Here is a 55,854-nt window from a genome sequence, read left to right on the forward strand (position 1 = left end):
CCTGCCGCTCGCGGCCTTGAAGGGGCTGGCAGAGGCCGGGCTGAGCGAGCAGGAGATCGATCGCTTCGTTCTTCCGCAGCGCACGCGACGCCATCGCAGCGAGAAGAAGCAGAAGCTGACCGTCGAGGAATCGGACCGCGCGGTGCGGCTGCTGCGTCTGCAAACTCTCGCAGAAGAGACATTCGGCGACAGGCAAAAGGCCCATATCTGGCTTCGCCGGCCGCTTGCGGAGCTCCACGGCGAAACGCCGCTCGTCGTTGCGCAGACGGACGCCGGCGCGCGCGTCATCGAGACGGTTCTCGGCAAGATCGCCTGGGGTGCGGCGGCGTAATGCTGCTGTGGCGACTGTCGGGCGAACGTTACGCGCAGGCTTTCGACGGGGGATACGGCCTCCTCTTCGACGGACGATGGAACAGCGTCGGCCATGCCGTGACCTACTCCGCCACCTCTCCATCGCTCTGCGTATTGGAGAAGCTCGTCCATGTCGAAGATCCAGCCTTGCTGCCAAAGCTGGCGATGGTGCGCTACGAGGCGCCCGACGACATGCCCGCGGAGACCGTCGATCTCGGCGAGATGCCGCCCGACTGGCGGCGCCGGGAGAGCTGGACGCAAGAGCGCGGCGATATCTGGCATCGCACGCTGGCGGCTCCGCTTCTGAAAGTGCCCTCCGCGATCGTGCCGATCGAGGGATCGCCGGACGTGAACGTTCTCATCAATCACCGGCATCCGGCGGCCTCAGAAATCAAGGTGATCGGCTTTGAGCCGTTCGTGCTCGATGTGCGCCTGTTCTGAGACCGCGCTGGCGCCTTTAGGAAACAGCCCTGACCTCAGACGAGCTGGGCCTCGCCCCGGCCGAAGGACCAGTTTTCCTTCTCCACTTCCACAAGGTTGATGAAGACGTCTTCCGGCCGCACGCCCGGAGAGCGGGCGAGGCGTTCGGTGATGGCGCGGTAAAGCGCCTTCTTCTGCTCCTGCGTGCGCGTGCGGCTCACCGTCATCTGGATGAGCAGGAAATCATCGGATCGCTCGATGCCGAGATAAGAGCGCCCGAACCACAGCGTGTCCTCATCGTGCTCGGAAAGCGCCATGAAGCGATCGTCCTCGGGGACGTCGAAGGTCTCATGCATCGCTTCGTAGATTTCGGCCATCAGCGCTTGCTTGTAATCCGCCGTCTTGCCCTTGCGCAGGGCGATCCTGGTCACCGGCATCGATCGTTCTCCTCGACTGGTTGCGATTGTCGAAGGTTATCGGCGACGCTATGATTGGAGAAACGAATTTATAATATTACTGAAATCGGGAAATCGAATGACCCATGGCCCCAGCCTCGATCTCGACTGCGTGCGGGCGTTCGCCGTCGTCGCCGATGCGAAGAGTTTCACGGCCGCGGGCAGGGCGCTCGGCGCGACGCAATCGACGATCAGCATGCGCATTCGCAAACTCGAGGAGCGCCTCGGCAAAAGGCTTCTGGAACGCAATCCGCGCTCCGTCGCGCTGACCCGCGCGGGCGCGGATTTTCTCCAGGATGCGCGGCGCGTGCTGGAGGTGCATGACGAGGCGGCGGAGCGCGCGCTCGGACAATCGACGAAGACCTCCTTCGTGCTTGCGATCAGCGACCATGCGGCGGGTGGCCTGCTGCCGCCGATCCTGGCGGCGTTTCGGCGGGATATGCCGGATATTCGGCTCGCCGTGCATGTCGGCTCGTCGAACGTTCTGTTTCGCGCCTTCGAGGAGGGGCGTTTCGATGCCGTCATCGGCCGGACCGGCGATCTCGGGGGAGAGGGACGGCATTTGATCGACGACCGGCTCGTCTGGCTGGCGGCGCCCGATTTCGTCTGGGCGGTGCCGGAGCCTTTGCCGCTTCTGGCGCTCGCCGCACCCTGCGAGATCCGCGACATCGCCGTCTCGGCGCTTGCAGCGGCCGGCGTGCCGTGGCGGACCGCGTTTCTCGGAACAGGTGTTGCCGCGATCCAGGCGGCAGCGGAGGCCGGGCTCGGCGTGGCGTGCCTGGAGGCCCGCAACGTGCCGGGCCATTGCCGCGTTCTCGGCGCCGATGAGGGCCTGCCCGCGCTTCCGCCAACGCGGATCGTGCTGCGCATGCGCGACGAGAGCACACAGGCGGAGGCGATCGCAGATGCGCTCGTCGCGGCTTTCGCGAACGTTTTGGAGCGGCGGCCGCTTAGCTGATTCCACAGGCGGCGAGGAGATCGGTGAGCGGCGCCGCCGGGCTCATCCGGCGGCGCCCTTTATGTCAGCGACAGCGCTCGGGCAGGCTTTCCGGCCAGACACGGCGATTGTCCGGGCCGTAGAGCACGCGCACGCCGCACATTTCGGTGACGCGGGCGAGGGGGTGTGCCTCTCTGTCGATCATCATGGCGCTGGAGCTCGTCATGACGATCGCCCGGTCGTCGGAGAAGCGCGAGGCGTCCCGGAAGACGGGCGGGATGAGATAGCGACCTTCGCTGTCGATGTAGCCGTAAAGGCCTTCCTGCGCGGCGGCATAGGCGAGGCCTTCATCGTCGGGGCGTGAAAGATCGCGGTACCTGCCGATAGCAAGGCTTTTGCCGGAGCGGTCCATCCAGCCGGGCTTTTCGCCCCGGTCCGGACGGTGCAGGGCAACGCCGTTGCGGAAGGATCCGCTGCGGCCTGCGACGCTGAGCGTCTCCTTGCCTTGCGCATCGGCATAGATCGTCTTGTCCTCGTCCTCGTTCCAGCCGACGAGCCAGTCGGCGCCCGCGGGCCACGCCCATTGCGCAGCGGGGAGATCGGCTTTCGTCTCGCCGTCGCGATCGATCAGATGGGCGCCCTCGGCGGTGGCGAAGAGGGCGCGATCGCCGTGGAAGGACGAACCGACACCGCGGCGCAGCGGCAGGGCCCAATCGCCGTTCGCAGTCAGATAGCCCGTGGCGGGCCGGCGGACGGTGCGCAGCCAATGGCCGACGCGTCCGAACTCCGTCTCGCGGCCGTCGATTTCGACGTCGCCGTTCTCCGACAGAAGGCGATGCAGTCCGGTCTCGTGCGACAGCACCTCGACACGCCCATCCGCCCAGGTGGTGACCTTGAGGGAGGGCGTGAACGCCACGACCGTTTCGCCGGCGGCGTTGACGATTGCCTTCGGCTTCGTGCTGAACGCTTCGCCGGTCGGTTCCTCGCGCACCGCCCAGAGCTTGCCGTTGATGCGTTCGATCTCGGCGTAATCCGGCTTGAGGATCCAGGCGCCGCTCTCGTCGATGACGCCGAGCCGGCCGTCGGCGGTCTTGGCGATCGCCTGACCCGCGACGAAGTCCTGCACCGTGCGGAAGCGGGCCTCGCCCACCGGCTCGCCGGCCGCGATGTCATAAAGGCGCAGGAGCTCGTCGGCCGCGGCCGTCTCCTGATAGGTCACGAGGCCGGGGGAGACGATCTTCAGGCCGAAGCCGGAGGGGATGTCGTGGAGCTTGCCGTTGCGGTCGAGCGCCCGGATGTCGCCGTTTTGGGAGGTCAGCGCGAAGCCATTGTGGAAGTGGCTGATATGGTCCTGCGAGGGCTCCAGCAGCACTTTGCCCGTCTCGTCGATCATGCCGATGCCCTCGGCGGTGGCGATGGCGAAGCGGGGTTTGTTGGTCTTGAGGGGTTCGTCCTCCAGGAGGCTCACCCGGCCCCAGGTCTTGTCGACCACCATGCTGCCGTCGGAGAGGAGGAGGCCGGTACCCTCGTCGTTGCACTGGCACCAGGTCTGGTCGAGGATCGCGATCGGCACCGGACCCTCGGCCTTGTCGACGCGGGGCACGATCTCGACGCCGAAGCCGTCGAGCTTCTCGACGGCTTCGGGCGTGAGCAGGGGTTCAAGGTCGGGCCCGAGAATGTTGAGCCTGCCGTCGATGTCGTTCGGCCAGTACCAGCCGCCCCTCATCTCGACGGAATCGATCTGGCCGACCCAGTCATGATCCTTGCGGGAGAGGTAATGCCCGTCGCGCGAAATGAGCCCGGCGACGGCACCTTTCTCGTCCTTGACGAGCAGGAGTTCGTCCTGGATCGTCCGCTCGGCGAGGAAGCCTTTTTCGAGAATGACCGGCGCGTCCGCCTGAGGCGCGAAGACACGTGTTTCATCCTCGGCGCGATATGTGACGAAGGGGCCGAACTGGCCGATTGAAGTGCGGCCCGGCCGGTCGATCTCGGCGAGCGTCTTTCCTGCGCGGTTGATGATGAAGACCTCACGATCATCACCGGACGCCCACCATAAATCGTCGCTGATTTGCCGGACCTCCCGGTATTCTGAGCCGACGACGGTGCCGTCGGGCTTCAGAAGCGCCTGATAGGTCGCCCCGCCGGCCGCCGTCCACAATCCGCCAGCCTTCCGCGGGGGATCGATGTAATCGAAGAGCGGCGGCACCAGAATGTTCAAGTCGCTATCGACGATCCCGAGTGCACCATCGGCGCGGACGACGAAGAGGTTCGCATCCGGTGCGCCGAAGCTTTCGACGATCTCCAGATCCTTGATCAAGCTGATCTGTTTGCCGTCCGGGCCTTGATAGACGGGGGCGTAGGTGGTTCTGACAGGCGCTGGCTCGCCGGGCCCGACGGAGAGCGAGGCGAGCTGCCCGCCGAGATCGATGTCGAGCCGCTCGCCGTCGCGCCCGATCAGCATCCATTCAGAGAGTTTGCGCACCGGGGCCACGCCGATCTCGGCGAAGGGCTGGGCCTCGCCGAAATCGGGCGCGATGGCCCAATCTCCCGATCTTTCGATGAAGCCCCAGCGGTTTCCGTCCATGGCGGCGGCGAGGCCCTGCGCGAAGGGCTGCACGGCGTCGAATTTCGGCGAGATGGCAAGTTTGCCGTCGCGATCGAGGAAGCCCCATTTGTGATCGCTGAGGCCATAGCCCCGGCGCTGGGCGGCCGCGATGTCATCGATGTTTTTGTCGGCTATCGGAAGCTGCACCGCGGCCATGCCGTCGCCGAGCGCCGACATGCAGTCGTTGCTGCGGCTCGGCATCTCGCCTGTCGCAGGGTAAAGCGCGGAGAAGAGGAACGAGCCTCCCATGACGCTGCAGGTTTGCATCTGTGCCTGCGCTGTCGGCGCGGCGAGGGCGCTCGCGAGGAGGGCGGCGCCGAGCGTCGCCAAGGATGCCGTCTTGCTCATGATGGGCCGCCTCACTGCTTGCTGCCGTTGTCGTCTGCATTTTGTTCGGATGAACCGTTTTCGGGTGCCCCGTTGTCGGTTGCATCGCCGCCCGCGTCGGTTTCGCAGGTCACCTCGTCCGGCCAGGTGCGATTGCCGTCGCCATCCTCGACGATGATGTTGCCGCATTGGGCGGCGAAGCGGATCGTCGGCTCGCCCTCCTTGTCGATGAAGAAGAGATCGCCATCGCGACCGACCACGAGGGCCTTTCCTTCGCTGAAGGATTTTGCCGAGAGATAGATGGCGGGCGTGGCACGCGTGCCGTCGCGGCGGAGGTAGCCGAGCCGGTTGCCCGAAATGCCGAGGCGCCGGAAATAGGCGAGCCCCTCGCTCATGGGTCCAAGCGTTTCGAAGAACGGGCCGATGACCTTGTTGCCGTCGGCATCCATGAAGCCGGCCTTCCTGGCTTCTTCGTCGCGATAGGCGACCAGGCCTTCGCTGCCGGTTTTCTCGCGGATGGCGTAGCGGCCGTCGATGCGCGCGAATTCTTTGCCGTCGCGATCGATGAGGGCGGTCTCGCCCGCCTTGTCGAAGGTGCGTGCGTAGCGGTCCATGCCCGGGATCGGCAGTGTCGCGTCGGCGTCGAGCGCGAGGACCTCGCCGTCGACGCCGATGATCGCATTGTTGCTGCCGTCATAGGTCCGCGCGACCTGCTGCGGCAGGACGAAGTCCAGCCTTTGCGAATAGCGCGGGGGAATCCGCCATGCGCCGCTCGCATCGACGGCGCCCTCGCCGGAGCGGAAGGTCAGGATCACCAAACTGCCTTCGGGCGTGACGTCTTCCGGATTGCCTTGCGCCTGCATGAGCGTCTCGCCGGCCTTGTCGAGGAGAAGCGCGCCGCCGTCCGCCGGGCGAACCAGGAAGCCTCCCTCCGGCATTTCGGTCGGTTTCTCGCCGAGGCCCTCAACGATCAGCCGCTTTTTGCGGGGTGAGGCGAGGGCATACGTTCTCTTTCCGTCCTCGCTGCGCTCCAGAAGATAGAGGCCGGAGGCGAGGCGCTTGGGCTCGCGGGAGGTCGTCGCGTCGGGATCGATCACCCATTCGCCCTTGCGATCGATGAGGCCCCAGTGACGGTCCTTGTAGGAGGCCGCGGAGTTTTTTGCCGGCGCGAAGCCGTCTTCGAATTTGCCGATCTCGACGAATTTCGGCTCGCCCACCGCCTCGTCCGTGGCGATATCCCAGAGGCCGATCAGCGCGTTGCCGGTGTCGGGATCACGCTTGCGATAGGTCAAGATGCCGTCCGCCATGTTCTCGCGGCCGCGGAAGACTGTGCGCGGCACCGGATGCTCGCTGCCGTCGGCGGCGACGATCAGGCCGTCGTCCTCGGATGGCTTTTGGGCGAGCGCATAGCCGTCGTGGAAGGAGGCAAGCTGCCGGTAGGCCGGCTCAACCACCCAATCGCCATTGGCCGCGATGGCGCCGTAAAGATCGTTGTCGGCGCGCACGACGAGCGGACCTTCGTCGGCATAATAGGCGTCGATGCCGGACCAGTCCGCGCGTGTGACAATTTCGCCCTTGCGGGTGAGGATCGCGGGCGGCGTGTTGCGATCGGTCGGGCGCAAGGTTGCAAGCGGCAGGCTTTCCGCCTTGCCGTCGGCAGCGGACACCGGGGAGATCGAATAGGCGTCAAGCTTTGCCAGCGTCTCGTCGTCGAGACGCGGCGCGCCGTCCGGGTCGAGCGCCTGGATTGCGCCGTTGTCCTTGTCGTAAACCCACAGCGTATCGCCTTTCTGGCGCGCATAGCCGATGTCGGGAAATTTTCTTTCCACGACCTCGCCCCCGGCACGCGCGATGATCACTTTGCCTTCGGTCTGGAAATAGGTGGAGGTCTTGTCGGACTTGATCTCCCGCGTGCCCTTGCCGAGTTCGGCAAGCGTCTCGCCCGCCGCGTCGAGCAGCAGCTCGGTGCGGTCCTCGGTTCTGGCGCGCCAGGTGCCGGGCGCGATCAGTCTGAGGCTGCGGAAGAAGGTGTCGTTCAGTGGCTTGCCGGCGGCATCCACCATCTGCCAGCCGTCTTCGCGGTCGACGGCGAAGGATTTGCCATCGGTGATCGGCAGTTTTTGCGTCTCGAGCACCTCCGGCGCGACGATCCACGCGCCGTCCATGCCGAGAAGGCCCCAGGAGCCGCGATAGCGGCTTTCGCGGATCTGAACGAAGACGCCGTCCTCGATGAACGGGGCCGGTTCCACCCGCATGGTGCCATCGGGCAGGGAGAGGGAGTCGGTCGTCGCTGCGTTCCACACGACGGGGGCAAGCGGCGCCTCGATGGGCGTGAGCTGATATTTCGCCTGATCCGCCGGCTCGATGTAGCGCGCGCCGAGCGGAAAACGCTTCACCACCGCGCCGGTCCTGTCGATCAGGCTGACGGCCTCTCCCTCTTCGACGATGGCGACCCCGGCGGCGTTGAAGGAATAGGCGGCGTCATATTGCGGTTCGATGGCAAAGGCGCCGGACTTGTCGAGATAGCCCCATTTGCCGTCGAGCTTCACCGCGGCGAGGCCATTGGCGAAGGGCTCCGCTTCCGCAAAGCGCGGAGCGATCGCCATTGTGCCGTCGTGGTCGAGATAGCCGTAGACGGGCGCGCCATCGAGAGGGCCGGTGGGAACGAGCGCCAGGCCTTCGTGGAAGCTGTGGAAACAGCCCGCCACATCTTTCTGCCAGTCGCAGCCCTGCGGCCAGTTGTCGAGCGCGAAAGCGGGGGATGCGGCGATGGCGGCCGCAACGAGAACGGAGGCGCGGAGCCTGGCGCAGGTCATGGGCTCTCCCGGTCATGCCGATGCCTCCGCCGATACGGAACGACATCGCTCAAGTGGAAAGATCAACGCACCGGCGCGCCGGCACTATGGAAGGGCCGGCTGTGTAGCATCGCGGTTCAGGGAGCTGTCAATTCGTCACAGTTGAAATTTCGAAGCCATTCTTCCGGCTTCGAGATTCGTGTCTTTCTCATGACGAGACATGACAGTTTTGGCGTCGCCTCCGTCAGCTCACCGGGGGCTCAAAGAAGCCCCCGTGAGCGGGGATGGCGGTCGGCGGCTCAGCTGATCCAGCGGGTCAGGAGATAGCCGATCAGTGCCGAAAAGCCGGTGAGGAAGGTGCCCCAGCAAATGTCGACGATGCTGACGGAGGCCGGCCAGTCGCGCAGGGTGGCAAGGTTGGTCATGTCGTAGGTGCCGTAGGCGACGAAGCCGAGGATCGCACCGGCGACGAGCGCCGTCGTCCAGCCGCCGCCGTTGATGGCGGGCCAGACGGCGAAATAGATGATGCCGAAGACATAGACGAGGTAGAAGAGGCCGGCGACGGCGAGATCGGGCTTTGCCGCCATCAGGTCGCCCAGCCGATCCTTGTAGAAGGTGCCGCCCATCTGGCTCAGCCACACGAAATCGAGGCCGAAGAAGACGATTGCCGTCGCAATGTAGGCGGTGAGAGATGTGGGCATGGAAGATCCTTTCGGGCGGCCTGGCAGGTGGGGCGAGATGATTTGATGTGCGCTCTTGAGAATACATACGCGCAGCGGTCGGTGCCAGTTCAGGCGATTCCGGAAAAATCACCGGCTTTTGTGCGCGCCACCAAAGTCGGACGCAGGATTTTTACCTGAAACCGTTATCGTTGCCGCACAGAAGGGGCGGACATGCAGCGATTCGTAGATGACGGGCCGGGAGAGACGACCGGGGAAGCCGAGGGCGGCAAGGTCGCGGTGATCGGCAGTGGGATTTCGGGCCTTTCGGCCGCCTGGCTTTTGCGCCGGAGCGGGCGGCGGGTCGTGCTTTATGAGGCCGAGGGACGGCCGGGCGGGCATTCCAACACCGTGGTGCTGCCGCCGGAAAAAGGCGGGATCGCGGTCGATACCGGCTTCATCGTCTACAACGCCGCCAATTATCCCAATCTCGTTGCGATGTTCGAATATCTCGGCGTGGCGACGGAGGCGTCCGACATGTCGTTTGCCGCCTCGCTCGACGGGGGGCGGCTTGAATATTCCGGCACCGGCCTCAACGGGCTCTTCGGCCAGCGCAGCAATCTCGTGAAGCCGCGCTTCTGGTCGATGCTGCGCGATCTCTTACGCTTCTACCGCGAGGCGCCGGCGCTGATCGGGCAGGAGAGGGCGCGTTCTCTGACGCTCGGGGATTACCTTTCCGAAGAGCGTTACGGCGAGCCTTTCGTGAAAGATCATCTTCTGCCGATGGCGGCGGCGATCTGGTCGACGACGGCTGAGGAAATGCGCGCCTATCCGGTGCTCGCTTTCGTCCGCTTTTTCGTGAGCCACGGGCTTTTGCAGCTGAAAGACCGGCCGGCCTGGCGCACGGTGAGCGGCGGCAGCCGCGAATATGTGACACGCATGCTCGACGGGTTCGGCCCCGATCTTCGGCTCGGCACGCCGGTCGCCGAGGTGACACGGCAGGCGGACGGTGTCACCGTCGTCGACGACAAGGGCAACAGGGACCGCTTTGCGGCCGTCGTCATCGCAAGCCATGGCGACCAGGCGCTCAAAATGCTGGGCGATGCCGATGCGGAGGAGCGTGCCACGCTGTCGGCCTTTTCCTACACGCAGAACCGCGCCGTTCTGCACCAGGATGCGAGCCTGATGCCGCGCCGCCAGCGCGTGTGGTCGAGCTGGAACTATGTCGGCGAGACGGTTGCGGAGACAGTCGCGGAGACGGGGGAGGGGGCAGACCCGAAACTCTGCGTCACCTATTGGATGAACCGGCTGCAGAATCTCGATCCGGCCTGTCCGCTGTTCGTGACGCTCAACCCGGTGCGCGAGCCGGCGGCGGAGAGCGTGATCGAAGAGATTTCGTATCAGCATCCGCTGTTCAATTCGGCCGCCTTGCAGGCGCAGCGCGAGCTTTGGCGTCTGCAGGGGCGCCGCAACACCTTTTTCTGCGGCTCCTATTTCGGTTACGGCTTCCACGAGGACGGGCTGCAGGCGGGGCTTGCCGCAGCAGAAGCGCTTTCCGGTGCGCGCCGGCCGTGGAACGTTGCCGCACAATCTGGTCGAATCACACTTTCGCCCCATCTTGAGATGGCGCAATGACGTTTCGATCCGCCATCTATGCCGGTGATGTGGTGCACAGCCGGATGCGGCCCCGCCGCCACCGCCTGCATTACCGCGTGTTCTCGCTGCTCGTCGATCTCGACGAGCTCGAGAGCCTGAGCCGGCGCTTGCGCTTTTTCGGCTATAACCGCTTTGCGCTATTAAGTTTTTACGACGCCGACCATGGTCGCGGAGAGGCTGGCGGCTTGCGCGCCTGGGTCTCGGAACGGCTCACAGAGGCGGGCATCGAGGCCGAAGGCGGGCGGGTCGCGCTTCTCACCTATCCGCGGTTTCTGGGTTATGTCTTCAACCCGCTCAGCGTCTATTTCTGTTACGACAGGAACGAGCGGCTCGTTGCGATCCTGCACGAAGTGTCGAACACGTTTTCCGAGAAGCACACTTATGTGATCCCGGTGACCGGGGAGGCGCAGGAGACGATCGAGCAGGCCTGCGACAAGCTCATGTATGTGTCGCCGTTCATTCCGATGGAATGCCGCTATCACTTCCGCATCGCGCCGCCTGAGGAGAGCGTTCTCGTGCGCATCGCCGAGGAGGACAGTGAGGGACCGCTCCTCATCGCCTCGTTCGCCGGGGAAAGGCGCGCCATGAGCGACCGGGGGCTCTTCAAGGCCGTCATGTCCCATCCGCTGATGACGTGGAAAGTCACGGGTGGCATCTATTACGAGGCGCTGCGCCTGTGGTGGAAAGGCATGCCGCTCTTCCGCCACGAGAAGGCGGCGCAGCGCTACGCTTCCACGATCGTCCTGCCGCATGCCCAAAAGGGAGACAATCCGCAATGAGCCACGCCGAACGCCGGTCCTCATCATGGCCGGCGCTCCCCGCCGCTCTTTGGTCGCGCCTTGCCCGCCAGATCGTCGACCGGATTGCGGTCGGCGAGCTGACACTGCATTTCCCGGACGGCAGCCAGGTGCACGCGGCCGGTGCCGCCGCGGGCCCGCATGCCGTCATGCATATCCATCGCGGCCGGTTTTTTCTGCGCCTTCTCAATTCAGGCGCGATCGGGCTCGCCGAGGGCTATATCGCCGAGGATTGGTCGTCGCCCGATCTTGAAGCGGTGCTCGAACTCGCGCTTCTCAACGAGCCGGCCATCGGCGATGCCGTGGCGCTCAACCGGCTGCAGGGGGCCTGGGAGCGCCTGCGCCATCTCGGCCGGGCGAATACCAAGCGCGGCAGTCGGCGCAACATCGCCGCGCATTACGATCTCGGCAATCATTTCTATCGGCAGTGGCTCGACGAGACGATGACCTATTCGGCGGCCTTGTTTGCGCGCTCCGACATGGATCTCGCCGAGGCGCAGCGGGCGAAATACCGCCGCATCATCGATATTCTGAAGCTGAAACCCGGCGAGCGGGTGCTCGAGATCGGCTGCGGCTGGGGCGGCTTCGCCGAGATTGCTGCAAAGGAAGCGGGCTGTCACGTGACTGGCCTCACCCTGTCGCGCGAACAGGCGGCGTTCGCGCGCGAGCGGCTCTCCGGTGCCGGGCTCGGCGAGAAGACGGAGATCCGTTTGGAGGATTACCGTGATACGGCCGGCTCCTACGACAAGATCGTTTCGATCGAGATGTTCGAGGCGGTCGGCGAGGCGAACTGGGCGACCTTCTTCAATGTCGTCCATCGCCGGCTGAAGGAGAACGGACGCGCCCTCGTCCAGGTGATCACCATGGACGAGACGCGCTTCCAGCATTACCGCAAGAACGTCGACTTCATTCAGCGCTATGTCTTTCCGGGCGGGATGCTGCCGCCGCGCTCCGCTTTCGAGAGCCATGCGCGCGAGGCGGGGTTTGAGATCGGCGACGCCTTCTTCTTCGGGCGCGATTATGCCGAGACGCTGCGGCGCTGGGAGAAGGCGTTTCTCGCGCACTGGCCGGCGGTTTCCGAGCTCGGCTTCGACGAGCGCTTCCGCCGCCTGTGGCGCTATTATCTCACCTATTGCGCCGTCGGCTTCAAACGCGGGCGTGTCGATGTCGGCCAGTTCCTCTTGGCGCGCGGCTGAGCCTCATTTGGGGATCATGAAACGCGTCAAAAGGAAGAGAAGCGGATAGGGGAGCGCGCGCAGGAATTTCATCGAGAGCGCCATCTGCCAGGGGAAGACGATCTCGAAGCGCTTCTTCTCAAGCCCCGAGACGATGGCATCGACGGCACGGTCGACGGGGATCAGGAAGGGCATCGGGAAGCTGTTCTTCTCAGTGAGCGGCGTGTCGACGAAGCCCGGATTGATGACGGTGATCGCCACGTTTCTGCGCTTCAGCTCCGGTTCCAGCGATTCCGCCAGGGCGATCAGCCCCGCTTTGGTGGCGCTGTAGGCGCTCGCCGTCGGCAGGCCGACATAACCGGCGACGGAGGCGACGAGGGCGACATGGCCGCGGCCTCTTTCCATGAAGCGCGGCAGCAGCGGCGCAAGCCCATGGACTGCGCCCATCAGATTGACTTCGACCGTCTGGCGGAACTCGTCGGCTGAGAAATTCTCCGCCTTGCGCTGTTTGTAGGTGCCGGCGTTCAGGACGGCGAGATCGAGGGGCCCGAGCGCGTCTTCGATCGCGGCGACCGCCTCGGCGGTCTTCTCCTTGTCGGTGACGTCGAGGGGGAAGGCGAGGATGTCTCCTTCAAGCGCAGTGGCTTCGGCGGCGAGGGCCTCAAGCTTGTCGGCGCTGCGCGCGCTGACGGCCACCTTCCAGCCGTCGCGCGCCAGCCGGAGCGCCAGGGCCCGGCCGATGCCGGTGCTCGCTCCCGTGATCCAGGCATTGCGCTTTGCGTGCTGGCCCCGCGTCGATCCGATTTCCATGCGGTCTCCCTGTCATGCGGCCTTGCTGCGCCGCGTCAGCCTTTGAAAGTGTCGCGGCGCGGGGCAAGGGCAATGGGAGGAGCATGCGACGCTCCCGCACGGATTGCAGATCAGAGCAGCGCTTCGACCTTCTCTTCGAGTTCGTCCTCGGTCATCGGGCCGGGCTTCCAGTCGCGGACGATGCCCTCGCGGTCGAGGATGACGGAGGTCGGAACGGCGATGACGCGGTAGCGGCGCGAGGTGATTTCGAGCTCGTCGGAGAGGAGCGGGAAGCTTACGCCGATGCGCCTTTGCGCGTCGTGGATGACCTTCTGGCTCTGCCCGACATTGACGGCGAGGATTTCAAAGCCGTCCTTCTTCAGGCGCTGATAGACCTTGTCGTGCTCCGGCATTTCGCGCAGGCAGGGGCCGCATTCGGCGCGCCAGAAATTTACCAGCACGACCTTGCCGCGGTAATCGGCGAGATCGACCGGCTGGCTGTCGTCGTTGAGCGCGGCGATCGAGGGGGCTTGCTGGCCGACTTCCGCCGTCTCGTCCTTCTTGTTGCAGCCGCAAAGGACGATGGTCGTCGACAAAGCGAGGGCGGAGAGGAGCCTGATCATCACGCGGCCTCGGATGCACGGCGGACGCGGCGGCCGTGCTCGAACCATATGGTGCGATCGGTGCGGCGGCCGAGTTCCGGATTGTGGGTGATGAGGACGATGACGCGGCCTTCGCGGTGGAGCTCGGAGAAGAGCTCCATGACGAGGTGCTCATTCTTGGCGTCGAGATTGCCGGTCGGCTCGTCGGCGAGGATCAGGGACGGCTCGTTGATGAGGGCGCGCGCGATGCAGACGCGCTGCTGTTCGCCGCCGGATAGCTGCGAGGGCAGGTGGTGGGCGCGGTCGGCGAGGCCGACACGTTCCAAGGCCCGTGTGGCGCCCTCCGCATCCACGACCGAATGGTAGTGCTGCGCCAGCATGACGTTTTCCTGAGCGTTGAGATACGGGATCAGGTGAAACTGCTGGAAGACGAGGCCGATGCGCTCGCGGCGCATCACGGCGCGTTCCTTCTCCGTAAAGGTCGACACGTCGATGCCGTCGAGGAGGTAGGAGCCCTCCGTCGGCGTGTCGAGGCAGGAGATGAGATTGAGGAAGGTCGTCTTGCCGGAGCCTGACGGGCCCATGACGGAGACGAACTCGCCGGCGCGGATGGTGAGGTCGATGTGATCGAGCGCGGTGACCGTGCCGAAGCGTTTGGTCAGGCCCCGCGTCTCGATTACCGGACGGGTCTGGCTTTCGGAGTCCGTCTCGAACTCCTCCAGCTCGTCGCTCGAAGCCTGGAGCATGGTCTACTCTCCCTTCAGCACTTGCGCAGGAACGATGCGAATCGCTCTGCGGATCGGGACGATGGCGGCGGCAAGCGCCGCAATGAGCGAAATGGCGAGCGTCGCCGGCACCACGATGGCACGGAACGAGATCGCCGTCGAAAAGACGGCCTGACCGAGAAGCTGGGCGAGGCCGAAGCCGATGACGAGGCCGACTGCGACGCCGATCAGGGACAGGGTGACGGTTTCGATCAGGAACTGGCGCATGATGGCGGAATCGTCGGCGCCCAACGCCTTCTGCAACCCGATCTCGCGCCGCCTTTCGACGATCATCGCCGTCAGGGTGGAATTCACGCAGACGGCGGTGATGACGAGAATGATGCCGGCGACGAAGGCCATCAGCACCTTGATCTTGTCGAGAAGCTCGCCGTCGGATTGCGACACCTGGCGGATGGGGCGGATGTCGAGGCCGGGGAAATCGGCTTCGACCGTGCTCGCCAGGCGGTCGGCGTCCTCGCCCTCCGCCTGGATGCTCAGCATGGCGAGGTTGACGACGTTCGGCATGCCGAGAAGCTTCTGGGCGAGCGAACGGTTGACGAGGATCTGATCGTCTTCCGCCTCGCCGGTCTCCACGATGCCGCGCACCGTGAGCTCGGTGGTGAAGGAGCCGTCGTCGTTGGAGACTTCGATCTTATCGCCCGGGTGAAGGCCGAGGCTTTCCGCAAGACGTTCGCCCAGCATGCAGCGGCGCTCGTCGAAATCGACCCCGATCCAATTGCCTTCGACCTGCCAATAGGGCGAGATTTTTTGCGCGCCGGCAAAATCGAGGCCGGCGATGACGGCTTCGCGCTCGCCGATCCGTGCGACGCCGTAAAGGAAGGGCGAGGCGCCGACGAGCCTGTCGGCCGGGAGTTCGGCGATGAGCTTGCGATAGGTCGCTTCGCTGAAGGTCTTGTCGCCCTCCGCGGAAGCCGGCGCGACGATGAAGTTCGCGCCATAGGCTCTGAGCTCGCGGCTCATCTTGGCGGAGATGTCGAAATAGAGGCTCGCGAGCGCCGCGATGACGGCCGCGCCGACGGCAATCGCCGTGACGGCGGCGAGAACGCGGCTGCGGCGCACCAGAAGCGCCCGCCAGAGAAGGCGCGCGCCCATGCCGCCACGGCGGGCGACGGTTGTTGGACGGTCAGCGGCGGCCATAAAGCGTCTCCACGGGAGCCAGAGCGGCAATGGTCCGCGAGGGCAGGACGGAGCCTGCGAGCGCGATCAGGATCGAGGCGATGACGACGACGAGAACGACGACGCCGGGGAAGGTGATGGTGGCCCCGAAGACGGTGAGACCGATGATCTGCGACAGGCCGGCACCGAGGGCGGCGCCGATCAGCCCGCCGATGATGCCGATGATGACGGCCTCGCCGAGAAAGAGCGACAGGATCGCCGCCTCCGAGGCGCCGAGCGCCTTCATCAGCCCGATCTCGCGGCTGCGCTCCATGACGGAGGTGTTGAGGAGCGAGGAGATGGCCATCGCCGAGGAGGCGAAGGCGGCGAGCGCCACGACGGCCATCAGGAGTTGGATTTTGCCGATCACCACGCCTTCGCTGTCGGCGACCTGCCAGATGGGTCGGGCCGAGGCGTTGGGCAGGGCCTCTTCGATCTGGTGGACGATGGCGCTCACATAGGCGCTGCAATACCAGGTGTCGTATTGCTGCGCGTCGAGCGAGGAGGGATCGCTCCGCGCCTTGCGGGAGAGCGAGTTCTCCGGAATGGTCAGCGCGCTGACGCTGACGGAGCCGACCTTGCCGGACAGACCCGCAAGATCCTGGGCGAGAGCGAGCGGGGCGACGATGCCGCCGGCTTCTTCCTCGCTCGCCTCGACGATGCCGCTCACCGTGACGTTGCGGCTTTTGCCCTCAGCCGAGGTGAGCGTGAGCGTCGCGCCGGGCTTCAGGCCCTGCCGTTCGGCGAGCGTTTCGCCGACGAGAACCTGATCAAGCGAATCCTCTTCCGGCCAGGTGCCCGTCACCTGCCAGAACGGATGCGTGACGGTGACGCCGGTGAAGAAATTGTCGAAGCCTTCGACGGGCATCAGCTTGTGAAAATAGGTGCCGATGAGGGGCACATGGTCGTCTTCGGCGCTGCCGAGCGTGACCGGCAAAGTGAGGAAGGGGGTGAGGCCGGTGATGTTGTTGCGCCAGAAGATGTCCTTGATCTTCGGCAGGTCGGCCTCGTTCAGATAATCACGCCCGCTCAAGGGGTTGTAATTGACCCCGCCGATCGTGAGCGGGATGGAATCGCTCTTCGGCACGACCTTGATGTTGGAGCCGTAGGCCTTCATCTCGCGGGCCATCTTGTCGCCGACGTCGATCGACAGGCTCGCCAGCGCCGTCATCAGCGTGGTGGCGAGAACGATGGTGAAGATCGCCAGAAGCTTGCGGCGCCAGTCGCGGCGGAAGGATTGCTGGAGGAGGCGTGTGAACATGATCAGTCCTCCGGCTGCCAGCTGACGCGGGCAGGTGCGAGCGGTTCGTGGCTGTATTTCTCGGGCGCGTCGCGGAAAGCGTCGTAGGAGTCCTCGCCGGTGAAATAATAGGTCCGGCCTTCGAACTCGAAGCTGAAGGGCGCGTCGGTGTTGACGAGGGGCTCGCCGGTGACGGGATCGGTCACATCGGTGGAGACGACCTCGGAGAAGAAGCGGGCGCCTTTTTCGAGCTCCAGCTGCGCGATGACGATGTCGCCGTTCGCCTCCTCATGCTTCAGCGGGATCGGGTTGCAGCCGCCGGCCTTGCCGATCGAGGGCACGAAGATGCGCACGTTGCAGGCGATGCAGATGATCTCGTTGCCGCGCTGGATATAGCCCTTGTCGCCACAGATCATGCAGGCGTCGTAGACCACGCCGATGGCGACATGCTCTGCGTCGAAGCGGTTGATGAGGAAAAACCGCACCCGGTGGCCGTCGCTGGAGACGTAAGCGAAACGGTGCAGCGTGCCGTCCTTCACCTGATCGATCGGAATGCGGACGGTGCCTTGATCGTCGACCGACACGGGCGTTGCCTCCGAAAGCCGGGGCGGTTGCGAGGCGTAGAGGTCGTAATAGAGCATCGAGGCGACGATGAAGGTCATCGCCGCGGCCAGTCCGCGGAACCAGCGCCGCTCGCCGAGGGCAAAGGCCTTGAGCTTGCGGCGCTCGGTGCGTGCCTGCCCGGCGAGGTCGTCGCTCAAGACGGCGGGGCGCGGCGCACGCAGAAGGAAGGCGGCGCCGAGAATGAGGGCCAGAACGAGTTCGGCGTAAACGGCGGCTTCGGCGTAATAATCGGCCTTGGCGACGAGCGAGACGCGCGCCGAGGTGACCTGCAGCCAGCCGACCTGCAAGAGGCCCAGCATGACGTCGCCGCCCCAGACCGCCGCCTCGATGAGGACGGCGAGAACGAGGAGGCCGAGGCCGATGAGCGGCGTGCGGCTTGCGGCATGGCTGACGGCCGCGGCGAAGGCGCCGAGGGCTGCGGCCGCGATGACGACCGCAAGCACGTTGAGGATGAGCTCGGTGTTGAGGACGCTCGTCGCGGTCAGCGCATGGGTGGTGGTGTCATCGGCGAAGACGAGCGCCGCCTGCGCCGTCAGGATCGCGACGAGAAGCGCGAAGATCGGCAGCGCGACGAAGCGGGCTGCCGAAAAACGCAGGGCAAAGGGAGCGGAAAGAATGGCCAGGAGGGCGGCGGCCAGACACGCGCCCTCCATGACCATCTTCGCTTCCGTCAACGCCGCCGCGCCGTCCGCCCAGAAAAAGGCGAAGGCGCCGATCGCAATTCCTGCGATCAGCGCCGGCACGGCGATGAAGGTGAGGTGACGACGCAGCCTTTCTTCTGCGGCGAGCGTCGTTCTTGCCGCTTTCAGAAGAAGGCCCGCATATAGCGCCGCTATGAACGTGGCGGGCCCGAAGGCGCGAAACATATCGGCGAGATAGAAACTCACGTCATCCCTCACTCACGCCCCAGGCTCCGCTTCGAAAAGCGGAGCCTGACACGCTTCATGTCGTTGTTTGCTTAGTCCTTGAGCGGGACGAAGCTGAATTCGTATTCGACGTCGAGCGGCTCGAACCAGCGGCCGACGCCCGTATCTTCGTCGGTGTGGCGGCCGAAGCCCTGCCGCGAAGGCGGATCGATGTGATAGCTGAGACGGTAATTGCCGGGGCCCGACATCTTGATGTTGGAGCCGTAATGCGGCCCGTCGATGGCCACCATCGGCATCAGGTTGCCGCTCGTCACCTTGCCGGTGTCGAGGTTTTCCAACGTATAGCCGATGGTGAGGTAGGGAATCCACTCGCCGGCGCCGAAACCGTTCGGATTGCCCTGCGTGGCGTGAATATCAGCCTCGATGTGAATGTCCGCCTGATCGGCCGGAAGGTCGATGCCGCGCGGCTCCATGTCGATCGGCGACAGGTAGACGGCCGCGATCTCCATATTGGCCATCTCTTTGGCCTCGCCGGCCGGATATTCCTTGAACTCGGCATGCGCGGCGCTCGCCATGCCGGCGGAGAAAACCACCGCAGTCAACAATTTGGTACATCTTGCAATCATCGCCAATTCTCCTGTCTGGCGGGTGAGAAGCTTGGTCGTTGTCAGACGGACTTTCGTCCGATCTCGACGCCGCGGGGGAGGTCAGCCGGCATGGGCGGGCCTTCCTGAGCGGCGGACGAGAGGGATGGCCAGAAGCGCAAGCGCGATCAGCACGAGCTGGGGTGCGAGCGTCTGGACGTAGGGGAAGATGCCGAGAAGCGGCACTTGCGGAACCCAGGAAACGAGCGTCGGCTCCAGGACCTTGCCTTCGATCAGCTCCATGACGCCTTTGCCGGCGAAAACGAAGGCGAGGTAGTAGAGGAGCGCGCTGGTGAAGATGAAGAAGGGCCGGATCGGCAGCTTGAGGGCGCCGTAGCGCATGACGAAATAGATGATCGCGAGGAGGCCGAGGCCGATGATGAAGCCCGCAAGGATCGACGAGCCGCCGCTCGCATCGGCGCCGACGGCGAGCGCCTTGTAGAAGAGGACGGTCTCCGCGCCTTCGCGGTAGACGGCGAGGAAGCCCGCGAGCCAGAGCGCCGTCAGGGAGCCGGTCGAGAGGGAATCGCCGATCTTGCCCTTGAGATAGGCGGTCCACTTTTGCGCTTCGGCCTTGGAGATGAGCCAGTAGCTCATGGTGAAGAGGACGACGGTGGCGATCAGCATCGTCACGCCTTCGAGGATCTCCTGCTGCGAAGCGGCAATCTCGAAGACCCATTGCACGAGAATGGCGGTCGCGACGCTGAGGACGAGGGCGACGACGACGGAATTGTAGACGACGCGCTTCTTCTCGAGGTGGCCGATCTTATCAAGATAGGTGAGCATCGCGGTGACCACGAGCATCGCCTCGAAGCCTTCGCGCAGGATGATGGTGAGCGAGTAGACGAAGAGCGTCCACGGGGAATCGGCGGTGCCGCCACCGAGCTGTTCCGCGGCAGTTGCGAAATCCGTGTTTGCCGTGGCGAGGTCTTCTTCGAGCGCGGCCGGTTCGAGGCCGCCGCGCATGGCGCCGACGAGCTTGGTGAAATGACCTTCGAGCTTCGTCTTGAACGCGGTGTCGCGGGCGCCGATCGCGGCTTCCATGCCGCTGCCTTCGAAGACGTCGAAATAGGTGTCCTGCACCGCGCCGATCGCCTTTCGGGTGTCGCCGGCGCGATAGGTTTCGATCGCGGCTGCGAGCCTCTCGTCGATGGTGGCGATGACGCCCTGCCAGTCCTTGGAATTTGCGGATGAGGCTGCCGTCGCGCGGTTTTCCATGCCGGGCAGGAGAGGCAGGCCCGGAAGGTCGTCTTCGATGTCGGCGACCAGAATGTCGCCGGAGGCGCGCACCATACGCGCCGGCTTGCCGTCTTCGACGAGGCCGAGGATGCGGGTGAATTCGGCGTTGAATTCGGCGTCCTGGCGCTGCGAGACGTGACGGCGGATGACGGTTTCGAGGAGGGAATTCTTGTAGCCTTCGAACTGCGCCTGGGTGATCAGCGCCTTCGCCTTGTCGGCATTGCCGTTTTCATAGGCGTCGGCCGCGTCCGACATCAGCTTGCCGACATGATCGACTGCCTGCTGCCAGTACGGCTCGACGGTCTTCGGCGCGGCGTCTGCCGGGGGATTTCCCGAGGCGTCGGCCGTGGTTGCGGCGTGGCCGGTCTCCGCCTTGATATGCACGCCTTCTTCGAGCTGCGGCACGACCTCTTCGAGTGCCGCGATCTGGGCTTCGATGCGTGCGCGAACCGTTGCGGCGGGAACGCCGTCGATGATCGCCTGGCGAATATCGCCAAATTCCGCCTCGAGCTCGTAGCTGCGCTTGGCGGAGATGTTGATGCGGATCGGGCCTTCGAGATTTTCGAAGATTTCAAAATAAGAACCCTGGACGAGATCTTTCGCGGCCTCCGCATCGCCAGCGTCATAACTGTCGGCGGCCTTGGCGAGACGCTCTTCAATCTTGCTCACCAAGCCGCGATAGTCGGGCTCGGCCGCATAAGACGGCGCGGCAAAGAAGACGCTGAGCAGAAGCACAACCAGGAGCGCCGGCCAGGCAAAAGACGAATGCGGGGGGCGTGCCTTCATCTTTTGCCTGCCGGCGTTGGGAAACGCAGCGCGATCGGGTGCGGCAGCCGCAAGCGGCAGGGTTTGCGTTTCCGATAGCATTTAAGACCTCGTCCAAAGAACAGTTTGGGGTTAGCTCTTCTTGACTTTTAGAGTCAACATTGCTCTGCAGCGACCAAATGTCCGTCGCGCAAGACGTCGCGATGGTGGGAGAAATCGGAGGGCCGCAGGCCTATGAATGACAAGAACAAAGTGATCCGGCCGACGGACGACGAGGCACGGAGCCTCGCCAAGCGGCTCATCCGTATGGCCCGTTTCGGCGCGTTGGCGACGCTCGAGGCGGAAACCGGTCACCCGCTTGCCACCCGCACGGCGCTTGCCACCGATATGGATGGTACACCGATCATCCTGATCTCGGAACTCTCTGCGCATCGCCACGCGCTCATGTCAGATCCGCGCTGTTCGCTGATGGTGGGCGAACCCGGGCGGGGCGACCCTTTGGCGCATCCAAGGTTGACCATGATGGGCAAGGCGCGCCGGGTCGCCGCGGAGGATCCGGCGCATCAGCGGCTTCGTCGCCGCTATCTCGCGCGCCAGCCCAAGGCGCAGCTTTATGTGGATTTCGCCGATTTCGCCTTCTTCCGCATCGAGCCGGAGCGGGCGAGCCTCAATGGCGGTTTCGGCAAGGCGTTTCTGCTCGAACGCGAGGATTTCGTGCTGCCTTCGGAGCTCGTCGCGGAGCTGGAGCCGGTCGAGTATGAGGCCGTCAAGCATATGAACGAGGATCACCGCGAGGCGATCGGGCTCTACGCCACGGTTCTGTGCAAGGGGAAAGCGCCTGCCGATGAATGGTGGATGGCTTCGCTCGATCCCGAAGGGGCCGATCTCGTCTCCGGCGATCTCGTGGAACGTCTCGTCTTTCTGGAGAGACTGGCCTCCCCACAGGATTTGCAGCCGATGCTGGTGCGGCTGGCGAAAGATGCGCGGGCGCGGCAGCCGGCCGGCTGACGAGGTGACGCCAGGGGCTGTACCGTCTCAGTGGCAGGCGGCGCAGCGCCCCTTGATCTCCAACGTGGTGCGGGTCGGGATGAAATCGTGCTCGTGGCTCCAGGCGGCGAGCCGGCTCTGCAGGACGGGATCGCAGAATTCCTCCACCCGGCCGCAGGCTTCGCAGATCGCAAACGCAACCATTTCGCCGCCATGCTCGGCCGCATGCGAACAGGCGACGAAGGCGTTCAGCGATTCGATGCGATGGACGAGCTTGTGCTCGGTCAGCTTGTCGAGGGCGCGGTAGACCTGGAGCGGCGCCCGCAATCCTTCGGGGCGCAATTCGTCGAGGATCTGATAGGCGCTGAGCGGGCTCTTGGCCTCGCTGAGAACCGACATCACCAGCGACTGGTTTTTCGTCAGGGCGGGCGTTTCGTTCATTGTCTCACTCCGTTCCCGTGACTTCTTCGGCCTTGAGGCGCTCCGGCTCGACCATCCTCCATGTGAGGCTTGCCAGGAACAGGATCAATGCGGCGACGACGATGGAGGGGCCGGAGGGGGTGTCGAATTCGAGCGAGGCGAAGAGGCCGCCGGAGGCCGCAAGCGCACCCACGATCGCCGCGATCATGGCCATCCGCTCCGGCGTTGAGGCAAAGCGGCGCGCGGTTGCCGCCGGAATGATGAGGAGCGAGGTGATGAGGAGAACGCCGACGATCTTCATCGCTCCGGCGATGACGGCGGCCATCAAAAGCATGAAGACGAGGCGGGCGCGTTCGGTCGCAAGGCCTTCGGCGACGGCGATTTCCGGCGAGATCGTGCCGGCGAGAAGCGGGCGCCAGATGGCGACGAGAATGGCGAGGACGACGGCGCCGACGCCGTAGATGATCATCACGTCGGTGCGCGAAACGGCGAGGATGTCGCCGAAGAGGTAGCTCATCAGATCGATGCGGATCCAGGTCATGAAGGCGATCAGGACGAGGCCCAAAGCGAGCGTCGAATGGGCGAGGATGCCGAGAAGCGCATCGGCGGGGAGCGAGCGGTTGCGCGACAGGGCCACGAGACCGAGCGAGGCGGAGGTCGCGACGGCGAAGACGCCGAAGGTCAGGTTGATGTCGAAGAGAAAGGCGATGGCGACGCCGAGAAGGGCGGAATGGGCCATGGTGTCGCCGAAATAGGCCATGCGCCGCCAGACGACGAAGCAGCCGAGCGGGCCGGCGACAAGCGCAACGCCGATGCCGGCGAGGAGGGCGCGGACGAAGAAATCATCAAGCATGGCGGTGGCCTGAAGCGGTGCCGGTGCGGATCGGCTGAGAGAGCGGGTTCTCCTCCACATCGTCGCTGTTGGCGGAGAGGGGGGCGCCTTCGGAGGCGTGATTGTGGGCGTGATCGTGGCGGTAGATTGCGAGTGTTTCGGAGGCGCGCGGCCCGAACAGGCGCTGATAGGCTTCGCTCGCGGCCACCTGTTCCGGCGGGCCCGAGCAGCAGACATGGCCGTTCAGGCACAGGACCCGGTCCGTCTGCGCCATGACGATGTGAAGGTCGTGGGAGATCAGCAGGATTCCGCAATCGAGCCTGTCGCGGATCTGGCCGATCAGATTGTAGATGGCGATCTCGCCGGTGAAATCGACGCCCTGCACGGGTTCGTCGAAGACGAGGAGATCGGGTTTGCGAATGAGTGCGCGGGCGATGAGGACGCGCTGGAACTCGCCGCCCGAGAGCTGCTGCAAAGCCGCGCCTGCGAGATGGGCCACACCGGTTTCGGCGAGGGCCGCCGTGATCGCCGCGGCCGGAAAGCGTGCGGTCAAGGCCATGAAGCGGCCGACCGACAAAGGCATGGTGCGGTCGATCGTCAATTGCTGCGGCACGTAGCCGACCGTCAACTTCGGGGCGCGGCGGATCTCGCCTTCATCGGGCGCGATGACGCCGAGGAGCGATTTCGCCGTGGTGCTCTTGCCGCTGCCGTTCGGTCCGATGAGCGTGACGATTTCGCCGCGGCGGATGGAGAGATCGACAGCCCGGACCAGCCATTTGCGGCCCCTGCGCACGCCGAGACCTTCGATCTCGACGAGGAGATCGGCGTCTTTTCCAAATTTTTCGCTGCGCATCATCCTCTCCGGTTGCCGCGCTCTATGGCCCATGTTATAGAGTTACGCAAGATATGTAATGTAATAACATATCTGACTTATGCAATTTAGAGGTCGATTCATGCGCAAAAGGCATCCTCTTGCATCCCTCGCCCAGGGGGTTGCGGCAGGGCTCGTTCTATCATGGGGAACGCAGGCGATGGCCGCGGCCCCCGATGTCGCCGTCTCCATCAAGCCCGTGCACTCGCTCGTCGCGGCCGTCATGGAGGGCGTTGGAAGTCCGCATCTCATCGTCGCGAACGGTTCGCCGCATGATTACGCCCTGAAGCCGTCCGATGCACGGGCCTTGGAAGGGGCCGATATCGTTTTCTGGGTTGGGCCGGAAATCGAGGCCTTTCTGACGGAGCCGCTCAAGACGATCGCGCCCGATGCGAAGAAGGTTGCGCTGTCGCGGGCGCCCGGCGTCACGCTTCTGCCGCCGCGGGAGGACGGGGCTTTCGAGCCTCACCACCACGGACATGAGCATGGCGAGGATGGCGCCCATGAGGAGGATGCTCATGCCGATGCCGGGCATGACCATGACGGTGACGACCACGCCAGCGATGAGCATGCCGATCACGATCACGGCGATCATGACGATGGCGATCACGATCATGCCGATCATGAGCATGCCGGGCACGATCATGAAGGCGAGATCGACCCGCATATGTGGCTCGATCCGGAGAATGCCAAGGCGATGGTGAACGAGATCGAGACGGAGCTTGCCGACATCGATCCCGACAATGCCGAGACCTATGCCAAGAATGCCGAGAAGACGCGCGAACGGCTCGACAGCCTCACCTCCGAACTTTCTGGCGAGCTCGCCGGGTTGAAGGGCAAGCCCTTCATCGTTTTCCACGACGCCTATCAGTATTTCGAAAAGAGGTTCGGGCTGGAAGCGGCCGGTTCCGTGACGGTGAGCCCCGAAGTCTCGCCGGGCGCGCAGCGCGTCTCGGAGATTTCCGCGAAGATCCGCAATCTCGGCGTCGTCTGCGTCTTTGCCGAGCCGCAGTTTACGCCCAAGCTGATTACGGTCGTCACCGAAGGCACGGATGCAAAGAGCGGCGTGCTCGATCCGATCGGTGCCGACCTTGAAGCGGGACCCGACCTTTATTTCGAGCTTCTCGAGTACAACGCCGAGGCGCTTCAAGACTGCCTCGGCTGACGACGCCCCAATCCTTGGACGGATTGGACGAAAAACGCTATTGCCTGTTCCATGAACGAAGAAGCCATGGCCGGGACAGGCGAGCATGAAGGGCGCGTCTTATACGTGAAGGCGCAGGACGGGCTGAAGCTCGCCCTGCGCCTTTATGGTGACTGGCAAAGCCCGGCGCTGCCGCTCGTCTGCCTGCCGGGCCTGTCGCGCAACGGGCGCGATTTCGGCAGGCTGGCGCAGTTCTTTTCCACCCATGCCGATACGCCGCGGCTGGTTGCGGCTCTCGATTACCGCGGACGCGGATTGTCCGGCTACGATCCGGACTGGACGCATTACACGCCGATGGTGGAAGCCGACGACGTTCTCGCCGTCACCACGGCTCTCGGCATTGAGCGGGCGATCCTCGTTGGAACCTCGCGCGGTGGCATCATCTCGATGATCCTCGGAGCCATGCGGCCCGGCCTTATCGCAGGTGTCGTCCTCAACGATATCGGCCCCAAGATCGAAGGGACCGGCCTCGCCCGTATCAAGAACTATCTCTCCAATATGCGCACGCCGCGATCTATGGCGGAAGCCGAGAAGATTGTTCGCCAGATCGCCGGCCATTCCTTTACCGCGCTCAGCGATGACGATTGGCGCGCCTATACGCACGCCCTGTTCGTGGAGCGCGATGGGGCGATCAAGCCGGACTACGATCCGAAGCTTCTGAAGAGCGTCGCGACGCTCGATCTCGAAGAGGCGGTGCCGACGCTCTGGCCGCAGTTCGACAGCCTGCGGCACGTTCCGCTGTTGTCGATCCGGGGCGAGAATTCCGATCTGTTGTCCGCGGCGACCGTGGAGGAGATGGCCTGGCGCCATCCCGGCATGGAGCGGCTGACAGTCGAGGGGCAGGGGCATGCGCCTTTGCTGCGCGATCAGCCGACGCTCGATCGGATGGTGGCCTTTGCCCGCCGCTGCGACGCGCATCAACCACCGACAACATAGAGACGTCGGCGAATTTCGCCTGAAACTCTCCGGAAGCTCATCTGAAACTTCTCTGAGACGCCCGTGAAGCGGCTGTGCCGCCGGCACTGCGAAGGCCGGGGCCTCTCAGGTTTCGACTTCGGGAGAGGCGAAATGACGGGGATGGCGGCTTAACCGGGGGCGCGTTGAAGAGCCCTGCGAGCTTTGCCCGGCCCCTGTCTGCCCAGTCCCTTCTACCCGGTGCTGCCCGCTCTGTTCGTGCTGCTGCGTTCGGCTTTGACCGACCGAGCGGGCCTTGGACGTTCTACGTGGCCGTTCTGCGGGGGCGACCGAACGTGGGGGAGGGACGCTTATCGCGCGGGCCTTCTCGGCTTTCTCACCCAGATGGTGGCGAGCCTTGAGGCAACCTGCCTGCTCTTGAAAGGCGCAGAACCTGTGAAGGCCGGATCGCAGGCCATAAAGAAAAGGCCCGGCGTTGCCGCCGGGCCTTCCCGAATTCCGATCGCTTGAAGCGATTAGAACGTGCGCTGAGCGCGGAACATCACGCCCCAGATGTCGTCCGGATCGGAGGAGTCCGCAAACTCCCAATCGACGTTGTTGTAGGCAACTTCGACGCCCATCAGGAAGCCAGAGACCGGCGTCCAAGCGACGTTACCGGAGATGCCGTAGAAGTCGAGATCGCCGAGAGCCTTGTAGTCGATGTCCGTGTAGGACGCATTCAGAGACGCCGTCCACTGCGTGGCGAAGTCAGCCGAAATGCCGCCGCGGACGTTCCAGGCCTTCGTCAGCTCGATGGAGCCATCGTCGTCGAGGGTCACGTCAGAGAGCGTGTTCTCGAGGATGAGGCTGTTCACGCCGGCGGTGATGTAAGAAACAGCACCCTGCGTGTAGTTGGCCTGAACCGAAGCCTCGAAGCCCGTGCCCGGGATGCCGGCGGTCACGCCAGCGCCGATGGCCCAGCCGAGATCGCTGTCGTCGTCGCCGTCGAAGAGGGCGTCGTCGACGAATTCGACACCGGTGTCATGAATGACACCCATGATCTGGGCCGAACCCCAGCCCTGATCGACGCGCACGTTGGCGACGACGTCCGGGAATTCCTGACCGTCGATGACAACGCCATCGAAGTGCGCACGACGGCCGCCGGAAGCGGCGTCTTCGAACGACAGCGTGGCGGAAACGCCATTGCCGACGTTGAAGGTGTACGCGAACAGCGTCTGCTCGGTCGTGTTATCGTCGATGCCGATACGCGTGCCGTAGCCGTAGGTGCCGAAGAAGTCGAAGAACGACGAGGCATGACCGACGGTCAGGGTGCCCATGTCATTCGAGAGCTGGATGAAAGCGTTCTCGAGGTACTGGCCCTCTTCGTAGTTGTCGGCGAAGCTCGACGGGCCGATCTGGAGCGAAGAGCTCACATAGGCACGCAGAAGACCGAAATCGGTCTGCGTACGGGCGTCGAGGCGGACATAGCCACGAGCACGCGAGGTGAACTCGTTGAACGTGTCGCCCTGGTCGTCGCCATTGACGTAATGAGCTTCAACGCGGACCCGACCGCCGACCTTCAAGCAGGTGTCGGTGCCCGGGATGTAGTAGAATCCAGCGCCAAACGCATCGCAAATCCGCACATATTCGACCGGCTCTGCGACCGGCAGATCGGCGGCCTGTGCTCCGGTGACGGCCATCACTGCAGCCGCCGAGCCGAAAAGAAGGCTCTTGAGTTTCATTTGTAGACCTCCAGTCCAAGTTGCACGAGCCGGGGGATAATGCGTTCAGTCCGCGCCTTTATTGGCGTCGGTTCTGAGTGGCGTCCCCCGCCCCTCAACCTTCTCCGTTTCGAAGAAGTGGGCTGCCTCGTGGCTGCCTGAGGCCACACTATTCATCCGCCTTGCACAGGCAACATCAGAATGCCTGCGCCACCGGCTTTGGCAGTCGATGTTGCACAATTGCCACGAAGCAGGCCCCAAACCCTAAGAAAACCTTAACGTGGACGCCGTTTCGGGCCTCTTTCGCGCCTCTTTGGGTCTTGCGCTCAGCGCTCGAGCTCGGGGTCGCGGAGAGAATCGTGCGCCAAAGCCACACATTCAGAGGGGCCCAAATGCGGATCAGGCGAATCTCTGTTGCCCCAGCGGAGCCACTTGGAGCGGAATCACGGGGCCTGCGAATCTCTCTTCAAAAATCTGGGGCGGCATTGGCGCGCCCGACAAAGGACCCTGAATGCGATCGCAGCCGGCGGCCAAGAGAGCCCGTTGCTGCGCCTCCGTCTCGACACCTTCCGCGATGACCATGAGATTGAGGCTGTCGGCAATGCGCACGACCTTGCGGATGAGAGAAGGCGGCTCGGCTGCGATATCGCGCATATCCGCCGGATCGATCTTGATCTCGTCGAAGGGCAGCGCTTTGAGCTGGGCGAGGCGCGTGAGGCGGCCGCCGAAGCTCTTGAGCGTGAAGCGCACGCCGGAACGGCGCAGCCGATGCATTTTGTCTGCGAGTGCCACATCGTTCTTGCCGACGATGATCTCGGGCAATTCGAGCGTGAGGCGCCTGGGGTCGGCGCCGGCGTCCAGAAGAAAGCGGTTGATCCGTCTGACCGCGCCGCGCTCGTGCAGCATGCGCGCGCTGACACCCACGGAAAGCGACAACCCGCAGAGTTCGGCCGTCTTGCCCCAGCTGCCGAGGAGTGCGCAGGCCTGAGCGATCGCCTGGCGCGTCAGGATTTCCGCCTGTCCGGTCTCTTCGGCGAAGCTTGCCAGCTCCTGACGGCGGAAAGTCCCCCATCTTTCATGGTGCCAGCAGGGCAGGAGCTCTGCCCCGCGGCAGATCCCGTCGACATCATATTGAGCCTCGAGCAGGAACTCGATGCCGCCGGCGTCGATCGCGCGGCGAAAGTCGGCCACCGCGCCGACATGCTCGCGTACGGGCGTCCGCTTTGCGGGGCTGAAGACGCTGAGGCCGTTGCGGCCGGCGGCCTTGGCTTCGTACATCGCGAGATCAGCGCGTTTGAGGAGCTCTTCCGGATCACTCTCGCGTCCGTCCAGCAAGGTGAGGCCGATCGAGCAGGTGGTCTGAAAGCGCTGCTCGTTGAGGAGGCAGGGCTGGTCGACGGCCTGCAGGACTTTGCGCGCGACCCTGTCGGCGTGGCGGATCGCCTGCGCTTCCGTATCGCCCAAATCCTGCAAGAGCACGACGAATTCGTCGCCGCCGAGCCGCGCGACCGTATCGAGCTCTCGCAGGCAGAGGCGCAGACGCTGGGCGGTGCTGGCGAGAAGGAGATCGCCGACATCGTGGCCGTAGCTGTCGTTGATGAGCTTGAAATTATCGAGATCGATGAAGAGGAGGGCGCCGAAGCTCTTGCGGCGCCGGCTTGCGGCAAGCGCCATCGCCAGCCTGTCGCGCAGCATCTGCCGGTTCGGCAGGCCGGTCAGCGAATCGAAATAGGCGAGCTCATAGATCTGCCGCTCATTGGTCTTGAGCGCGGTGACATCCGAAACGAGGCCATGCCAGAGGACGGAGCCATCGGGCTCACGGTCGGGTACGGCGCGACCGGACAGCCAGATCGTGCCGCGGTGGGGATGATTGACGCGAAATTCCAGCGCCCAGGGCGTCATGCGCGTTGCCGAGCGCAACAGGCTTGCCGACAGACGCGTGCGATCGTCGCGATGGACGGCTGCGAGGAGAGGAGAGGCATCGTTGCGTACGTCTTCCGGAGCCAGCCCGAAAAGCGGCTCCAGACCGAGACCGGCATAGGGGACGGCACTGGTCGCGTTCGGGCGGCGCCGCAGTTGAAAGAGACAGGCCGAAATGACGGCGCCGATCCTCTGCAGGCGCTCATGCAGCCTCAGCTGTTCGACCGTGCCCGTCACCTCGCGCACGGTTCCCTCATAATAAAGAGCCTCGCCGGTCGCCGGATCTCTGACGAGGTGGGCGTTCTCCTCCACCCAGATGCGCTCGCGCGTCTTGTGGCGGTAGACCTCGGAGATGAACCGCTCCACCCGACCATGTTCGCGAAGGGTGGCCTGGAATTCGGCCCTGCGCGTCGGGTCGACGTACCATTCCGTGGCGATGTCGTGGACATTCGCCAGCATCTCCGCCTCGCTGTCGTAGCCGTTGAGGCGCACGAGAGCGGGATTGGCGGCAAGCTGCCGCCCGTAGATGGAGGAGCGGTACACGCCTTCCTGAATGTTCTCATAGATGGCGCGGAACGTCGCCTCCGGCTCTTGTTCGATCCGGGGAGCCGGGGCCTGGGCGGCTTCTGGAGAAATGCCGTGAAGGATGGCGACGCATTCATCGGCGCGTGTGCCGCCGCTCGTGAAGGCGCTCAGTGTGAGATTGATCCGCACGGGACAGCCATTGCCGCCGATGCAGTGCATTTCGCCGCTGCATTCCGACAGAGCCCCGCAGCTGAGGCGCGTCAGGCGCTCGCCCCACAGATCGCGCTCCTCCGGAACGGCCAAAGATATCAGAGTGCGGCCGGCGAGCCCGTTCGGCTCGAAACCGAGAAGGGCGGCGCAGCGGGGGTTGATCCGGGTGAAGCCGCCGTCGGCGAAACGGATCTGGGCCGCGGCGACGACGTTTTGATCGAACAGAGAGGCCGGCGCGCTCGGCTGTAGCGTGCCTGTCTGTGGCGCGCTCATCTGCGGACGCACGGCGCAGCGCGGAGGCGGCTCAGAATCCGCCATATCCCTCGCACTCGCCGCTTGTTCCCCCATCGGCTCGTCCTCTCCAACCATTGGCACAGGTTCCCCCAGGCTTATGACCAATTCCCTAGGGGAATGATGCTGCCTTAACCTGTTTGGTTAGTAGGTGAATATAATCTTACTTCTGACGGTGTATTTATATTGTCTCCACCTGCGAATGTAAAACAGGTTCTGCTCGCCTAGCAATTGTTCTTTTGTACGATTATCGGGTCGCTCGATAATTTGGGAGGGGCGCTGGTGTTGTCGGGCGGCGTCGCGTTGCAAACACCGCGTGCGAACGGGGATTTTCGGTGCTGCCCGTCCCAGAAGGCAGGTTTGGGAAGGCCGATTTGGGAAGGACAGTCTCGGGAGGCCGGTCTCTGGGGACGGAGGGCCCCAGGGGAGCGGGCTAACGGACCGGGTCGCCGTGTGCCAGATCCTTGGAGATGGAGAGTGTGTGGCCCAAGCGGCTGCGATAGGCCTGGAGGTTTTCCATCACCTTCTGGACGTAGTTGCGCGTCTCGTCGAAGGGGATCCGCTCCACCCAGTCGACGGGATCGGTCTCCGCACCTCGGGGGTCGCCGTAACGTTTCACCCAATCGATGGCGCGGCCGGGCCCGGCATTATAGCCTGCGAAGGTCATTATATATGAGCCGCGCAGATTGGTCAGGAGCTCGCCGAGATGGGCGGCGCCCAAAGTGGCGTTGTAGACAGGGTCGCTCGACAGGCGTACGAGAGAGAAGGGAAGGCCGATCTGCCGCGCCGTATAGCGCGCGGTCGCCGGCATGAACTGCATCAGCCCGCGCGCCCCGACATGGCTGGTGGCCGACGGATTGAAGGCACTCTCCTGTTTGGAGACCGCATAGAGAAGTGCGCGGTCGACGATCGCCGGCTGCGGAATGTCCGGGGGAACGACTATGAGCGGCGCGCGCAGGGCCCCGACCTCGACGCCGCGGGCATCGGCGCGGGCGGCGGCGAGCATGCCGTAATGCGGTTCGTTGATGCGCCGGGACAGCGTATCGAGAAGCGAAAGCTCGCCCGGGCTCTCAAGCTTGTCGCCGAGCGCCATGAAAAAGGGACGCGTGCGGAAATTGTGCTCCGCCGCCGCCAGACGCTTGATGGCGTGCACTTCCGGCCTTGCGGCAAAGCGCAGCCTGTCGAGCGCGGTCGGGCGCGGCCGGAGTTCGAGCCCCGTATGGGTGAGGCCGAGGGCCTCGCGCGACAGCTGACCATAATATGTGGCGCCGTGGCGGGCGGCGACCGAATAGGCCTTGGCCGCCTGATCGGCATGGCCGCTCGCGGCGTGGGCGCGACCGAGCCAGTAATAGCCGCGCGCGATGGAGCGCGGCTGCGTGGCGACGGCGGCGATCCTGGCGAAATGCGCCCGCGCGGCCCGCGGAGAATTCAGATATCGGAGCGCCAGCCAGCCGGCATGGAACTCCGCTTCGACGATCGCCTCCGGCGATTGCGCGGCATGCGTGGCGGCCACCGAGTAGCCGAGGGCCGGATAGCCTTCTTCCAGAAGCATACGCGCGAGATCCTTGCGCAGCTCCCACCACCGGTCGGCATCGCCGAGCTTGTTGCCGTCGCGCTCCACCAGGCTCATGCGCAACGCGGCTTCGACAAGCTGGTCTTTGCGAATGAGCATGAGGATGCGGGCGTATTCCCAGGCGGGCTCGCCACGGAAACGCGTCTTGATCGCCATCAGGCTCGCGGTCGAGCCGCCGCGGTCGACGGCGGCGGCGACCGCACGTGCCAGCTGGTCGTAGCCCGGACCGATCGCCTGACCGACGCGGATCGCCTCGCCGGTGCGCTTGTGCAGGAGAAGTCTGCGGAAGCGGTAGAGGTGGTCTTCTTTCGACAGCACATCTGCATGCTCGGCCAGGATATGCGCCATCTGCGCGCTCGACAGCGATTCCTCGCGCCAGATCCGGCGAACGATTTTCCGGCTGCGCTTGTGCCAGCCGCGCTCTGAATAGATGTCGGCGAGCCGCAGCCAGCCATCGTCCGTCATCGGCGCGCCTTCGGCATAGAAGGCGAGAATGGCTTCGTCGGTTGGATGCGTGCGCAGGAGCGCCTGTTCGGCACGCAGCCTTAGGAGATCGGGATCAGGCCAGTCCGGGTGTTTGCGTGCGACGTTCTCGATCGTCGACGGGGCGAGGCCGGAGAAGGGGGCGCGGGCGACGAAGAAACGGATGAGCTCGCGGTCGAAGGCGTTCGGAAGGGTCTCGGAGAAGGAGAGTGCGCTCGTATAGGCATCGGCCGTCACGAGATCGAGGCCGCGCTTCAGGAGGCCGGCCTGAGAAAATCCGTAAGGCGGACGATCGTTCTTGATCCGGTTCAGCCGTTCGGCGGCGACGCCCGTCGGGTCCGGACGGGGGCGCGGCCCCAGGAAGGCGAGCTTCTGTGATGCGGCGGGTTCTGGTTTCGTCGGGCCAGAGGTCGTCTCGTCGGCCGCGATCGAGCCGGTCGTCGTTTCCGTCTCGGCCCCCGCCGATGCGTACTTTTCCGGGCCCGGCTCCGCGTTTTCATCGACGGGTTCAGGCGCGGAGGCCTCTGCGGATGGCGCCTCCGCCTCCGCAACAATGTCGGGCTTCGCATCAGCGGAGGAATTCGGCCCGTCTGCACTTTGCGTGGCTGCATTCTGTGTGCCGTCGGTCGCAGGGCGTGGCTCGGGCATTGCGTCCGTCTGTGCGGATGCCTTTTCTGCCGGGCGTGGCTTTGGCAGCATCGGCTGGGCGGGCGCCGCGATCGCCGTGGGCGCAGAAGTCAACGCGAACAGGAACTCCCCAGCCGCGAGGGCAAGGGCGAGGGCTGCGGCGATCGCCGCCGGTTTCCTGCTCGGCAAGATCACGTGTTCGGTTCTGCTTCCTTGCGGCCCCAGAGAGGAGGCGGTGCGCTTGCTCTTGCCAGGATGCGCCACTATCGTCCGCCGCCACAGTCAAAAGGACAGAATTTTTGGGCCAAGTTATGTTCAAGGGGTCAATTCCGGCGCTGGTGACGCCCATGCGCAACGGTAATGTCGATGAAGAGGCGTTCCGCAACTTTCTGGAATGGCAGATTGGCGAGGGCAGCCACGGCTTCGTGCCTGTCGGCACGACCGGCGAATCGCCGACGCTGTCGCATGCGGAGCACAAGCGGGTGGTGGAATTGTGCGTCGAGGTCACGGCCAAACGGGTGCCGGTGATCGCCGGTGCCGGCTCCAACAATACACGCGAGGCGATCGAACTTGCCGAGCATGCGGAGAAGGCAGGTGCCGATGCCGTGCTGGTGGTGACGCCCTATTACAACAAGCCGAGCCAGAAGGGCCTTTACGCACATTTCAAGGCGGTGGCGGACGCGATCTCCATCCCGATCATCATCTACAACATCCCGCCGCGCTCGGTGATCGACATGAGCGTGGAGACGATGAAGCAGCTCTTCGAGGATTGCCCGAACATCGCCGGCGTCAAGGACGCGACGGCCAATCTGGTGCGCGCCAGCCTGCAGCGCCAGGCGATCGGCACGGAATTCAATCAGCTCTCCGGCGAAGACCCGACGGCGCTCGGATTTATGGCGCATGGCGGGCATGGCTGCATTTCGGTGACGGCGAATGTGGCACCGAAGCTCTGTTCGGAATTCCAGAAGGCCTGCATGGCGGGCGATTTCTCAACCGCGCTCGACTATCAGGACCGGCTGATGCCGCTCCATCGCGCATTGTTCCTTGAGCCGAGCCCGGGACCCACCAAATATGCACTCTCGGTGCTCGGAAAGATGAGCGAGGAAGTGCGCTCTCCGATCACCACGATCGGAGAGGAGACCAAGAGCGAGGTGCAGGACGCGCTTCGCCATGCGGGCCTCCTCAATTAACGCAAGGTTGCAGTTGGATTTCGATGGCGAAGAAGACGACGACGAACAACAAGGTTGTGGCCGACAATCGGCGCGCCCGTTTCGATTACGAAATCGGCGAGACGATCGAGGCCGGCCTGCAACTCGTCGGGACCGAGGTGAAGAGCCTCCGGCATAACAAGGCCAATATCGCGGAATCCTATGTGAGCCCGGAAGGCGGCGAGGTGTGGCTGATCAACGGCAACATCCCGGAGTACCTCCAGGCGAACCAGTTCAACCATGATCCGCGACGCAAACGCCGGCTGCTCTTGCATCAACGCGAGATCGACCGGCTGTCGCAGAGCGTCGACCGCGAAGGCATGACCATCGTGCCGTTGCGGCTTTATTTCAACGATCGCGGCATCGCCAAGCTCGCGATCGCGCTTGCCAAGGGCAAGAAGACCCACGACAAGCGCGAGACCGAGAAGAAGCGCGACTGGCAGCGCGAGAAGAACCGGTTGTTGAAGGAGCTCGGCTAGCCGGGCTTCTGCTGCGGTTCAGGGGCGGCTCACGAGAGGAGCTGGCCTGAACTTGCGCTTCTTTCTGTGAGATAAAGCGCCCGGGGCGGAACGGCGATGCCGGCGAGCAGGAACGCCAGCACCATAAAGGCCGCTGCGATCAGATTGAAGCGCCGAACCGGCGCGCCGAAACCTTTCAGAATTTCAAGGGCTTCCTCTGCCTGGCTCGATGGCACGCGCAAGGCGACGCCGCCGAGTGCAACGCTGTAATGCCAGGCGACGGAGATGTGCTGCTGCCCCACCGGCACCACGACGATGCCGTGGGCCTTAAGCATGCAGATGGCGAGCGATGTCTCGCTCAGACCATAGACATGCGCGATCGTCGTCAGATCCTGTGCCGGCTCGGCCATGCCATTCCCCCCACATGTGCGGTGAAGACGTAGCCTTTAAAACAATGTTGCGGCAAGGTTCCGTCGTTTTCTCAACATCGGCCGCAATGTCTTGGTTAGCGAATGATTAACGCGGCTTGCCCAAGAGGTTGCGGATCTCTGCGAACACGCCTTTGAACATCTTTTCCGTCAGAACACCGGTGTTCGTGTTGTAACGCGAGCAATGGTAGCTGTCGAAAAGGCGGAGGCCGCCTGAGGCCTCGCCCGGGATTTCGTGCACTGCGCCATGGCCGAAGGGCGCGTCCTTGAGGCGCAGGCCGAGGGTGCGCACGACGCTGTCATGGGCGATGCGCCCGAGCGCCAGGATGGCCGTAAGATCGGTGTGGCGGGCGATGGTCGCGGCGAGGAACGGCCGGCAATTGTTGATCTCCGCGCCGACCGGCTTGTTCTGCGGCGGCACGCAGCGCACCGCGTTGACGATCGCCGCATCGACCAGTTCGAGCGTGTCGCTCGGATCGGCGCGGTATTCGCCGCGCGCGAAGCCATATTCGATCAGCGTGTCGTAGAGGAGATCGCCGGCATAATCGCCGGTGAAGGGGCGTCCCGTGCGGTTGGCGCCGCGCAGGCCCGGCGCCAGACCGATGATCAAGAGACGGGCAGAGGAGGGGCCGAAGGTCGGCACGGGCGCGTTGTGCCAGGTGGGCTCTTTGGCGCGCCATTCGTTGCGGAATTCGACGAGGCGCGGGCAGAGGGGGCAGTCGCTCGGCGGATTTGCGGGCGGATAGGAGCCGCGAGAGGCCTCCGACGACGACGGCAATTCCCCCGCGGCCGGGTTTTCAGCGTATTTCACCGGGCGCTCGTGTCGACTTCATCATCGTCGTCGTAATAATCGAACTCGTCGTCCTCATAGGTGCCGGGGCTGCCGTCGTTCTCGTCATCGGAGGCGGGACGTGTGCGGGCGGGGCCGGCACGACCGAATTCGGCTGCCATGTCGGCGAGCTCGAGAAAATGGTCGGCCTGGCGACGAAGGTCGTCGGAGATCATCGGCGGCTGCGATTTCAAGGTGGAGGCAACGGTCACCTTCTTGCCCTTGCGCTGCAAGGCGTCGACCAGATAGCGGAAGTCTCCGTCGCCGGAGAAGAGAATGAGATGGTCGATGTGCTCGGCGATTTCCATGGCATCGACCGCGAGCTCGATGTCCATATTGCCCTTGACCTTCCGCCGACCCTGCGCGTCGGTGAATTCCTTCAAAGGCTTGGTGACGATGCGGTAACCGTTGTAATCGAGCCAATCGATCAGCGGGCGGATCGAAGAATATTCCTGATCCTCGGCGAGCGCAGTATAATAAACCGCGCGCAAGACATAGGCTTTCTTGCGAAAGCTATCGAGAAGGCGGCGATAATCGATGTCGAAACCGAGCGAGCGGGATGTTGCGTAAAGATTGGCTCCATCCAGAAATAAGGCAACTTTTTCACGCGCATCGAACATCGTGAACCTCCTCTAAGACAATGTGTTTTCTTGGAAATTTTTGCCGCACCAAGAAAGTTGCCAACGCCTAAGTGAGGGATTCGGCGCTTTCAAGGCAGGCTGTTCGTAAACCTTGCGAGACTGTTGAAAAAGGCCTATGGGGAACCCAATTCCCGTTTTCGAACGATTTTTGAGGAGGTGCATCCATGGCGCGCGTCACCGTGGAAGATTGCGTCGACAAGGTCGATAACCGGTTCGATCTCGTGCTTCTTGCGGCGCACCGCTCGCGCACGATCTCGAATGGTTCACCGCTGACGGTGGACCGGGACAACGACAAGAACCCCGTCGTTGCCTTGCGGGAGATTGCCGACGAGACGATTCAGCCCGAGGATATGAAAGAAGATCTCATTCATTCCTTGCAGAAGTTCGTCGAGGTCGACGAGCCGGAGCCGGCTCCGGAAGAGATCGAAGCCCAGAGCGGCGGTGCAGAAGACGAAATGACCTTCGATCGGATGAGCGAAGAAGAGCTTCTGCGCGGTCTGGAGAGCCTCGATCCGCCCGAGCGGCGCGACGACTGAGAACGGCCTCAGGACATCGGCGGCGGGGCTTTTTCCCCGCCGCGACGATAAAGTCCCGCCGCTGCGGGGCTTTTTTTTTCGCATGGATGCGCTCAGCCTTTGTAAAGCCTATATCCGGCAAAATGCATTGAAAGCGGTTCACTAGCCGCACAGGGCTGCAAGGCCGCGAGGACGTCTGGGGATGATGCGCCAATACGAGCTGGTCGAGCGGGTCGCCGCCTACAATCCAGCCGTCAATGAAGATCTGCTCAACCGCGCATATGTCTATGCCATGAAGAAGCATGGCACGCAGAAGCGCGCCTCCGGCGACCCCTACTTTTCCCATCCCCTCGAAGTCGCTGCGATCATTACCGAACTCAGGATGGACGACGCCTCCGTCGCCGTCGCGCTTCTCCATGACACGATCGAAGATACGAGTGCCACGCGCGACGAGATCGACAAGCTCTTCGGCACCGAGATCGGGCGCCTCGTCGACGGGCTGACGAAAATCGACCGGCTCGACCTCATGTCGCGCGAGGCGCGGCAGGCGGAGAGCCTCAGAAAGCTGCTTCTCGCCGTCGCCGACGATGTGCGCGTGCTTCTCGTCAAGCTCGCCGACCGTCTGCACAATATGCGTACGATCCAATACGTGCCGGAGGCGAAGCGCGGCCGCATCGCCGAAGAGACGATGGAGATCTATGCGCCGCTCGCCGGGCGCATGGGCATGCAGGCCGTGCGCGAGGAGCTGGAGGAGCTTTCGTTTCGCACGCTCAATCCGGAAGCCTATGCGACGATCGCGGCAAAGCTCGTCGATCTTCGCGAGCGCACCGGCGGCGACATCGAGACGATCCAGGTGGCGCTTGAAAAGAGGTTGCAGGACAGCGGCATCAACGGCGAGATCCGCGGCCGGCAGAAGCGGCCTTATTCGATCTTCGCCAAGATGCAGCGCAAGGCCGTCGGCTTTGAGCAATTGTCGGATATTTTCGGCTTCCGCATCTTCTTTCACGACGTGAGCGACTGCTACCGGGCGCTCGGGGCCGTGCATACGGAATGGCGGATGGTGCCGGGGCGGTTCAAGGATTACATCTCGACGCCCAAGCAGAACGGCTATCAATCGCTGCATACGACCGTGGTCGGACCCGGCAAGCAGCGCGTCGAGCTGCAGCTTCGCACCTATGATATGGACCGGATCGCCGAATACGGCATCGCCGCGCATCCGCTCTACAAGGACGGGATTGCGGCCGACCGCGACCGGCTGGCGCGCGAATCCTCCGCCTATGCCTGGCTGCGCCAGACGGTGGAACACATCGCCCATGGCGACGCGCCGGAAGAGTTTCTGGAAAACACCAAGCTCGAGCTCTTTCAGGACCAGGTCTTCTGCTTCACGCCGAAAGGGCGCCTCATCGCGCTGCCGCGCGGCGCGACGCCGATCGACTTCGCCTATGCGGTGCATACCGATATCGGCGACACCTGCGTCGGGGCGAAGGTCAATGGCAAGCTGACGCCGCTCGTGACGCCCCTGGAGAACGGCGACGAGGTGGAGATCGTGCGCTCCGAAGCGCAGCGGCCGCCGCCCGCATGGGAATCCGTCGTCGTGACCGGCAAGGCGCGCGCCGCCATCCGCCGCGCCACGCGCGCCCATGTGCGCAAGCAATATGCGGGGCTCGGCCGCCATACGCTGCACCGGGCCTTCGAGCGGCTCGAGGAGCCTTGGTCGGAGGCGCGCCTCAAGGAGCATGTCGGCCATTTCGGCTTCGAAGACGTCGAAGATCTCCTCGCCGCCGTCGGCCGCGGTCAGGTCAATGCCGAAGCGGTGATGAACTCCGTCTTCCCCGAACGCATGGCCGCGACGCAGGCGGGGGCGCGCACCAATACCTGGCACGATAGCGCGCGGGCGAGCCTCGGCTTCAACCTCGACGAGGAAGGCCGTCGCGGCGCGCATGACGACAACGCCCTGCCCATCCGCGGGGCGAGCGGCGACATGCCGATCCGTTTCGATCCGGAGGGCGGTGCGGTGCCGGGCGACCGTATCGTGGGCATCCTCACACCAGGTGAGGGGATTACCATCTATCCGATCCATTCTCCGGCTTTGACGGAATTTGAGAACGAGCCGGATCGGTGGGTCGATGTGCGCTGGGACATTCCGGGCGGCTCTGCAGAGAGATTTCCGGCCCGGATACGGGTTTCGACGCTCAACGAGCCGGGATCTCTTGCCGAAATCGCAGATTCGATCGGTCGTAGTGACGGAAATATCGACAATCTTCGGATGTTGCAGCGCCGTCGAGACTTTACCGAGCTTGAAATCGATCTAGAAGTCTGGAACCTCAAGCATTTGAACCACATCATGCGGAACTTGAGGGCGAAATCGGTGGTGAGCGGCGTGGTGCGCGTCAACGGATAGTTTGGATTTCAAGCCGCTGGATCGTTCTGGCGGAGAGATCAGAAGGCGAAAGATGCTGTTTCGCAGACGTATAGAGGAAGGTCGTTTTCAGCGCTTGCGCGTCTGGCTTTGGCCGCGTTCGAGCTGGCGACGCTCGTTTCTCTATTTCATGAAGCGGATTTTGCGGCTCTCGGCGACGCCGCATGCGATCGCCGCGGGCTGCGCAGCCGGCGTCTTCACCTCGTTCACGCCGTTTCTCGGTCTGCATTTCGTGATTTCCTTCGCCATTGCCTGGCTCATCGGTGGCAACCTCATCGCCGCGGCACTCGGCACCTCGATCGGAAATCCGCTCACCTTTCCCTTCATCTGGGCCGCGACCTACAAGCTCGGGCATCTTCTGTGGCGCGGCGCGCACGAACTGCCGCCGCCCCGGCTCGGACACGATCTGGTGGAGAAATCCTTCGAGCAGCTTCTGCCGATCCTGAAGCCGATGACGGTCGGAGCCATCCCGCTCGGGCTCGTCGCCGGCATCATCACCTACACGATTGTCTACAGGCTCGTGGCGGCCTATCAGGCAAACCGGCGAGAGCGCTTCGTCGCGCGGCGCAAGCCGGCCGCGAACGATGCCCCGCAGAACGGTGCAAGCTTCAACGGAATTCAATGACCTCTTCGCTTCGGCTCGGTATCAACATCGATCACGTGGCAACGGTGCGCAATGCGCGCGGCGGTGACCATCCAGACCCCCTAAGAGCGGCGAAAATCGCCGAGGAGGCTGGCGCCGACGGCATCACCGCACATCTGCGCGAAGATCGCCGCCATATCCGCGACGGCGATATCGATCGGCTGATGAGCGAGATCTCGTTGCCGCTCAATCTGGAGATGGCGGCGACCGAGGAGATGCTCGAAATCGCGCTGAAGCACGGCCCGCATGCGGCCTGCCTCGTTCCTGAAAGGCGCGAGGAGCGCACCACGGAAGGCGGGCTCGACGCGGCCGGCAGCCTCACACGGCTTCGGCCGATCGTGAGCGCGCTCAACGAAAGGGGCGTGCGCGTCTCGCTGTTCATCGAGCCGGCGAAGGCGCAGCTCGATGCGGCCCGCACGCTTCACGCGCCGGTCGTCGAATTGCACACCGGGCGCTTCTGCGATCTCTGGCGCGAGGGCGACGAGGCCGGCGCCGAAGAGGAGCGCCAGCGCATTGCGGAGATGGCGCGCTATGGCGCTTCGATCGGGCTCGAAGTGCACGCAGGCCATGGGCTCGGCTATGACAATGTGGCGCCGATCGCCGCGCTTGCCGAAGTCCGCGAGCTCAATATCGGCCATTACCTCATCGGCGAGGCGATCTTCGTGGGGCTCGGCGAGAGCATCCGCGAAATGCGCCGGCTGATGGATGCGGCCCGCGCGCAAGCCGGAGAGGTGGCATGATCATCGGGCTCGGCTCCGATCTCATCGACATTCGGCGGGTGGAACAGACGCTCGATCGTTTCGGTATGCGGTTCGTCGAACGCGTCTTCACCGAGGTGGAGCGCGCGAAATCGGAACGCCGGCGGATGCGGGCGGCCTCTTATGCCAAGCGCTTCGCCGCCAAGGAGGCCTGTTCCAAGGCGCTCGGGACGGGCCTGCGGCAGGGCGTCTTCTGGCGCGATATGGGGGTGGTCAATCTCCCATCCGGCAAGCCCACCATGCGGCTGACCGGCGGGGCGGCGGAAGTGCTTGCCCGGATGACGCCCGAGGGCTACGAAGCGCTCATCCATCTCACCATCACCGACGACGGCCCGCTGGCGCAGGCTTTCGTGGTGATCGAGGCGGTGCGCGCAGACTGACGGCGCTGCCCCATTCAGGCCTCAAAAACAGAATTAATGCGCAGCAGAGACGGCCCGGCGTTGCAGGCGGGGAACGCTGCCGTTAAACCCGCGAGCAATTTCCCAAGGACGGAGCCATGAACGTGGCCGAACGCAGCGCCGAATCCGAGAAAGCCAAATCGAGCGGAGGCCTGGGCGAAACGCTCAAGGTCGTTATCCAGGCGCTCTTGATCGCGCTCGTCTTCCGCACCTTTCTCTATCACCCTTTCAACATTCCTTCCGGATCGATGATGCCGACACTTCTCGTCGGCGATTATCTCTTCGTCTCGAAGTTCAGCTACGGTTATTCGCGCTACTCTTTCCCGATCGACCTGTCGTTCATTCACGGCCGCATCTGGGAAGGGGACGGGCCGAAGCGCGGCGATGTCGCGGTCTTCCGGCTGCCGCGCGATCCCAAGACCGATTACATCAAGCGCGTCATCGGACTGCCCGGCGACAAGATCCAGATGAAGAACGGCCTTCTCTACATCAACGGTACGCCGGTGGAGCGCGAACGCGTCGAGGATTACACCGGCGAGAACGCCTTCGGTCAGGAGATCAAGGTCGCGCAGTACCGCGAAACGCTGCCGGACGGCGTCAGCTATATGACGCTCGACCTCACGCCCAACGGCGAGAAGGACAATACCGGCGTCTACGAAGTGCCGGCCGGCCATTATTTCATGATGGGCGACAATCGCGACAATTCCTCCGACAGCCGCTTTTTGAATTTCGTCGGCTTCGTGCCGGAGGAAAATCTCGTCGGTCGCGCCGAGGTCATCTTCTTCTCGGTCGAGGAGGACAGCCATGTCTGGGAATTCTGGCGGTGGCCGTGGTCGTTGCGTTACAACCGGCTGCTTGAAGCATTATGAGCGGCAAGGCTTCGATCGGCGATCTTGAAGAGCGGATCGGCCATCATTTCGCCCGCCCGGACCTTCTCAAGCGCGCGCTGACGCATGCGAGCGCGATTGGTGACGAGCGGCGCGGCGATCCGCTTAATACCTATGAACGGCTGGAGTTCCTGGGCGACCGGGTGCTCGGCCTCGTGATTGCCGATTTGTTGATCGAGGAATATCCGCAGGCGCCGGAGGGCGAGTTGTCCCGCCGGCTCGCACGGCTCGTCAATCGCGACGCCTGTGCGGAAGTGGCGGAGGAGATGCATCTTGCCGAGCATTACCGCGTCGGCGAGAGCCTGGCGCGGGCGACGGAGCGCACGGCGCGGTCGATCCTCGCCGATACATGTGAATCGGTGATCGGCGCGGTCTTCCGCGATGCCGGCCTGGATGCGGCCAAGGTCATCATTCACCGTTTTTGGATCAAGCGGCTGCGGACGATGCAGGGCCCGCTGCGGGACGCCAAGACCGAATTGCAGGAATGGGCGCATCGCAACGGGCACGGGACGCCGCGCTATCAGGAGAGTGGACGAAGAGGGCCGGACCATGCGCCGGAATTCTCCGTCAAAGTTTTGATCGAAGGCGCCGAAGGGGCAGAGGGCCGAGGCCCGTCGAAGCGAGAGGCCGAACATGCGGCCGCTTCCGCCATTCTGCGTCGCGAGGGGGTATGGCTGTGACAACCGAGCTTGAAAGCCCGGCATCATCTGAAAGCGAAGAGCGAACGCGGGCGGGCTTCGTGGCCCTGATCGGCGCGCCGAATGCGGGCAAGTCGACGCTGTTAAACCAGCTCGTCGGCACCAAGGTGGCGATCGTCACGCATAAGGTGCAGACGACGCGCTCCGTCATCCGCGGCATTGCCATGCACGAAGGCGCGCAGATCGTCTTCGTCGATACGCCCGGTATCTTCGCGCCGAAGAAGCGTCTGGAAAAGGCGATGGTGAGCACCGCCTGGGCGCAGGTGGCCGATGCCGATATCACCGCCGTTCTGATCGATGCACGTGTCGGGCTCGACGAAGCCGCGCTCGGCATCATCGACCGCCTGGGCGAATCCGGGGCGCGCGAAGACAAGCGCGTCCTGATCTTGAACAAGATCGACCTCGTGCGCCGCGACGCGCTTTTGGCCATCACGGCGGAGGTGAATGCGCGGCTGCCGTTCTCCCGCACCTTCATGGTGTCGGCGGCGAACGGCGACGGCGTCAGCGACCTTCTGGGGTTTTTCTCCGAGGCGATGCCGGAGGGGCCGTATCTCTATCCGGAAGATCAGGTCTCCGACCTGCCGATACGCGCGATCGCGGCCGAGGTGACGCGCGAGAAGCTGATGCTGCGCCTGCATCAGGAGGTGCCGTATTCGGCGACGGTCGAGACGGAAAGCTGGGAAGAAAAGCGCGACGGATCGGTGAGGATCAGCCAGGTGATCTTCGTGGAGCGCGAAAGCCACCGCAAGATCCTGCTCGGCAAGGGCGGCGAGACGATCAAGCAGATCTCGATCGCCGCACGCCGCGAGCTGCACCACATGCTGGAGCGCAAGGTGCACCTCTTCCTGTTCGTGAAGGTGCGCGAAGGCTGGACGGACGATCCCGAACGCTACCGGGAGATGGGCCTGGAATTTCCGAAATAGCGGCGTTGCGGCGCTCGTCGTAAATCGAAATTCACTTTCCGCAACCTATAAGCTCTTCCAGTCGATGATGCCGATCCCAGCCGAAAGGTGCATTGAGCCCGATTTGCCGGCATGGCAGAGCGCATGTCTTTCACCGGCAGGGCCATCCTGCGATTGGCTTTGCCGGCGCAGCTTTCGCCACACGGCGCTGCGCTCCGGAATCTTCCTGAATCGCCTCAAAGGGCTGGCGGGCGATTTCAAACTTATGAATCTACTTTAAGAAGGGCGGCACGAGCAGCCCGCTGCGAGGATCTTTATGGACCTACGTCATATCTCTGTCGGCAAGAACCCGCCCCGGGATCTTCATGCCATCGTCGAAATTCCGCTCGGCGGCATTCCGGTGAAATACGAGCTCGAGAAGAAGTCGGGCGCGATCTTCGTCGATCGGTTCCTGCACACGGCGATGTTCTATCCGGGCAATTACGGCTTCATCCCGCACACGCTCTCGCCGGACGGCGATCCTTGCGACATTATGGTGGTGAGCCAGGTGCCGGTGGTGCCGGGTGCCGTCATCCGCTGCCGTCCGGTCGGGGCGCTGATCATGGAAGACGAATCGGGCGGCGACGAGAAGATCATCGCCGTGCCGGTCGACGAGCTGCATCCGTTCTATACCGGCGTGCGCAGCTATCTCGATCTGCCGCAGATCATGTGCGAGCAGATCGCCCACTTCTTCCAGCATTATAAGGATCTGGAGAAGGGCAAGTGGGTCGATGTCGGCCGCTGGGTCGACACGGAAGGCGCCGAGCAGTTGGTCATCGAAGGTATCGAGCGCGCCAAGGCCAAGGCCGCCGAAAAGTAAGCATCACCGCGAAGCGGCGCGACGCCTGGCGCGTTGTGCCGCTCGCTCTCTGCCCGTCTCTCGCTTGCGTGCGTCTTTCGCCGGATCGCCGCATCGCATGCGAACGAGAAGTGTTTCCGTCGCCGGATGAAACGCACTAAGCCTGCGCCATGGAATGGTCGGAGCACGGTATCGTCCTGTCCACGCGCCGGCATGGCGAGGCGGACATCATCCTCGAGGTGATGACGGAAGCGCGCGGCCGTCATCTCGGCCTCGTCAAGGGCGGGCGCTCGCGCCGCCAGCGGCCGATCCTGCAGCCGGGCAATACCTTGTCGCTCACCTGGCGGGCGAGACTCGACGCGCATCTCGGCAATTTCCGCGCCGAACCCATCATAGAACGCGCCGCCGCCATCATGGCCGACCGAACCGCGTCCTACGGCATGCAGCTTCTCTCGGCGCATTTCAGGCTTCTGCCGGAGCGCGACCCGCATCCGGCCCTGCATGCGGCGCTCAGGACACTCCTCGACGGGGCGCTCAGCGCCGATGCCGCGCGCGCGGGCTTTGCCGCGGGGATGGTGCATTTCGAGATCATGCTTCTGGAGGAGCTCGGCGTCGGGCTCGATCTCACCGCCTGTGCGGCGACCGGCACGACGGAGCAGCTCGTCTATGTGTCGCCGAAATCCGGCCGCGCGGTGAGCGAGGGGGCAGGGGCGCCTTACCGGGACCGATTGCTGCCGTTGCCGGCCTTTTTGCGGGCAGAAGGCGACGAGGCGCCGCCTGACGAGGAAGATCTGGCGGCGGGCTTTGCCATTACCGGGCTGTTTCTCGAGCGGCATGTGCTGGCGCCCAGAGGCCTCGGCCTGCCCGAGATGCGCCAGGCCTTTATCCGCACAGCGCTGGCGCGACCGTGAACGTTGCCGTGCCGGACCTCATCATGCCGCGCGCTTTGTCCGGGGCCCTCGTCATGTCGTGAAAGCCCGCTAGACTTATCGCCGAACAAGGGAGGCTTATCTCATGAAAGTGACCTGGCTCGGACATTCCGCATTCCGTCTCGAATTCGCCGACAAGGTGGTGATGATCGACCCGTTCCTGTCGGATTCGCCCGTCTTCGAGGGCGACCCGCTGGATGTGGCGAAAGGGGCGACGCATGTTCTCCTGACGCATGGCCACAGCGACCATACCGGTGACACGCTGCCAATCCTCAAGGAGACGGGGGCTATGCTCGTCTCCTCCTTCGAGGTGTGCATGTATCTCGCTGAGCAGGGCGTCGACGAGAACAAGATCAATCCCGGCAATCACGGCGGTACGGTCGATTGCGGCGGCTTCACCGTCTCCTTCGTCAATGCGCTGCATTCCTCCTCGATGATGGTCGACGGCAAGCCGGTCTATCTCGGCAATCCGATGGGCCTCGTCGTCAAGGCGCCGGGCGAGAAGGTGCTCTACCATATGGGCGACACCGACATTTTCGGCGACATGGCTCTCGTCCACGAGCGGCACAAGCCGGACATCGGCATCGTGCCGATCGGCGATCGCTTTACGATGGGCGGCGAGACGGCGGCGCTCGCCTGCCAGCGCTATTTCGAGTTCGAAAAGATCTTCCCGTGCCATTATCGCACCTTCCCGCTGGTCGATCAGACGCCGGACAAGTTCCTGGCGGCGCTCGGCGACGATGCCGGCAAGGTGCTGGTGCCCGAGGTCGGAGAGACGATGGAGGTCTGAGGCGTCCGGCCTTCTAAGGCTTCGGGCGTGGGGCGGCGTTTCGTGTCCGCCCCGCGCCTCCTGCCTGCACGGGCCTGCCTGCACGGGATGGATCGTGCGCCTGGGCCTCAGGGCGTTGCCGCGCCGGTTTCTGCGGTCTATAGCGGGCCGGAGAAGAGGGGTTTTTTATGTCCGTCGATCTTTCAACCGTCAAACGCGTCGCGCATCTCGCCCGCATCAAAGTCACCGAGGAAGAGGCCGAGGGCCTGCGCGGCGAGCTCAACACCATTCTCGGCTTCGTCGAGCAATTGCAGGAAGTCGATGTCGAGGGCGTCGAGCCGATGACCTCCGTCGCCGCCATGACGCTCAAGATGCGGGCCGACGAGATCACCGACGGGGCCAAGGCCGCCGACATCGTCGCCAACGCGCCTTTGAGCGAAGACAATTTCTTCCTGGTTCCCAAAGTCGTGGAATGAGCCGTGACGGCGGTTCTGGAACAGTCAGCGTCTATTGCTGCGGAGCATCCCGATCAGCCGGAGGTGCGTGAGCTCATCGCCGAGCTCAACGCCCATCTTCTGTCTTTCTACCTTCCCGAGGCCTGCCACCATATGACGGTGGCGGAATTGTCTGAGCCCAATATCGTGTTCTTCGTCGCCCGTGAGCGGGGCAAAGCCGTCGGCTGCGGAGCGCTGCGGGTTCTGTCTGCGGAAGAGGGCGAGGTGAAGCGGATGTATGTGGCGCCGGGACAGCAGGGGCGGGGCCTCGGCCGTCTGATTCTCACGGCGATCGAAGCGCGCGCCCGCGACATGGCGCTTGCCACGCTTCTTCTGGAAACCGGCGACCAACAAGCGGCCGCTCTCAGCCTTTACCGTTCGGCCGGCTTTGCCGTCCGCGGTCCTTATCTCGATTATCCCGATGACGGCGTCTCCATTTTCATGGAAAAACGCCTTTCCAACTGAGCCGATTTCGATGACCGATCTTACTTCCCTCACCATCGCCGAGATCGGCGATGGCCTTGCCGCCAAGTCGTTCTCCGCCGTGGAGCTGACGGAGGCGTATCTCTCCGCCATCGAAGCGGCGAACGATGCGCTCAACGCCTATGTGGCGGTGACGCCCGACAAGGCGCGCGACATGGCGAAAGCTTCCGATGAGCGCCTCGCCAAGGGCGAGGGAGGGACGCTCGAGGGCGTGCCGCTCGGCATCAAGGATCTCTTCGCCACCGAAGGCGTGCATTCGCAGGCGGGCTCGCACATCCTCGACGGCTTTCTGCCGCGCTACGAATCAACGGTGACGGCCAATCTGTGGGCCGATGGCGCCGTCATGCTCGGCAAGCTCAACATGGACGAGTTCGCCATGGGCTCCTCCAACGAGACCTCGTATTACGGCCCGGTCGTCAGCCCGTGGCGGGCGAAGGGGTCGAACACCGATCTCGTGCCGGGCGGTTCCTCGGGCGGCTCGGCGGCCGCGGTTGCGGCCAATCTCTGCGCCGGCGCGACGGCGACGGATACGGGCGGTTCGATCCGCCAGCCGGCGGCCTTCACCGGCACCGTCGGCATCAAGCCGACCTACGGGCGCTGCTCGCGCTGGGGCATTGTCGCCTTCGCCTCCTCGCTCGACCAGGCGGGCCCGATCGCCCGCACCGTCAAGGACGCGGCGATCATGCTGAAATCCATGGCCTCGGTCGATGCGAAGGATTCCACCTCCGTCGACATCGCCGTGCCGGATTATCCGGCCGCGATTGGCGAAAGCGTCAAGGGGCTGAAGATCGGCGTGCCGAAGGAATACCGCGTCGAGGGGATGCCGGAGGAGATCGAAAAACTCTGGCAGCAAGGCATCGACTGGTACCGCGACGCAGGCGCCGAGATCGTCGAAGTGTCGCTGCCGCACACCAAATACGCGCTGCCGGCCTATTACATCGTGGCGCCGGCCGAGGCTTCGTCCAACCTCGCGCGCTATGACGGCGTGCGCTACGGCCTGCGCGTCGATGGCGACGACATCATCGGCATGTACGAAAAGACGCGTGCGGCGGGCTTCGGCCGCGAGGTGAAGCGGCGCATCATGATCGGCACCTATGTGCTCTCCGCCGGCTATTACGACGCCTATTACCTGCGCGCCCAGAAGGTGCGTACGCTGATCAAGCGCGATTTCGAGGATGTCTTTGCCGCGGGCGTCGACGCCATTCTGACGCCGGCGACGCCGTCGGCCGCCTTCGGCATCGCCGACCAGGAGATGAATTCCGACCCGGTGAAAATGTATCTGAACGACGTCTTCACGGTGACGGTGAACATGGCGGGGCTTCCGGGCATTTCGGTGCCGGCCGGCCTCGATACCAAGGGGCTGCCGCTCGGCCTGCAGCTTATCGGCCGTCCCTTCGATGAGGCGACTTTGTTCAAGGCCGGGCAGGTGATCGAAGACGCGGCTGGCGCCTTCAAGCCGGAGCGCTGGTGGTGAGGATGCATTTGTCTTTGTTCGCTTTATGTTCTATACTCTCTCATGGCATTTGATTCACGGGCCATAGCGAATCATTTTCTCGATCTCGCGGATCGACGAGGAGAGCTGCTGTCTTCTATGAAGCTCTTGAAGATACTTTATTTCGCTCATGCTTGGCATTTGGCCAAATATCAAGAGCCTCTTGTTGGTCAACCTTTCGAGGCGTGGAAGCATGGGCCTGTAAATAGAGCTGTATACGATCAGATAAAAGTATATAAAAATCAAAAAATAACTGGCCGGCTAAAGGTTATAGATGTTTTTTCTGGAGAGTTTGTGGATGCCAAGTGTGTTTTAGATTCGGAAAAATCCACATTTCTTGAAAATATATATTCATATTATTATAGTTTTCACCCATATAAGCTCTCTGATTTGACGCATGAGCCGGGCTCGCCTTGGGATACCGTCTGGAGAGCTGCGGAGGAGCGCTCGGTCCCGGGGATGTTGATACCAGATGCGTTAATCCTCGAGTGGTTTGTAAAGGCGCGGCGTACAATGTATGTTCGGGGGAACAAGGAGCGAACAGATGACTCGCTTGATTGCACCCCCATTGGCCGAGGTTATTCGAGCTGACACTACCAGCACGGAGACGGCAGTTGCGTCCCTTTTGGCTTTCTACGAAGGCCCGGATGGAGGGTTCAATTATCTCCGGGCTGTGAAGGTGACAAAAGCTGCCTATCGAGGGATGCATAAGCTTAAGGTGTTGTTGCAGGCACCTCCGTCTGAGCAGAATCGAGTTGGGTTTAGATTTAATCAAGAGGTTATCGAGTTGACCGCGCCGTACGCTTTCGGTCGCACAACTCAGGTATTTGACTTGTCTGCGCGCAAGTTTCCTTTCGGTGCCGGCCGCTTTGCATCATACAGGGTTCCTTTTTTCTTTGTTGAAAAAGGAGTTGTGAAGGTTTGTTATCTGCAGACTCGCAAGGGTCCATATTTAACGGCGGAGGATTATGGCGGCATGGCCGCTGTGCATTCCAGATATTTGATGGCGCAAGAATTTTACGGGGAAAAGATCGATGTTGAATACGTCGACGTCGGCGCAACCATCGAAGGTGGCCCGCGGGAACGTCGGCGGCTGACGTTGGCTAATTTGGACATTTGGCCAGCAGATCGTTTGGCGGATCATCTGAATGTGGTCGCGGAAGCGCTTGTTGCTATCGAAGCCAGGGGGGTGGCGCCAAAGCGTCGGCGGCCTCTTAAGGATGCTGAATTGCCGCTGTTTGACTGAGGCTGGTAACCACAATGCGCAAGAACATCTCGTCGGCGAGCCCGTTCGAGCCGATTATCGGCTTCTCGCGGGCGGTCAGGATCGGCAACCGCGTTCTGATCGGTGGTACGGCGCCGATCGGCGAGGATGGCAAAGCGTTTGCCGTCGGAGATGCGGCGGCGCAGACGCGCCGCTCGATCGAGATCGCCAGGATCGCGCTCGAAGAAGCGGGTGCGAGCCTTGCCGATGTCGTACGCACACGCATCTTTCTGACCCGCCGCATGGATTGGGAAGAGGTCGGTCGCGCCCATGGCGAGGCGTTCGGAGAGATCCGTCCGGCTTCGACGATGGTGGTGACCGCGGGGCTCATCGATCCCGACTGGCTCGTCGAGATCGAGTTCGAGGCGGTCATCTCCGAATAACCGGCACGCTCAGAGCTTGCTGAGGCCGCCGCCGCTGCCTGCGGCGGGGCTGGCGATATGGCCGCTCATCTCAGAGCCCGCATCATCCGGCAGGCGCAGGAAGAAGAGCATCGAGAGCGCGGAGACGAGCGCTACGCCGTAGAAGGCGAAGTGGAAGTCGCCGACCTCGATCCCGCCGCCGTGGCTGAGCATCGAAACTTCCAAGAGCGTGCCGCCGACGGCCACACCGGTCGCGAGAGAAATCTGCTGCGCCGTCGCCCACAGGCTCGTCGCATGGCTCATGCGCTCGTGGTCGATATCGGCGAAGGCGAGCGCGTTGAGCGAGGTGAATTGCAGCGAGCGGGCGAAGCCGCCGGCAAGCAGCAGCCCCATCATGACGAGCGCCGGGGTTTCCTCGGTGAAGAAGCCGATGACGCCGAGGAAGGCTGCGCCGATCAGCGTGTTGACCACGAGGACGGCGCGGAAGCCGAGGCGACGCAGGATGGGCTGCGCCAGAAACTTCATAAAAAGGGCGCCGGCCGCACCCGTGAAGGTGATGAGGCCGCTGTGAAACGGGCTGAGGCCAAAACCCATCTGCAGCATCAAGGGCAGGAGGAAGGGCATGGCGCCGACGCCGATGCGGAAGAGGGTGGCTCCGCCGAGACTCAAGCCGAAAGACGGTACGCGGATGAGGGAGAGGTCGACCACGGGATAGGCGACACGCCGCGCGTGGCGGAGATAGGCGAGAGCGGACACGCCGCCGGTGACGATCATCGCCTGCCAGGCGAACGCCGGCAGCACGCCGAGACTTGCGACGGAAAAGCCGAAGACGAGGCCTGAACTCGCGAGCCCCATCAGCACGACGCCGAGCGAATCGAGCGGGCGCGTTTCCTCCGATTTCAATTCCGGCACGAAGCGGAGCGCGAAGAAGATGCCCAGAATGCCGATCGGAATGTTGATCAGAAAGATCCAGTGCCAGGAGAAATAGGTGGTGATGAAGCCGCCGAGCGGCGGGCCGGAGATCGGTCCCAGCAGAGCGGGGATGGAAAACCACGCCATGGCGTTGACGAAATCGCGCTTTTCCACCGTGCGCATGATCACGAGGCGGCCGACCGGCGTCATCATGGCGCCGCCCAGCCCCTGCAGGAAGCGGGCGCCGACGAAGTTCATGAGCGAATTGGAGGCGGCGCAGGCAAGCGAGCCGATCATGAAGACGACGATCGCCGAGGTGAAAACCCGCCGCGCGCCGAACCGGTCCGCCGCCCAGCCGGAGACCGGGATGAAGATCGCAAGCGACAGAAGATAGACGGTCAAGGCGAGCTTGAGCGCGATCGGCGTGGTGCCGATATCGGCCGCGATCTGCGGGAGCGACGTGGAAATCATGGTCGCGTCCATGTTTTCCATGAAGAGCGCGACCGCGATGATGAGCGGGATAAGGCGGTGGGCGGGCATTGAAAAAGAAAGGCTGGGACGGAGGTCTTCTTCCCGCGTTTTGTCGCAGGGCGCAATCTTTTCAATGCATGGAGGGAGGACGAGAGGCAGCCCCGCGGGCTTTGACGGCGAGGGCGATGCCGCCGGCGGGCGGGCGCAGCGGGCCGCGAGAATCGGTCGGCGACTGCGGAAATCTCGCAGAGGTTGTGCCAACGATGCTGGTCAGCGATGCGCGATGGCGGATGTCTCGGTCGCCGGTCGCCGGTCGCCGGCCGCAGGTGGGGGGTCGGGCCGTTGCCTGTCTGACGCCTCAGACAGGGGCGGGCTCAAGCGGAATGGGCCCCAAGCTAAATGGGGCAGGCGGAGACGGAGCGGATCCTTGGCACGAGACCGAAGTCCCGAGCTCCCCCCAAGCCGCTCACGTCACCGCCTACCCCGGCCCCCATCCGTTGGGCGTATTCGCTTTGGCTGCCCTCCGAGGTTCAGGCAGAGGCGCCGAAGCGGACGCCACGTCGATCGATTGAGTGCCAGGCACTCAAATCGGCGCTTTCGGACCGGGCCTGTCTCGGGTCGCCGTCCAGCTGGGCGGCGAGTGCCTCGATAAGTTGCAGGTTCGGGCAAAAAACTGGCGCGTCCGCATTCTCACCGTCTGCAAGGTATGCTTCGCAAGGGCATACAGAGTCGCAGGTGATACAGCGGCCGAGGGCGTTGCGCGTCTCGTTGTCGCCGAGCATGTTCGTGACATCGCTCGGGCCCAAACCATAGATCGCCATCATTCGACGCATCCGGTTCAGGTGTTCGAGGTAGCGCTTCTTGAGTGCCATACTCGCCTCCGCCGTGCTGCGGGCTGCCCGCGTATGGCGAAATTATGGCCGCGGGCAAAGTCGAACATTGATCAGGATCAATTCGCCTGCCCTGCGCGCGTTAACTGAAAATTTACGATGACAGCAACTCGGCCGGGAACACTTCGCTCTGTTAACCATTTCCAGCTCGATTTGCCTCAATTTGGGCAAGGTTGATCGAGCGCTGGGGAGTTTCATGAGACGAGAATACTGGCGTACGGCGCGGCAGATGCTCGCTGTGGCTGCATTGTCCGCGGCGGCCATCGGAATGCTGGCGGCGAGCGTTTCCGCAGCCAGGGCCGCCGATCTCGATGTCGGCTATTATCCCCCGGTCGATCCGCAGCCGCAGGTGGTGGTGTGTCCGATCGGCGGGGAGACCGTGAAACTCTTCGACAAAGAGGGGCGGCCGACCGTTCCGGCGCGCACGCCGTATTTCTATTGCGCCACCGGCGAGACGCTCCTTCCCGGCGAGATCCCGCCTCCGCCGGAATATTGCTGCTACTGAGGTCTCTCCCCGGAGGCTGAGCCTTGCCGGGATGCCGGGTGCAGCCTTGCGATCTGGCGCGCGGCCGGCGGCGGGCGACTGGCCTCTTTCCTTTCGGCGAAACGGTGGTCTATAGCGGGCGCAACGCTGGAGCCTTTGCGAATGATCGCCGAAAACCGCAATACCAATCCCAAAAACCTCATCGCCGGTGCGACCGGTGACTGGGAAATCGTCATCGGCATGGAAGTCCATGCCCAGGTCGCTTCGAACTCGAAGCTCTTTTCCGGCGCCGCCACGGCGTTCGGAGGCGAGCCGAACGATCATGTGAGCCTCGTCGATGCGGCCATGCCCGGCATGCTGCCGGTGATCAACGAGGAATGCGTGGCGCAGGCGGTGCGCACGGGGCTCGGCCTCAAGGCTGAGATCAACCATCGCTCGGTTTTCGCCCGCAAGAACTACTTCTATCCCGATCTTCCTCAGGGTTATCAGATCTCGCAGTACGACCAGCCGATCGTCGGCGAGGGCGAGATCATCGTCGAGGTCGGTCCCGACAAGAAGGGCGAGTTCGAAGAGATCATGATCGGCATCGAGCGGCTGCATCTGGAACAGGATGCCGGCAAGTCGCTGCACGACCAACACGAGACGATGAGCTTCGTCGATCTCAACCGCTCGGGCGTCGCCCTGATGGAGATCGTCTCCAAGCCCGATCTCAGGTCGTCCGAGGAGGCCAAGGCCTATCTCGCCAAGCTGCGTTCGATCCTGCGCTATCTCCGGACCTCCGACGCCGATATGGACAAGGGCAATCTCCGGGCGGACATCAACGTTTCGGTGCGCCGGCCGGGCGAGCCTTTCGGCACCCGTTGCGAAATCAAGAACGTCAATTCCATTCGCTTCGCCGGGCAGGCGATCGAATATGAAGCGCGCCGCCAGATCGGCGTCATCGAGGATGGCGGCAAGATCGATCAGGAGACGCGGCTCTTCGATCCCAACAAGGGCGAGACGCGGTCCATGCGCTCCAAGGAAGAGGCGCATGATTATCGCTATTTCCCCGATCCCGACCTTCTGCCGCTCGAGTTCGACGCCGCCTATGTCGAGGCGCTGGCCGCCGATCTGCCGGAATTGCCCGACGACAAGCGCGTGCGGCTGATCCAGGCTTTCGGCCTGTCGGCCTATGACGCGTCGATCCTCGTCTCCGAGCGCGCCATCGCCGATTATTTCGAGCATGTCGCGGAGGGCCGCGACGGCAAGCAGGCGGCGAACTGGGTGATCAACGATCTTCTGGGCGCGCTCAACAAGGACGGACAAACGATCGAGGATTCGCCGGTTTCGCCGGCCCAGCTCGGCGAAATTCTCGACATGCTCAAGGAAGGGGTGATCTCCGGTAAGATCGCCAAGGACCTCTTCGAGATCGTCTACAGCGAGGGCGGCGATCCACGCGACATCGTCGAGACGCGGGGCATGAAGCAGGTGACCGACACCGGCGCCATCGAGAAGGTGGTCGACGAGGTGATCGCCGCCAACCCGGATAAGGTGGAGCAGGCGAAGGCAAAGCCGACGATGATCGGCTGGTTTGTCGGCCAGGTGATGAAGGCGAGCCAGGGCAAGGCCAACCCGCAGGCCGTCAACGCCCTGTTGAAGGACAAGCTCGGCATCGAATAGGTTGAGCTTGAAACGAGAGTGGAGCGGCGGCAAAGCCCGCCGTCCGCCTTTCCCGGGGGCGCATTTCATATGAACTCGCAGGCTCTCGCGATGACCGCGCGCTTTTGTTCTGTCATTGCATTCCTTCTCGGCGTGCTCATTTGGGCGGAGGGTGCTTCCGACCTAGTCCTCAACTTTCACATGATCGCCGGCGGCATTTTTCTCGCCGCGTTATGGATGTTGAGCCGCCGCCTGCTGCGGGCCAAGCCGCTGATTTCGGCGGCAGGTTTCATCCTCATTCCGTTCGTCGTCCTGGCCGGCATCGCGCCGGTCTTTCTTTTGATCGACGGGCGGGTGACGGGCGCAGCACATCTCGTGCTCGCGGTCGCCGCCATCGGTGTTGCAGAGATGGCCGCCAAACGGTTGAAGGTTGCCGCTTGAAACGAGATTTCGGACCGTCTGCAGGTCCGCTGCAAACCTCTTTCGCGCGCCCATATTTCCAGGGTCCATGTTTCCCGGGCTCATATTTCCCGCGCCCATGCGTCACGCGGACCAGATCGGCTTGCGCGCTTCGGCGAGCGGCGCGCACAGGCTTCCGGC

At 63.7% G+C, this 55,854-nt stretch carries 54 protein-coding genes (1 of these 54 running past the window's edge); 31 read left to right on the forward strand and 23 right to left on the reverse strand.

What is annotated here, in order from left to right; genetic code table 11:
- On the forward strand, positions 1-331 hold the 3' portion of the coding sequence (locus BLP76_RS06095; RefSeq protein ID WP_092810625.1) for an antitoxin Xre/MbcA/ParS toxin-binding domain-containing protein. Its footprint begins 104 nt before the window's first position; only the last 331 of its 435 coding nucleotides appear in the window; its start codon lies off the left edge, out of view; the stop codon is at positions 329-331.
- Positions 331-792, forward strand: coding sequence for an RES family NAD+ phosphorylase (locus BLP76_RS06100; RefSeq protein WP_092810627.1), 462 nt, complete (start codon positions 331-333; stop codon positions 790-792). Before BLP76_RS06095 ends, BLP76_RS06100 begins: the two co-directional genes overlap by 1 nt.
- Before the next feature lie 35 nt (positions 793-827).
- Here BLP76_RS06100 and BLP76_RS06105 read toward each other — a convergent pair whose 3' ends face one another.
- Positions 828-1,208 carry a tautomerase family protein gene (locus tag BLP76_RS06105; protein WP_092810629.1) on the reverse strand — a complete coding sequence of 127 codons (381 nt, stop codon included), beginning with the start codon at positions 1,206-1,208 and terminating at the stop codon, positions 828-830.
- A 97-nt stretch (positions 1,209-1,305) separates the two neighbouring features.
- On the opposite strand from BLP76_RS06105, the gene BLP76_RS06110 reads away from it, so the two are divergent.
- On the forward strand, positions 1,306-2,184 hold the full coding sequence (locus BLP76_RS06110; protein ID WP_092810631.1) for a LysR family transcriptional regulator: 879 nt from the start codon (positions 1,306-1,308) through the stop codon (positions 2,182-2,184).
- 64 nt (positions 2,185-2,248) lie between these two features.
- Here BLP76_RS06110 and BLP76_RS06115 read toward each other — a convergent pair whose 3' ends face one another.
- From BLP76_RS06115 to BLP76_RS06125, 3 genes are all read right to left on the reverse strand, one after another.
- Positions 2,249-5,116, reverse strand: coding sequence for a WG repeat-containing protein (locus tag BLP76_RS06115; RefSeq protein WP_170130492.1), 2,868 nt, complete (start codon positions 5,114-5,116; stop codon positions 2,249-2,251).
- 11 nt (positions 5,117-5,127) lie between these two features.
- Entirely contained in the window at positions 5,128-7,911 is a 2,784-nt protein-coding gene (locus tag BLP76_RS06120; RefSeq protein ID WP_092810635.1) for a WG repeat-containing protein, read from the reverse strand.
- A 278-nt stretch (positions 7,912-8,189) separates the two neighbouring features.
- Positions 8,190-8,591 carry a DUF2177 family protein gene (locus BLP76_RS06125; RefSeq protein WP_092810637.1) on the reverse strand — a complete coding sequence of 134 codons (402 nt, stop codon included), beginning with the start codon at positions 8,589-8,591 and terminating at the stop codon, positions 8,190-8,192.
- 192 nt (positions 8,592-8,783) lie between these two features.
- On the opposite strand from BLP76_RS06125, the gene BLP76_RS06130 reads away from it, so the two are divergent.
- Genes BLP76_RS06130 through BLP76_RS06140 form a run of 3 tightly spaced genes read left to right on the forward strand, consistent with a single transcriptional unit; the run spans position 8,784 to position 12,198 of the window.
- Positions 8,784-10,184: an NAD(P)/FAD-dependent oxidoreductase gene (locus BLP76_RS06130; protein WP_092810639.1), complete on the forward strand. Its 1,401-nt coding sequence runs from the start codon at positions 8,784-8,786 to the stop codon at positions 10,182-10,184.
- Positions 10,181-10,984, forward strand: a complete 804-nt coding sequence (locus tag BLP76_RS06135; RefSeq protein WP_092810641.1) for a DUF1365 domain-containing protein — start codon at positions 10,181-10,183, stop codon at positions 10,982-10,984. The genes BLP76_RS06130 and BLP76_RS06135 overlap by 4 nt, the downstream gene beginning before the upstream one ends.
- Complete coding sequence (locus tag BLP76_RS06140) at positions 10,981-12,198, forward strand: SAM-dependent methyltransferase (RefSeq protein ID WP_092810643.1); 1,218 nt, start codon at positions 10,981-10,983, stop codon at positions 12,196-12,198. The genes BLP76_RS06135 and BLP76_RS06140 overlap by 4 nt, the downstream gene beginning before the upstream one ends.
- 3 nt (positions 12,199-12,201) lie before the next feature.
- On the opposite strand, the gene BLP76_RS06145 is transcribed toward BLP76_RS06140, so the two are convergent.
- The 8 genes from BLP76_RS06145 to BLP76_RS06180 all read right to left on the reverse strand — a co-directional run bounded on the left by BLP76_RS06145 (position 12,202) and on the right by BLP76_RS06180 (position 20,907).
- Entirely contained in the window at positions 12,202-12,987 is a 786-nt protein-coding gene (locus tag BLP76_RS06145; protein WP_092810645.1) for an SDR family NAD(P)-dependent oxidoreductase, read from the reverse strand.
- A gap of 110 nt (positions 12,988-13,097) precedes the next feature.
- Complete coding sequence (locus BLP76_RS06150) at positions 13,098-13,589, reverse strand: TlpA family protein disulfide reductase (protein WP_092810647.1); 492 nt, start codon at positions 13,587-13,589, stop codon at positions 13,098-13,100.
- Positions 13,589-14,314: an ABC transporter ATP-binding protein gene (locus tag BLP76_RS06155; protein WP_092810649.1), complete on the reverse strand. Its 726-nt coding sequence runs from the start codon at positions 14,312-14,314 to the stop codon at positions 13,589-13,591. The genes BLP76_RS06150 and BLP76_RS06155 overlap by 1 nt, the downstream gene beginning before the upstream one ends.
- A gap of 3 nt (positions 14,315-14,317) precedes the next feature.
- Positions 14,318-15,490 carry an ABC transporter permease gene (locus BLP76_RS06160; RefSeq protein WP_200170598.1) on the reverse strand — a complete coding sequence of 391 codons (1,173 nt, stop codon included), beginning with the start codon at positions 15,488-15,490 and terminating at the stop codon, positions 14,318-14,320.
- Positions 15,477-16,769: an ABC transporter permease gene (locus BLP76_RS06165; RefSeq protein WP_092810652.1), complete on the reverse strand. Its 1,293-nt coding sequence runs from the start codon at positions 16,767-16,769 to the stop codon at positions 15,477-15,479. The genes BLP76_RS06160 and BLP76_RS06165 overlap by 14 nt, the downstream gene beginning before the upstream one ends.
- 2 nt (positions 16,770-16,771) lie before the next feature.
- The gene (locus BLP76_RS06170) at positions 16,772-18,259 is read right to left on the reverse strand and encodes a Fe-S-containing protein (RefSeq protein WP_092810654.1); all 1,488 of its coding nucleotides are present in this window, start codon (positions 18,257-18,259) and stop codon (positions 16,772-16,774) included.
- A gap of 71 nt (positions 18,260-18,330) precedes the next feature.
- Complete coding sequence (locus BLP76_RS06175) at positions 18,331-18,864, reverse strand: iron transporter (protein ID WP_092810656.1); 534 nt, start codon at positions 18,862-18,864, stop codon at positions 18,331-18,333.
- An 81-nt stretch (positions 18,865-18,945) separates the two neighbouring features.
- Entirely contained in the window at positions 18,946-20,907 is a 1,962-nt protein-coding gene (locus BLP76_RS06180) for an FTR1 family iron permease (protein ID WP_170130491.1), read from the reverse strand.
- A gap of 213 nt (positions 20,908-21,120) precedes the next feature.
- Between BLP76_RS06180 and BLP76_RS06185 the strand changes: the two genes are divergently transcribed.
- The gene (locus BLP76_RS06185; RefSeq protein ID WP_092810661.1) at positions 21,121-21,894 is read left to right on the forward strand and encodes a HugZ family pyridoxamine 5'-phosphate oxidase; all 774 of its coding nucleotides are present in this window, start codon (positions 21,121-21,123) and stop codon (positions 21,892-21,894) included.
- A gap of 27 nt (positions 21,895-21,921) precedes the next feature.
- Here the strand turns inward: BLP76_RS06185 and BLP76_RS06190 are convergent, their stop codons facing one another.
- Genes BLP76_RS06190 through BLP76_RS06200 form a run of 3 tightly spaced genes read right to left on the reverse strand, consistent with a single transcriptional unit; the run spans position 21,922 to position 23,978 of the window.
- Complete coding sequence (locus BLP76_RS06190) at positions 21,922-22,314, reverse strand: Fur family transcriptional regulator (RefSeq protein WP_092810663.1); 393 nt, start codon at positions 22,312-22,314, stop codon at positions 21,922-21,924.
- 4 nt (positions 22,315-22,318) lie between these two features.
- On the reverse strand, positions 22,319-23,146 hold the full coding sequence (gene znuB, locus BLP76_RS06195) for a zinc ABC transporter permease subunit ZnuB (RefSeq protein WP_092810665.1): 828 nt from the start codon (positions 23,144-23,146) through the stop codon (positions 22,319-22,321).
- Positions 23,139-23,978 carry an ATP-binding cassette domain-containing protein gene (locus BLP76_RS06200; protein WP_244514470.1) on the reverse strand — a complete coding sequence of 280 codons (840 nt, stop codon included), beginning with the start codon at positions 23,976-23,978 and terminating at the stop codon, positions 23,139-23,141. Before BLP76_RS06200 ends, znuB begins: the two co-directional genes overlap by 8 nt.
- 178 nt (positions 23,979-24,156) lie before the next feature.
- Here BLP76_RS06200 and BLP76_RS06205 point away from each other — a divergent pair, with 178 nt between their 5' ends.
- Entirely contained in the window at positions 24,157-25,161 is a 1,005-nt protein-coding gene (locus BLP76_RS06205) for a zinc ABC transporter substrate-binding protein (protein ID WP_244514472.1), read from the forward strand.
- 51 nt (positions 25,162-25,212) lie between these two features.
- Complete coding sequence (locus BLP76_RS06210; protein WP_244514474.1) at positions 25,213-26,136, forward strand: alpha/beta fold hydrolase; 924 nt, start codon at positions 25,213-25,215, stop codon at positions 26,134-26,136.
- 494 nt (positions 26,137-26,630) lie between these two features.
- On the opposite strand, the gene BLP76_RS06215 is transcribed toward BLP76_RS06210, so the two are convergent.
- The 3 genes from BLP76_RS06215 to BLP76_RS19155 form a co-directional block, all read right to left on the reverse strand.
- The gene (locus tag BLP76_RS06215; RefSeq protein WP_092810671.1) at positions 26,631-27,836 is read right to left on the reverse strand and encodes a porin; all 1,206 of its coding nucleotides are present in this window, start codon (positions 27,834-27,836) and stop codon (positions 26,631-26,633) included.
- A 378-nt stretch (positions 27,837-28,214) separates the two neighbouring features.
- Entirely contained in the window at positions 28,215-30,788 is a 2,574-nt protein-coding gene (locus tag BLP76_RS06220) for a sensor domain-containing protein (RefSeq protein ID WP_170130490.1), read from the reverse strand.
- A 406-nt stretch (positions 30,789-31,194) separates the two neighbouring features.
- Positions 31,195-33,465: a lytic transglycosylase domain-containing protein gene (locus BLP76_RS19155; RefSeq protein ID WP_170130489.1), complete on the reverse strand. Its 2,271-nt coding sequence runs from the start codon at positions 33,463-33,465 to the stop codon at positions 31,195-31,197.
- Positions 33,466-33,755: 290 nt separating this feature from the next.
- On the opposite strand from BLP76_RS19155, the gene dapA reads away from it, so the two are divergent.
- Together dapA and smpB are read left to right on the forward strand one after the other, a co-directional pair.
- Positions 33,756-34,634, forward strand: coding sequence for a 4-hydroxy-tetrahydrodipicolinate synthase (gene dapA, locus BLP76_RS06230; protein WP_092810677.1), 879 nt, complete (start codon positions 33,756-33,758; stop codon positions 34,632-34,634).
- Positions 34,635-34,657: 23 nt separating this feature from the next.
- Positions 34,658-35,131 carry an SsrA-binding protein SmpB gene (gene smpB / locus BLP76_RS06235; RefSeq protein ID WP_092810679.1) on the forward strand — a complete coding sequence of 158 codons (474 nt, stop codon included), beginning with the start codon at positions 34,658-34,660 and terminating at the stop codon, positions 35,129-35,131.
- Positions 35,132-35,160: 29 nt separating this feature from the next.
- Here smpB and BLP76_RS06240 read toward each other — a convergent pair whose 3' ends face one another.
- From BLP76_RS06240 to BLP76_RS06250, 3 genes are all read right to left on the reverse strand, one after another.
- Positions 35,161-35,520, reverse strand: a complete 360-nt coding sequence (locus BLP76_RS06240) for a hypothetical protein (RefSeq protein ID WP_092810681.1) — start codon at positions 35,518-35,520, stop codon at positions 35,161-35,163.
- Between the two features lie 106 nt (positions 35,521-35,626).
- Positions 35,627-36,349, reverse strand: a complete 723-nt coding sequence (locus BLP76_RS06245) for a uracil-DNA glycosylase (protein WP_420867631.1) — start codon at positions 36,347-36,349, stop codon at positions 35,627-35,629.
- Positions 36,346-36,987: a LabA-like NYN domain-containing protein gene (locus BLP76_RS06250; protein ID WP_092810686.1), complete on the reverse strand. Its 642-nt coding sequence runs from the start codon at positions 36,985-36,987 to the stop codon at positions 36,346-36,348. The genes BLP76_RS06245 and BLP76_RS06250 overlap by 4 nt, the downstream gene beginning before the upstream one ends.
- 185 nt (positions 36,988-37,172) lie before the next feature.
- On the opposite strand from BLP76_RS06250, the gene rpoZ reads away from it, so the two are divergent.
- From rpoZ to BLP76_RS06335, 17 genes are all read left to right on the forward strand, one after another.
- A complete protein-coding gene (gene rpoZ, locus BLP76_RS06255; protein ID WP_092810689.1) occupies positions 37,173-37,544 on the forward strand; it encodes a DNA-directed RNA polymerase subunit omega in 372 nt (123 codons plus the stop codon).
- A 181-nt stretch (positions 37,545-37,725) separates the two neighbouring features.
- A complete protein-coding gene (locus tag BLP76_RS06260; RefSeq protein WP_092810692.1) occupies positions 37,726-39,924 on the forward strand; it encodes a RelA/SpoT family protein in 2,199 nt (732 codons plus the stop codon).
- A 52-nt stretch (positions 39,925-39,976) separates the two neighbouring features.
- The gene (locus BLP76_RS06265; RefSeq protein WP_092811344.1) at positions 39,977-40,567 is read left to right on the forward strand and encodes a DUF2062 domain-containing protein; all 591 of its coding nucleotides are present in this window, start codon (positions 39,977-39,979) and stop codon (positions 40,565-40,567) included.
- Positions 40,564-41,325, forward strand: coding sequence for a pyridoxine 5'-phosphate synthase (locus tag BLP76_RS06270; RefSeq protein WP_092810694.1), 762 nt, complete (start codon positions 40,564-40,566; stop codon positions 41,323-41,325). Before BLP76_RS06265 ends, BLP76_RS06270 begins: the two co-directional genes overlap by 4 nt.
- Positions 41,322-41,723, forward strand: a complete 402-nt coding sequence (acpS, locus tag BLP76_RS06275) for a holo-ACP synthase (RefSeq protein WP_092810696.1) — start codon at positions 41,322-41,324, stop codon at positions 41,721-41,723. The genes BLP76_RS06270 and acpS overlap by 4 nt, the downstream gene beginning before the upstream one ends.
- Before the next feature lie 116 nt (positions 41,724-41,839).
- Positions 41,840-42,610 (forward strand): signal peptidase I, encoded by a 771-nt coding sequence (lepB, locus tag BLP76_RS06280; RefSeq protein ID WP_092810699.1) that lies wholly within the window; start codon positions 41,840-41,842, stop codon positions 42,608-42,610.
- A complete protein-coding gene (gene rnc / locus BLP76_RS06285; RefSeq protein ID WP_092810701.1) occupies positions 42,607-43,308 on the forward strand; it encodes a ribonuclease III in 702 nt (233 codons plus the stop codon). Before lepB ends, rnc begins: the two co-directional genes overlap by 4 nt.
- On the forward strand, positions 43,299-44,249 hold the full coding sequence (gene era, locus BLP76_RS06290) for a GTPase Era (RefSeq protein WP_092810703.1): 951 nt from the start codon (positions 43,299-43,301) through the stop codon (positions 44,247-44,249). The genes rnc and era overlap by 10 nt, the downstream gene beginning before the upstream one ends.
- 295 nt (positions 44,250-44,544) lie before the next feature.
- Positions 44,545-45,087, forward strand: a complete 543-nt coding sequence (gene ppa, locus BLP76_RS06295; RefSeq protein WP_092810705.1) for an inorganic diphosphatase — start codon at positions 44,545-44,547, stop codon at positions 45,085-45,087.
- Between the two features lie 149 nt (positions 45,088-45,236).
- Positions 45,237-45,977 (forward strand): DNA repair protein RecO, encoded by a 741-nt coding sequence (recO, locus tag BLP76_RS06300; RefSeq protein WP_092810707.1) that lies wholly within the window; start codon positions 45,237-45,239, stop codon positions 45,975-45,977.
- 103 nt (positions 45,978-46,080) lie between these two features.
- The gene (locus BLP76_RS06305) at positions 46,081-46,785 is read left to right on the forward strand and encodes a metal-dependent hydrolase (RefSeq protein WP_092810709.1); all 705 of its coding nucleotides are present in this window, start codon (positions 46,081-46,083) and stop codon (positions 46,783-46,785) included.
- Between the two features lie 167 nt (positions 46,786-46,952).
- Positions 46,953-47,240 carry an Asp-tRNA(Asn)/Glu-tRNA(Gln) amidotransferase subunit GatC gene (gatC, locus tag BLP76_RS06310; protein ID WP_092810711.1) on the forward strand — a complete coding sequence of 96 codons (288 nt, stop codon included), beginning with the start codon at positions 46,953-46,955 and terminating at the stop codon, positions 47,238-47,240.
- 3 nt (positions 47,241-47,243) lie between these two features.
- Entirely contained in the window at positions 47,244-47,723 is a 480-nt protein-coding gene (locus BLP76_RS06315) for a GNAT family N-acetyltransferase (protein ID WP_200170599.1), read from the forward strand.
- A gap of 10 nt (positions 47,724-47,733) precedes the next feature.
- On the forward strand, positions 47,734-49,215 hold the full coding sequence (gatA, locus tag BLP76_RS06320) for an Asp-tRNA(Asn)/Glu-tRNA(Gln) amidotransferase subunit GatA (RefSeq protein ID WP_092810713.1): 1,482 nt from the start codon (positions 47,734-47,736) through the stop codon (positions 49,213-49,215).
- A gap of 117 nt (positions 49,216-49,332) precedes the next feature.
- Complete coding sequence (locus tag BLP76_RS19245; RefSeq protein WP_170130488.1) at positions 49,333-49,824, forward strand: Panacea domain-containing protein; 492 nt, start codon at positions 49,333-49,335, stop codon at positions 49,822-49,824.
- Positions 49,778-50,479 carry a hypothetical protein gene (locus BLP76_RS06330; protein WP_139163705.1) on the forward strand — a complete coding sequence of 234 codons (702 nt, stop codon included), beginning with the start codon at positions 49,778-49,780 and terminating at the stop codon, positions 50,477-50,479. The genes BLP76_RS19245 and BLP76_RS06330 overlap by 47 nt, the downstream gene beginning before the upstream one ends.
- A gap of 14 nt (positions 50,480-50,493) precedes the next feature.
- Positions 50,494-50,880: a RidA family protein gene (locus BLP76_RS06335; RefSeq protein ID WP_092810719.1), complete on the forward strand. Its 387-nt coding sequence runs from the start codon at positions 50,494-50,496 to the stop codon at positions 50,878-50,880.
- Between the two features lie 9 nt (positions 50,881-50,889).
- Here BLP76_RS06335 and BLP76_RS06340 read toward each other — a convergent pair whose 3' ends face one another.
- Both BLP76_RS06340 and BLP76_RS06345 read right to left on the reverse strand, forming a co-directional pair.
- The gene (locus tag BLP76_RS06340; RefSeq protein ID WP_244514476.1) at positions 50,890-52,254 is read right to left on the reverse strand and encodes an MFS transporter; all 1,365 of its coding nucleotides are present in this window, start codon (positions 52,252-52,254) and stop codon (positions 50,890-50,892) included.
- Positions 52,255-52,772: 518 nt separating this feature from the next.
- Complete coding sequence (locus BLP76_RS06345; protein WP_092810725.1) at positions 52,773-53,114, reverse strand: DUF6455 family protein; 342 nt, start codon at positions 53,112-53,114, stop codon at positions 52,773-52,775.
- Between the two features lie 214 nt (positions 53,115-53,328).
- On the opposite strand from BLP76_RS06345, the gene BLP76_RS06350 reads away from it, so the two are divergent.
- The 3 genes from BLP76_RS06350 (at position 53,329) to BLP76_RS06360 (ending at position 55,695) form a co-directional block, all read left to right on the forward strand.
- Positions 53,329-53,637, forward strand: coding sequence for a hypothetical protein (locus tag BLP76_RS06350; RefSeq protein ID WP_139163706.1), 309 nt, complete (start codon positions 53,329-53,331; stop codon positions 53,635-53,637).
- Positions 53,638-53,778: 141 nt separating this feature from the next.
- Positions 53,779-55,275: an Asp-tRNA(Asn)/Glu-tRNA(Gln) amidotransferase subunit GatB gene (gene gatB / locus BLP76_RS06355; RefSeq protein ID WP_092810729.1), complete on the forward strand. Its 1,497-nt coding sequence runs from the start codon at positions 53,779-53,781 to the stop codon at positions 55,273-55,275.
- 90 nt (positions 55,276-55,365) lie between these two features.
- Positions 55,366-55,695 carry a hypothetical protein gene (locus BLP76_RS06360; RefSeq protein ID WP_139163707.1) on the forward strand — a complete coding sequence of 110 codons (330 nt, stop codon included), beginning with the start codon at positions 55,366-55,368 and terminating at the stop codon, positions 55,693-55,695.
- The last annotated feature ends 159 nt before the right edge of the window (positions 55,696-55,854 follow it).

The sequence above is a fragment of the Afifella marina DSM 2698 genome, assembly GCF_900102695.1.
GTDB classification, from domain to species: domain Bacteria; phylum Pseudomonadota; class Alphaproteobacteria; order Rhizobiales; family Afifellaceae; genus Afifella; species Afifella marina.

Coding starts and splice junctions, on each gene's coding strand:
- BLP76_RS06100 (WP_092810627.1), top strand. CDS start 331: ATGCTGCTGTGGCGACTGTCGGGCGAACGTTACGCGCAGGCTTTCGAC.
- BLP76_RS06105 (WP_092810629.1), bottom strand. CDS start 1,208: ATGCCGGTGACCAGGATCGCCCTGCGCAAGGGCAAGACGGCGGATTAC.
- BLP76_RS06110 (WP_092810631.1), top strand. CDS start 1,306: ATGACCCATGGCCCCAGCCTCGATCTCGACTGCGTGCGGGCGTTCGCC.
- BLP76_RS06115 (WP_170130492.1), bottom strand. CDS start 5,116: ATGAGCAAGACGGCATCCTTGGCGACGCTCGGCGCCGCCCTCCTCGCG.
- BLP76_RS06120 (WP_092810635.1), bottom strand. CDS start 7,911: ATGACCTGCGCCAGGCTCCGCGCCTCCGTTCTCGTTGCGGCCGCCATC.
- BLP76_RS06125 (WP_092810637.1), bottom strand. CDS start 8,591: ATGCCCACATCTCTCACCGCCTACATTGCGACGGCAATCGTCTTCTTC.
- BLP76_RS06130 (WP_092810639.1), top strand. CDS start 8,784: ATGCAGCGATTCGTAGATGACGGGCCGGGAGAGACGACCGGGGAAGCC.
- BLP76_RS06135 (WP_092810641.1), top strand. CDS start 10,181: ATGACGTTTCGATCCGCCATCTATGCCGGTGATGTGGTGCACAGCCGG.
- BLP76_RS06140 (WP_092810643.1), top strand. CDS start 10,981: ATGAGCCACGCCGAACGCCGGTCCTCATCATGGCCGGCGCTCCCCGCC.
- BLP76_RS06145 (WP_092810645.1), bottom strand. CDS start 12,987: ATGGAAATCGGATCGACGCGGGGCCAGCACGCAAAGCGCAATGCCTGG.
- BLP76_RS06150 (WP_092810647.1), bottom strand. CDS start 13,589: ATGATCAGGCTCCTCTCCGCCCTCGCTTTGTCGACGACCATCGTCCTT.
- BLP76_RS06155 (WP_092810649.1), bottom strand. CDS start 14,314: ATGCTCCAGGCTTCGAGCGACGAGCTGGAGGAGTTCGAGACGGACTCC.
- BLP76_RS06160 (WP_200170598.1), bottom strand. CDS start 15,490: ATGGCCGCCGCTGACCGTCCAACAACCGTCGCCCGCCGTGGCGGCATG.
- BLP76_RS06165 (WP_092810652.1), bottom strand. CDS start 16,769: ATGTTCACACGCCTCCTCCAGCAATCCTTCCGCCGCGACTGGCGCCGC.
- BLP76_RS06175 (WP_092810656.1), bottom strand. CDS start 18,864: ATGATTGCAAGATGTACCAAATTGTTGACTGCGGTGGTTTTCTCCGCC.
- BLP76_RS06180 (WP_170130491.1), bottom strand. CDS start 20,907: ATGAAGGCACGCCCCCCGCATTCGTCTTTTGCCTGGCCGGCGCTCCTG.
- BLP76_RS06185 (WP_092810661.1), top strand. CDS start 21,121: ATGAATGACAAGAACAAAGTGATCCGGCCGACGGACGACGAGGCACGG.
- BLP76_RS06190 (WP_092810663.1), bottom strand. CDS start 22,314: ATGAACGAAACGCCCGCCCTGACGAAAAACCAGTCGCTGGTGATGTCG.
- znuB (WP_092810665.1), bottom strand. CDS start 23,146: ATGCTTGATGATTTCTTCGTCCGCGCCCTCCTCGCCGGCATCGGCGTT.
- BLP76_RS06200 (WP_244514470.1), bottom strand. CDS start 23,978: ATGCGCAGCGAAAAATTTGGAAAAGACGCCGATCTCCTCGTCGAGATC.
- BLP76_RS06205 (WP_244514472.1), top strand. CDS start 24,157: ATGGCCGCGGCCCCCGATGTCGCCGTCTCCATCAAGCCCGTGCACTCG.
- BLP76_RS06210 (WP_244514474.1), top strand. CDS start 25,213: ATGAACGAAGAAGCCATGGCCGGGACAGGCGAGCATGAAGGGCGCGTC.
- BLP76_RS06215 (WP_092810671.1), bottom strand. CDS start 27,836: ATGAAACTCAAGAGCCTTCTTTTCGGCTCGGCGGCTGCAGTGATGGCC.
- BLP76_RS06220 (WP_170130490.1), bottom strand. CDS start 30,788: ATGGCGGATTCTGAGCCGCCTCCGCGCTGCGCCGTGCGTCCGCAGATG.
- BLP76_RS19155 (WP_170130489.1), bottom strand. CDS start 33,465: ATGCCCGAGCCACGCCCTGCGACCGACGGCACACAGAATGCAGCCACG.
- dapA (WP_092810677.1), top strand. CDS start 33,756: ATGTTCAAGGGGTCAATTCCGGCGCTGGTGACGCCCATGCGCAACGGT.
- smpB (WP_092810679.1), top strand. CDS start 34,658: ATGGCGAAGAAGACGACGACGAACAACAAGGTTGTGGCCGACAATCGG.
- BLP76_RS06240 (WP_092810681.1), bottom strand. CDS start 35,520: ATGGCCGAGCCGGCACAGGATCTGACGACGATCGCGCATGTCTATGGT.
- BLP76_RS06250 (WP_092810686.1), bottom strand. CDS start 36,987: ATGTTCGATGCGCGTGAAAAAGTTGCCTTATTTCTGGATGGAGCCAAT.
- rpoZ (WP_092810689.1), top strand. CDS start 37,173: ATGGCGCGCGTCACCGTGGAAGATTGCGTCGACAAGGTCGATAACCGG.
- BLP76_RS06260 (WP_092810692.1), top strand. CDS start 37,726: ATGATGCGCCAATACGAGCTGGTCGAGCGGGTCGCCGCCTACAATCCA.
- BLP76_RS06265 (WP_092811344.1), top strand. CDS start 39,977: ATGCTGTTTCGCAGACGTATAGAGGAAGGTCGTTTTCAGCGCTTGCGC.
- BLP76_RS06270 (WP_092810694.1), top strand. CDS start 40,564: ATGACCTCTTCGCTTCGGCTCGGTATCAACATCGATCACGTGGCAACG.
- acpS (WP_092810696.1), top strand. CDS start 41,322: ATGATCATCGGGCTCGGCTCCGATCTCATCGACATTCGGCGGGTGGAA.
- lepB (WP_092810699.1), top strand. CDS start 41,840: ATGAACGTGGCCGAACGCAGCGCCGAATCCGAGAAAGCCAAATCGAGC.
- rnc (WP_092810701.1), top strand. CDS start 42,607: ATGAGCGGCAAGGCTTCGATCGGCGATCTTGAAGAGCGGATCGGCCAT.
- era (WP_092810703.1), top strand. CDS start 43,299: ATGGCTGTGACAACCGAGCTTGAAAGCCCGGCATCATCTGAAAGCGAA.
- ppa (WP_092810705.1), top strand. CDS start 44,545: ATGGACCTACGTCATATCTCTGTCGGCAAGAACCCGCCCCGGGATCTT.
- recO (WP_092810707.1), top strand. CDS start 45,237: ATGGAATGGTCGGAGCACGGTATCGTCCTGTCCACGCGCCGGCATGGC.
- BLP76_RS06305 (WP_092810709.1), top strand. CDS start 46,081: ATGAAAGTGACCTGGCTCGGACATTCCGCATTCCGTCTCGAATTCGCC.
- gatC (WP_092810711.1), top strand. CDS start 46,953: ATGTCCGTCGATCTTTCAACCGTCAAACGCGTCGCGCATCTCGCCCGC.
- gatA (WP_092810713.1), top strand. CDS start 47,734: ATGACCGATCTTACTTCCCTCACCATCGCCGAGATCGGCGATGGCCTT.
- BLP76_RS19245 (WP_170130488.1), top strand. CDS start 49,333: ATGAAGCTCTTGAAGATACTTTATTTCGCTCATGCTTGGCATTTGGCC.
- BLP76_RS06330 (WP_139163705.1), top strand. CDS start 49,778: ATGACTCGCTTGATTGCACCCCCATTGGCCGAGGTTATTCGAGCTGAC.
- BLP76_RS06335 (WP_092810719.1), top strand. CDS start 50,494: ATGCGCAAGAACATCTCGTCGGCGAGCCCGTTCGAGCCGATTATCGGC.
- BLP76_RS06340 (WP_244514476.1), bottom strand. CDS start 52,254: ATGGACGCGACCATGATTTCCACGTCGCTCCCGCAGATCGCGGCCGAT.
- BLP76_RS06345 (WP_092810725.1), bottom strand. CDS start 53,114: ATGGCACTCAAGAAGCGCTACCTCGAACACCTGAACCGGATGCGTCGA.
- BLP76_RS06350 (WP_139163706.1), top strand. CDS start 53,329: ATGAGACGAGAATACTGGCGTACGGCGCGGCAGATGCTCGCTGTGGCT.
- gatB (WP_092810729.1), top strand. CDS start 53,779: ATGATCGCCGAAAACCGCAATACCAATCCCAAAAACCTCATCGCCGGT.
- BLP76_RS06360 (WP_139163707.1), top strand. CDS start 55,366: ATGACCGCGCGCTTTTGTTCTGTCATTGCATTCCTTCTCGGCGTGCTC.